Annotated in this window: 55 protein-coding genes and 1 pseudogene (1 of these 56 only partly in view); 43 read left to right on the top strand and 13 right to left on the bottom strand. The window is 67.7% G+C overall.

Translation table 11 applies throughout. From position 1 onward, the window contains the following. Positions 1-162: 162 nt before the first annotated feature. From EEB15_RS23385 to EEB15_RS23505, 25 genes and pseudogenes are all read left to right on the top strand, one after another. Complete coding sequence (locus tag EEB15_RS23385; RefSeq protein ID WP_141512363.1) at positions 163-978, top strand: SDR family NAD(P)-dependent oxidoreductase; 816 nt, start codon at positions 163-165, stop codon at positions 976-978. Positions 979-988: 10 nt separating this feature from the next. Beyond that, positions 989-1,801: an SDR family NAD(P)-dependent oxidoreductase gene (locus EEB15_RS23390; protein ID WP_141512364.1), complete on the top strand. Its 813-nt coding sequence runs from the start codon at positions 989-991 to the stop codon at positions 1,799-1,801. 5 nt (positions 1,802-1,806) lie between these two features. Then, positions 1,807-2,388, top strand: coding sequence for a nuclear transport factor 2 family protein (locus tag EEB15_RS23395; protein ID WP_141512365.1), 582 nt, complete (start codon positions 1,807-1,809; stop codon positions 2,386-2,388). Positions 2,389-2,415: 27 nt separating this feature from the next. Then, a complete protein-coding gene (locus EEB15_RS23400; protein ID WP_141512366.1) occupies positions 2,416-3,573 on the top strand; it encodes an NADH:flavin oxidoreductase in 1,158 nt (385 codons plus the stop codon). A gap of 10 nt (positions 3,574-3,583) precedes the next feature. After that, positions 3,584-4,414 carry an enoyl-CoA hydratase gene (locus EEB15_RS23405; RefSeq protein ID WP_141512367.1) on the top strand — a complete coding sequence of 277 codons (831 nt, stop codon included), beginning with the start codon at positions 3,584-3,586 and terminating at the stop codon, positions 4,412-4,414. A gap of 4 nt (positions 4,415-4,418) precedes the next feature. After that, positions 4,419-5,219, top strand: coding sequence for an enoyl-CoA hydratase/isomerase family protein (locus tag EEB15_RS23410; RefSeq protein ID WP_141512368.1), 801 nt, complete (start codon positions 4,419-4,421; stop codon positions 5,217-5,219). A gap of 8 nt (positions 5,220-5,227) precedes the next feature. Beyond that, positions 5,228-6,061 (top strand): enoyl-CoA hydratase/isomerase family protein, encoded by an 834-nt coding sequence (locus tag EEB15_RS23415; RefSeq protein ID WP_141512369.1) that lies wholly within the window; start codon positions 5,228-5,230, stop codon positions 6,059-6,061. Then, entirely contained in the window at positions 6,058-7,506 is a 1,449-nt protein-coding gene (locus tag EEB15_RS23420) for an MFS transporter (protein WP_141512370.1), read from the top strand. The genes EEB15_RS23415 and EEB15_RS23420 overlap by 4 nt, the downstream gene beginning before the upstream one ends. Next, positions 7,503-8,915, top strand: a complete 1,413-nt coding sequence (locus EEB15_RS23425) for an MFS transporter (RefSeq protein WP_141512371.1) — start codon at positions 7,503-7,505, stop codon at positions 8,913-8,915. Before EEB15_RS23420 ends, EEB15_RS23425 begins: the two co-directional genes overlap by 4 nt. A 5-nt stretch (positions 8,916-8,920) precedes the next feature. Beyond that, positions 8,921-11,110, top strand: a complete 2,190-nt coding sequence (locus tag EEB15_RS23430; protein ID WP_141512467.1) for a molybdopterin-dependent oxidoreductase — start codon at positions 8,921-8,923, stop codon at positions 11,108-11,110. Further along, entirely contained in the window at positions 11,107-12,306 is a 1,200-nt protein-coding gene (locus EEB15_RS23435; RefSeq protein ID WP_141512372.1) for an acetyl-CoA C-acetyltransferase, read from the top strand. The genes EEB15_RS23430 and EEB15_RS23435 overlap by 4 nt, the downstream gene beginning before the upstream one ends. A 4-nt stretch (positions 12,307-12,310) precedes the next feature. After that, the gene (locus tag EEB15_RS23440) at positions 12,311-13,078 is read left to right on the top strand and encodes an enoyl-CoA hydratase/isomerase family protein (RefSeq protein WP_141512373.1); all 768 of its coding nucleotides are present in this window, start codon (positions 12,311-12,313) and stop codon (positions 13,076-13,078) included. Positions 13,079-13,081: 3 nt separating this feature from the next. Further along, positions 13,082-14,023: a LysR family transcriptional regulator gene (locus EEB15_RS23445; RefSeq protein ID WP_141512374.1), complete on the top strand. Its 942-nt coding sequence runs from the start codon at positions 13,082-13,084 to the stop codon at positions 14,021-14,023. Positions 14,024-14,149: 126 nt separating this feature from the next. Continuing rightward, on the top strand, positions 14,150-15,310 hold the full coding sequence (locus tag EEB15_RS23450; protein WP_141512375.1) for a sulfotransferase: 1,161 nt from the start codon (positions 14,150-14,152) through the stop codon (positions 15,308-15,310). A 5-nt stretch (positions 15,311-15,315) separates the two neighbouring features. Next, a complete protein-coding gene (locus EEB15_RS34295; protein ID WP_141512376.1) occupies positions 15,316-16,089 on the top strand; it encodes a 3'(2'),5'-bisphosphate nucleotidase CysQ in 774 nt (257 codons plus the stop codon). Beyond that, positions 16,074-16,739 (top strand): annotated as a pseudogene (gene cysC, locus EEB15_RS23460) (adenylyl-sulfate kinase); the annotation flags it as partial. The gene EEB15_RS34295 and the pseudogene cysC, both read left to right, overlap by 16 nt. Next, on the top strand, positions 16,736-17,497 hold the full coding sequence (locus tag EEB15_RS23465) for an SDR family oxidoreductase (RefSeq protein WP_141512378.1): 762 nt from the start codon (positions 16,736-16,738) through the stop codon (positions 17,495-17,497). The pseudogene cysC and the gene EEB15_RS23465, both read left to right, overlap by 4 nt. Before the next feature lie 11 nt (positions 17,498-17,508). After that, a complete protein-coding gene (locus EEB15_RS23470) occupies positions 17,509-18,285 on the top strand; it encodes an SDR family NAD(P)-dependent oxidoreductase (RefSeq protein ID WP_141512379.1) in 777 nt (258 codons plus the stop codon). A gap of 16 nt (positions 18,286-18,301) precedes the next feature. After that, on the top strand, positions 18,302-19,483 hold the full coding sequence (locus tag EEB15_RS23475) for a DUF1254 domain-containing protein (protein ID WP_141512380.1): 1,182 nt from the start codon (positions 18,302-18,304) through the stop codon (positions 19,481-19,483). Positions 19,484-19,673: 190 nt separating this feature from the next. Next, entirely contained in the window at positions 19,674-20,411 is a 738-nt protein-coding gene (locus EEB15_RS23480; protein ID WP_141512381.1) for a glutathione S-transferase family protein, read from the top strand. A 58-nt stretch (positions 20,412-20,469) separates the two neighbouring features. Continuing rightward, entirely contained in the window at positions 20,470-21,261 is a 792-nt protein-coding gene (locus EEB15_RS23485) for a helix-turn-helix domain-containing protein (protein WP_141512382.1), read from the top strand. Between the two features lie 68 nt (positions 21,262-21,329). Beyond that, positions 21,330-22,184, top strand: a complete 855-nt coding sequence (locus EEB15_RS23490) for an oxidoreductase (RefSeq protein WP_141512383.1) — start codon at positions 21,330-21,332, stop codon at positions 22,182-22,184. 24 nt (positions 22,185-22,208) lie between these two features. After that, positions 22,209-23,594, top strand: a complete 1,386-nt coding sequence (locus tag EEB15_RS23495; protein ID WP_141512384.1) for a hypothetical protein — start codon at positions 22,209-22,211, stop codon at positions 23,592-23,594. Continuing rightward, positions 23,591-25,009 carry an acyl-CoA reductase gene (locus EEB15_RS23500; protein ID WP_141512385.1) on the top strand — a complete coding sequence of 473 codons (1,419 nt, stop codon included), beginning with the start codon at positions 23,591-23,593 and terminating at the stop codon, positions 25,007-25,009. Before EEB15_RS23495 ends, EEB15_RS23500 begins: the two co-directional genes overlap by 4 nt. Next, positions 24,996-25,985, top strand: a complete 990-nt coding sequence (locus tag EEB15_RS23505; protein ID WP_141512386.1) for an SDR family oxidoreductase — start codon at positions 24,996-24,998, stop codon at positions 25,983-25,985. Before EEB15_RS23500 ends, EEB15_RS23505 begins: the two co-directional genes overlap by 14 nt. On the opposite strand, the gene EEB15_RS23510 is transcribed toward EEB15_RS23505, so the two are convergent. The 12 genes from EEB15_RS23510 to EEB15_RS23565 all read right to left on the bottom strand — a co-directional run bounded on the left by EEB15_RS23510 (position 25,959) and on the right by EEB15_RS23565 (position 37,996). Further along, positions 25,959-27,107: an ABC transporter substrate-binding protein gene (locus EEB15_RS23510; protein WP_141512387.1), complete on the bottom strand. Its 1,149-nt coding sequence runs from the start codon at positions 27,105-27,107 to the stop codon at positions 25,959-25,961. The two genes, EEB15_RS23505 and EEB15_RS23510, sit on opposite strands and share 27 nt — an antisense overlap. A gap of 23 nt (positions 27,108-27,130) precedes the next feature. Beyond that, entirely contained in the window at positions 27,131-28,702 is a 1,572-nt protein-coding gene (locus tag EEB15_RS23515) for an AMP-binding protein (protein ID WP_141512388.1), read from the bottom strand. After that, on the bottom strand, positions 28,699-29,706 hold the full coding sequence (locus tag EEB15_RS23520; protein WP_141512389.1) for a lysophospholipase: 1,008 nt from the start codon (positions 29,704-29,706) through the stop codon (positions 28,699-28,701). Before EEB15_RS23520 ends, EEB15_RS23515 begins: the two co-directional genes overlap by 4 nt. Positions 29,707-29,743: 37 nt before the next feature. Beyond that, positions 29,744-30,592: an alpha/beta fold hydrolase gene (locus EEB15_RS23525; RefSeq protein WP_141512390.1), complete on the bottom strand. Its 849-nt coding sequence runs from the start codon at positions 30,590-30,592 to the stop codon at positions 29,744-29,746. A 22-nt stretch (positions 30,593-30,614) separates the two neighbouring features. Beyond that, positions 30,615-31,397, bottom strand: coding sequence for an SDR family NAD(P)-dependent oxidoreductase (locus EEB15_RS23530; protein ID WP_141512391.1), 783 nt, complete (start codon positions 31,395-31,397; stop codon positions 30,615-30,617). A 114-nt stretch (positions 31,398-31,511) separates the two neighbouring features. Further along, the gene (locus EEB15_RS23535) at positions 31,512-32,348 is read right to left on the bottom strand and encodes an SDR family oxidoreductase (RefSeq protein WP_141512392.1); all 837 of its coding nucleotides are present in this window, start codon (positions 32,346-32,348) and stop codon (positions 31,512-31,514) included. A gap of 16 nt (positions 32,349-32,364) precedes the next feature. Beyond that, complete coding sequence (locus tag EEB15_RS23540) at positions 32,365-33,159, bottom strand: crotonase/enoyl-CoA hydratase family protein (RefSeq protein WP_141512393.1); 795 nt, start codon at positions 33,157-33,159, stop codon at positions 32,365-32,367. Continuing rightward, positions 33,156-34,301, bottom strand: a complete 1,146-nt coding sequence (locus EEB15_RS23545) for an acyl-CoA dehydrogenase family protein (protein WP_141512394.1) — start codon at positions 34,299-34,301, stop codon at positions 33,156-33,158. The genes EEB15_RS23540 and EEB15_RS23545 overlap by 4 nt, the downstream gene beginning before the upstream one ends. Beyond that, positions 34,298-35,494, bottom strand: coding sequence for an acyl-CoA dehydrogenase family protein (locus tag EEB15_RS23550; protein ID WP_141512395.1), 1,197 nt, complete (start codon positions 35,492-35,494; stop codon positions 34,298-34,300). The genes EEB15_RS23545 and EEB15_RS23550 overlap by 4 nt, the downstream gene beginning before the upstream one ends. 1 nt (position 35,495) lies before the next feature. After that, positions 35,496-36,311 (bottom strand): enoyl-CoA hydratase, encoded by an 816-nt coding sequence (locus EEB15_RS23555; RefSeq protein WP_141512396.1) that lies wholly within the window; start codon positions 36,309-36,311, stop codon positions 35,496-35,498. Positions 36,312-36,323: 12 nt separating this feature from the next. Then, entirely contained in the window at positions 36,324-37,529 is a 1,206-nt protein-coding gene (locus EEB15_RS23560) for a CaiB/BaiF CoA-transferase family protein (RefSeq protein ID WP_141512397.1), read from the bottom strand. Then, positions 37,526-37,996, bottom strand: a complete 471-nt coding sequence (locus EEB15_RS23565) for a MaoC family dehydratase N-terminal domain-containing protein (protein ID WP_233259591.1) — start codon at positions 37,994-37,996, stop codon at positions 37,526-37,528. Before EEB15_RS23565 ends, EEB15_RS23560 begins: the two co-directional genes overlap by 4 nt. Positions 37,997-38,136: 140 nt before the next feature. On the opposite strand from EEB15_RS23565, the gene EEB15_RS23570 reads away from it, so the two are divergent. The 17 genes from EEB15_RS23570 to EEB15_RS23645 all read left to right on the top strand — a co-directional run bounded on the left by EEB15_RS23570 (position 38,137) and on the right by EEB15_RS23645 (position 55,454). Next, positions 38,137-38,955, top strand: coding sequence for an enoyl-CoA hydratase/isomerase family protein (locus EEB15_RS23570; protein ID WP_141512399.1), 819 nt, complete (start codon positions 38,137-38,139; stop codon positions 38,953-38,955). Between the two features lie 3 nt (positions 38,956-38,958). After that, positions 38,959-40,497: a class I adenylate-forming enzyme family protein gene (locus EEB15_RS23575; RefSeq protein ID WP_141512400.1), complete on the top strand. Its 1,539-nt coding sequence runs from the start codon at positions 38,959-38,961 to the stop codon at positions 40,495-40,497. Positions 40,498-40,508: 11 nt separating this feature from the next. After that, positions 40,509-41,297: an enoyl-CoA hydratase/isomerase family protein gene (locus tag EEB15_RS23580; RefSeq protein WP_141512401.1), complete on the top strand. Its 789-nt coding sequence runs from the start codon at positions 40,509-40,511 to the stop codon at positions 41,295-41,297. Beyond that, a complete protein-coding gene (locus tag EEB15_RS23585; RefSeq protein WP_141512402.1) occupies positions 41,294-42,088 on the top strand; it encodes an SDR family NAD(P)-dependent oxidoreductase in 795 nt (264 codons plus the stop codon). Before EEB15_RS23580 ends, EEB15_RS23585 begins: the two co-directional genes overlap by 4 nt. A gap of 62 nt (positions 42,089-42,150) precedes the next feature. Continuing rightward, positions 42,151-42,507 carry a Zn-ribbon domain-containing OB-fold protein gene (locus tag EEB15_RS23590; RefSeq protein WP_141512403.1) on the top strand — a complete coding sequence of 119 codons (357 nt, stop codon included), beginning with the start codon at positions 42,151-42,153 and terminating at the stop codon, positions 42,505-42,507. 8 nt (positions 42,508-42,515) lie between these two features. Further along, complete coding sequence (locus tag EEB15_RS23595; RefSeq protein ID WP_141512404.1) at positions 42,516-43,670, top strand: thiolase; 1,155 nt, start codon at positions 42,516-42,518, stop codon at positions 43,668-43,670. 7 nt (positions 43,671-43,677) lie between these two features. Beyond that, complete coding sequence (locus EEB15_RS23600; RefSeq protein ID WP_141512405.1) at positions 43,678-44,547, top strand: MaoC/PaaZ C-terminal domain-containing protein; 870 nt, start codon at positions 43,678-43,680, stop codon at positions 44,545-44,547. Positions 44,548-44,563: 16 nt separating this feature from the next. After that, entirely contained in the window at positions 44,564-45,772 is a 1,209-nt protein-coding gene (locus EEB15_RS23605) for an acyl-CoA dehydrogenase family protein (RefSeq protein ID WP_141512406.1), read from the top strand. Positions 45,773-45,782: 10 nt separating this feature from the next. Next, a complete protein-coding gene (locus EEB15_RS23610; RefSeq protein ID WP_233259592.1) occupies positions 45,783-46,478 on the top strand; it encodes an SDR family NAD(P)-dependent oxidoreductase in 696 nt (231 codons plus the stop codon). A gap of 22 nt (positions 46,479-46,500) precedes the next feature. Further along, on the top strand, positions 46,501-47,382 hold the full coding sequence (locus EEB15_RS23615; protein WP_141512408.1) for a crotonase/enoyl-CoA hydratase family protein: 882 nt from the start codon (positions 46,501-46,503) through the stop codon (positions 47,380-47,382). Between the two features lie 285 nt (positions 47,383-47,667). Beyond that, positions 47,668-47,811 (top strand): hypothetical protein, encoded by a 144-nt coding sequence (locus EEB15_RS33790; RefSeq protein ID WP_158290205.1) that lies wholly within the window; start codon positions 47,668-47,670, stop codon positions 47,809-47,811. Positions 47,812-48,173: 362 nt separating this feature from the next. Next, a complete protein-coding gene (locus EEB15_RS23620) occupies positions 48,174-49,928 on the top strand; it encodes a DUF1302 domain-containing protein (RefSeq protein WP_141512409.1) in 1,755 nt (584 codons plus the stop codon). A gap of 17 nt (positions 49,929-49,945) precedes the next feature. Then, complete coding sequence (locus EEB15_RS23625; RefSeq protein ID WP_141512410.1) at positions 49,946-51,322, top strand: DUF1329 domain-containing protein; 1,377 nt, start codon at positions 49,946-49,948, stop codon at positions 51,320-51,322. Positions 51,323-51,335: 13 nt separating this feature from the next. After that, the gene (locus EEB15_RS23630) at positions 51,336-52,406 is read left to right on the top strand and encodes a YCF48-related protein (protein WP_199236607.1); all 1,071 of its coding nucleotides are present in this window, start codon (positions 51,336-51,338) and stop codon (positions 52,404-52,406) included. Positions 52,407-52,416: 10 nt separating this feature from the next. Beyond that, positions 52,417-54,900 (top strand): RND family transporter, encoded by a 2,484-nt coding sequence (locus tag EEB15_RS23635; protein ID WP_233259593.1) that lies wholly within the window; start codon positions 52,417-52,419, stop codon positions 54,898-54,900. 28 nt (positions 54,901-54,928) lie between these two features. After that, positions 54,929-55,192, top strand: coding sequence for a hypothetical protein (locus EEB15_RS23640; RefSeq protein ID WP_141512411.1), 264 nt, complete (start codon positions 54,929-54,931; stop codon positions 55,190-55,192). Between the two features lie 4 nt (positions 55,193-55,196). Continuing rightward, the gene (locus tag EEB15_RS23645; RefSeq protein ID WP_141512412.1) at positions 55,197-55,454 is read left to right on the top strand and encodes a hypothetical protein; all 258 of its coding nucleotides are present in this window, start codon (positions 55,197-55,199) and stop codon (positions 55,452-55,454) included. 221 nt (positions 55,455-55,675) lie between these two features. Here EEB15_RS23645 and EEB15_RS23650 read toward each other — a convergent pair whose 3' ends face one another. Next, positions 55,676-56,128, bottom strand: coding sequence for a carboxymuconolactone decarboxylase family protein (locus EEB15_RS23650; RefSeq protein ID WP_141512413.1), 453 nt, complete (start codon positions 56,126-56,128; stop codon positions 55,676-55,678). 220 nt (positions 56,129-56,348) lie between these two features. Between EEB15_RS23650 and EEB15_RS23655 the strand changes: the two genes are divergently transcribed. Then, positions 56,349-56,838, top strand: the beginning of a protein-coding gene (locus tag EEB15_RS23655) for a DUF1302 domain-containing protein (RefSeq protein WP_158290206.1). 1,235 nt of this gene lie beyond the right edge of the window; only the first 490 of its 1,725 coding nucleotides appear in the window; its start codon is at positions 56,349-56,351; the stop codon falls past the right edge of the window.

Below are 56,838 nucleotides of genomic sequence, written 5' to 3' on the forward strand. Positions count from 1 at the left end.
CCTGCCACAGACCCCCGAACTCGGGCCCCCGCCCCCCGCGCTCGGCCGCTGGCCGCAAGCACAGGCCGACGTCGCCGACGTCATCGCCTGGCTCGGCAGCGACGGCGCCCGCGCCGTTACCGGCGCCAGTTTCAACCTCGACGGCGGTGATTGGATGGTGCCATGAGCGCAAGCAACGGAAAGAACGGCAAAGGCAACGGAAAGCCCGTGCGCCTTCTCGAAGGGCGCGTGGCGCTTGTCACCGGCGCGGGCGGCGGCATCGGGCGCGGCATTGCACTGGCGCTGGCGGCCGCAGGCGCGAACGTGGCCGTCACCGGCCGGCGGATGTCTACCTGCGAGGAAACGCTGCGGCTGATCGACGACGAGCATGGCAATGCGATCGCCATCGAAATGGACGTGAGCGATGAGCAGGCCGTGCGCGACGGCGTCACGCACACCATCGCGCAATGGGGCCACCTGGACATCGTGGTGCAGAACGCCAACGCGGGCGGCGACTCCGCGCACCCGATCGCGCTGGAGAGCGTCACCGAGGACGACTGGTACCGCCAGGCACGCGTTGCCTGGGACGGCACGCTGCATTGCGCACAGGCCGCGCTGCCGCACCTGAAGGTGAGCGGGCGCGGTCGCTTCATCGTGCTCGGTTCCGCCTTCGGCCTGCACGGCGCCGCGATGAACCCCGTGTACTCGGCGCTCAAGGGCGGCGATCGTGGGCTCGTGAAGTCGCTGGCGCGCGAGTGGGGCCCGCACGGCATCACCGTGAACGCCATCGAGCCCGCGGCCCTGACCGAACCGGCCGAGGCCTTCTTCTCGCAGAACCCGGCCCTGCGCGACGCTTTCATCTCCATGTTCCCGCTCGGGCGCATGGGCGCGCCCCGCAACGACATCGGCCGCGCCGTGGTGGCGCTGGCCAGCGACCTGATGGGCTACGTCAGCGGGCAGAACCTGCCCGTGGACGGCGGCCTCTACACAGCACTCTGAGGACACAGTCATGTCAAGAACGAATGGACGCGTGGAGGGCAAAGCCGCCCTGGTGACCGGCGCCGGAGGCGGCATCGGCGCCGCGTGCGCGCTGGCGCTGGCAAGTGAGGGTGCCGCCGTGGCGGTGGCCGACATCAACCTGGACGCTGCACGCCGCACCGCCGCGCAGATCGAGGAAGCCGGCGGCCGTGCCGTCGCGCTGCACGTCGACCTGGGCGACGAAGCCAGCGTCACCGCCATGGTGGACGCTGCCGCGCAGGCCCTGGGCGGCCTCGACATCCTGCACAACAACGCATCCGACACCCGGCTCTCCGGCACGCTGGACATGCCTGTCGAGCGGGTCGACACCGCGGTGTGGGACGACATCCTGCGCATCAACCTGCGCGGCACCATGGTGGCCGCCCGCGCCGCCATTGCGCACCTGCGCAAGCGTGGAGGCGGCGTGATCATCAACACCAGCTCCAACGCGGCGCTCGCCGGCGCGCTCTCGCACAGCGCCTACAGTGCGTCGAAAGCAGCGGTCAACTCCCTGACGCAAAGCATCGCCACGCAGCACGGCAAGGAGGGCATCCGCTGCAACGCGATCTCGCCCGGCCTGATCGTCACCGCGGCAACGCAAGAAAAATACGTTAGCTCCGGCGTCGGCGACATCATGCTGCGCCACCAGCTATCACCGCGGCTCGGGCGGCCCGAAGACATCGCGGCCGCGGTCGTGTTCCTCGCGTCGGACGAGGCGGCCTTCATCACCGGCCAGGTCATCTGCGTCGATGGCGGGTCGCTCGCGCACCAGCCCTACGTCGCGGACTTCCGGGACAGGGCTTGAACAAGATGCCAACCTCTCCTGACGACCTGGTACTGCGGCTGGAACGCGTCGAAGCGCAGCTTGCCATCCAGCAGCTGCCCGCCCGCTATGCGCTGGCGGTCGACTCACGCAACCTCGACGACCTGGTCGCGCTCTTCGCCGTGGATGTCGACTGCGGCCGCTGGGGCAAGGGCCGCGATGCATTGAAGGCCTTCTACGGCAGCAAGAACGTGCTGAGCGGCTTCTACCGCTGCGTTCACCTCGTCTGCGGCCAGACCATCGACCTCGTCGACGCGGACCATGCCACCGGCACCGTCTACTGCCGTGCCGGCCATGAGGACGGCGAGCACTGGGTCGAGATGGCCATCTGCTACTTCGACCGCTACGTGAAGAGCGAAGGCCGCTGGTGCTTCGAGCGCCGCGAAGAAAAGCACTGGTATTCCACCGACTGGCAAAAGCGCCCCCAAGGCCCTTCTTTCCAGGACTGGCCCGGCAAGTACGACGCACCGCGCTTCCAGCCGCAACTGCCGCACGCCTGGCCCAGCTGGCAGCGCTACTGGGACGCCGCCGGCGACGACGCGCGCCAAAGCGTCACCAGCGCGCCCTGAACCCCGCATTCACTTCAAGAATTTCCCATGAGTTGCGACGTAGAACCTCTTTTCAAGCCGCTGCAAGTGCGCGGCCTTTCCCTCGCCAACCGCATCGTCATGGCGCCGATGACGCGCAACTTCTCGCCGCGCGGTGTGCCCGGCGAAGACGTTGCCGCCTACTACCGGCGCCGCGCCGAAGGCGGCACCGGCCTGCTGATCACGGAAGGTGTGGGCATCGATCATCCGGCGGCGCTCGGCGATGCGGGCCTGGGCGAAAGCAACCTGCCGCACCTTTACGGCGACGAGGCGCTGGCGGCATGGAAGCGCGTGGTGGACGGCGTCCACCGCGCGGGCGGCAAGATCGTCCCGCAGCTGTGGCACCAAGGCGTGATGCGCGAGCCGGGAACGGGCCCGCATCCACAGGCGCCGTCCGTGCGTCCCTCGGGCCTGTGGGGGCCGCAGGCCCGGCCTGGATCGCTGGACGCCGGCTATCTGCAGCGCATGCAGTCCGCGACGCAGCCCATGACCGAAAGCGAGATCCAGGATGTCATCGACGCCTATGGCCGCAGCGCCCGGCACGCCCGTGAACTGGGCTTCGACGGCGTCGCCATCCACGGCGCGCACGGCTACCTGATCGACACGTTTCTCTGGAACGAGACCAACTGCCGCACGGACGCGTGGGGCGGCGACCGGCGCGCGAGAACCCGCTTCGCCGCCGAGGTGGTGCGGGCCGTTCGCCGCGAAGCGGGCGAGGCCATGCCGATCTTCTTCCGCTTCTCGCAATGGAAGCAGCAGGACTTCAAGGCGCGCCTGGCCACCACACCGCAGGAGCTGGAAGAGGTGCTCGGCCCGATCGCAGACGCCGGTGTCGACGTGTTCGACGGCAGCGTGCGCTACTTCGACCGCGCGGAGTTCGACGGCTCGCCGCTCAACCTCTCCGGCTGGGCCCGCAAGCTCACCGGCAAGCTGTCGATGGCGATCGGCGGCATCGGGCTGGACCGCGGCTTCTACGACTCCAAGCGCGACGGCCGCGCGGGCGGATCCGACAACATCGAGCTACTCATGGCTCGCTTCGAACGCGGCGAGTTCGACCTGGTCGCCGTGGGCCGCGCATTGCTCAACGAGCCGAGCTGGACGCAGAAGCTGCGCGCCGGCGATGAACTGCCCGCCTTCGACGAGGCGCGCCTGAAAGAACTGGTCTGAAGGAGACGACATGACAGACGCCATCCGATGGGACCTGGCCGACAGCGGCGTGCTGACGCTGAGCTTCGACCGGCCCGAAGTCAAAAACGCCATCGACACGGCGGGCCAGCAACTGCTGGTGCGCCTGCTCGATGACGCCGAGCGGCACCCGGGCGTGAAGGTGGTGGTGCTCACGGGCACCGGCCAGTCGTTCTGCACCGGCGCCGACATCCGCTCCATGGGCGCGCCGGACCCGGACGACGCCATTGCCCAGGAGTACGGGAAGACGCCGCTGTGGCAGGCGCAAGAAGCGCGCACCGATCGCCTGAAGCACCTCGCGCGGGCTTCGCTGCAACTGCACGGCATGGGCAAACCGACGATCGCGAAGCTGCGCGGGCCGGCGGCCGGTATGGGCTTTTCGATGGCATTGGCCTGCGACTTCCGCATCGCCGCCGACAACGCGTTCTTCATCTCCAGCTTCGCCAAGATCGGCACACCGGGCGACTATGGCGGCAGCTATTTCCTCACGCAGCTGGTGGGGCCCTCCAAGGCCAAGGAGATCTACATGTTCTCCGATCGCGTCCTCGCAGCTGAGGCGTTGTCGCTGGGCATGGTGAACCGCGTGGTGGCCGATGCCGAGCTCGACGCAGCGACCGATGCCTTCGCACTGCGGCTGGCGCAGGGCCCGGCGATGGCGCACCGCTACATCAAACAGAACATCCATGCCGCGGCACACCAGACCATCGAGGAAGTGTTCGACCTCGAGGCGCGCAACATGATCCGCTGCCGCCTCAGCGAAGACTGCAAGGAGGCGCTGGTGGCGTTCCAGGAAAAGCGCCAGCCGCGCTTCGAAGGCAGGTAGCGCCATGAACCAACCCAAGCCCATAGCCCGGCCGGCCGACATGGTTCCGCTGGCGCGCATCGGCGCCGTTGCGGTGCTGACGCTGGACTTTCCCGCGCGCCGCAACGCCTACTGCCTGCAGATGCGCACACAGCTGCGCGAGCGGCTCGAAACCGTGATGGCCGACCCGCAAGTTCGCGCCATCGTCATCACCGGCGCGGCCGGTCACTTCTGCGCGGGCGGCGACGTCAGCGAGATGCAGCAGCGCACGCTGCTGGAGAACCGCGAACGCTGGAACCTGGTCACGGCCCTGATCCGCCTGATGGCACTGGGGCCCAAGCCCATCGTCGCGGCCGTCGAAGGTTCGGCCATGGGTGCGGGCCTTTCCATCGCTGCACTGGCCGATTACCTGGTGGTGGCGCGCGATGCGAAGTTCGGCGCTGCTTTCCTCAAGGTCGGCCTGATGCCGGACATGGGCGCGCTGTGGAGCATCCAACAACGCGTGGGGCGGGCCAAGGCGCGCGAGATCCTGGGTCTGGCCCGTGCATTCGACGGTGCTGAAGCCGGGCGCATCGGCTTGGCCAACGAGGTGGTCGAGCCTGGTTGCGCGCTGGAGCGTGCGATCGCCGTCGCGCAGGAGTACGCAGCCCTGCCACCGGTGACCACGGCACTGCTCAAGAGCGCGCTTGCGCAGGGCGCCGACAGCCTCGATGCCGCGGTCCGCAGCGAAGTCGAGTTCCAGGCGGTGGCGATGGGGTCGAGTGACCACGCCGAAGCCGTGCGCGCTTTCAGCGAAAAAAGAGCGCCCCAGTTCGAGGGCCGGTAAGGCGCACCATGCCGGTCTCCCTCCAGCGTCACGGCGCGGTCGCCGTTCTGACGATCACCCACCCGCCGGTCAACAGCCTGTCGCAGCCCATGCGCGAGGCGTTGTGGACGGCGCTGGAAGAAGCCGATGCCGATGACGGCGTGACGTCCATCGTGTTGACGGGGACGGGCCGGGGCTTTTGCGCCGGAGGCGACCTCGGCGAGATGCGCTCGCCGCTGCAGCAGGCCTGGCCCGGTATTTCCAATCATCTCTTGCCTCGCATCGAAGCCTGCCGCAAGCCCGTGATCGCCGCCATGCATGGTTTCGCCATCGGCGGCGGGCTGGAACTCGCGCTGGCCTGCCACTACCGCGTGGCGCAGCAGGACACCCGCCTAGCGTTGCCCGAGATCAGGCACGGCGTGATCCCGCCCAGTGGTTCGCAGCGCATGCCGCGCGCGATTGGTGTGGATCGGTCGCTGCGGATGATCGTGTTCGCGCAATACGAACGTGCCGACGCTTTCGCCGGCACCTCGCTCATCGACACGCTGTGCGACGGCGATGTCGCCGCCGCGGCCATCGATTTCGCCGCGCGGATCGATCAGGCGATCCCACCCGCCGACGCTTTGCTGCGCCACCGGCCGCTGGATCGGGCCGAAAGCGAGACCGCTCTGGCGGCATGGCGTGAGCGCCTGCATGCCATGCCAGGGTCCAGCGCCCTCATGCGCTATTGCGTCGACGCCGTCGGGTACGCGGTCAGCGCGCAGAGTTTCGACGGCGGCCTCGCGGCCGCCAAGCGGCTGCACGACCAGCTCGCAGCCGCCCTCGCCAGCCCCCCGCAGCCCGAACTGGAGACACCGTCATGAGTTCCACACGTTCCAACGCCGCACTGCGGGTCATCCTGTTTGTGCTGCTGGTCACCGAGATCAACAGTGCCTTCGAAGTGGGCATGATGTACGGCATCCTGGCCACGCTGGTGCGCGAGTACGGCGACCCGGCCGGCGTGGGCTGGCTGATCACCGCGTTCCTGCTGGTCGGAGCGGCGGCCGCCGCGCTGTGTTCGCGGCTGGGCGACATCTATGGCCGGCGGCGGGTGGTGCTGGTGATGCTGGTGTTCGCCGCGTGCGGCTCGCTGGTCAGCGCGCTGTCCACCAGCTTGCCCGGCCTGATCCTGGGCCGCGCGTTGCAAGGGGTCGCGGCGGCCCTGTTGCCGCTGTGCATCGGGCTCGCACGAGAGTACTTCCCGGCTGCGCGCGTGCCGGTGGCGATCGGCTGGCTGGCCGCGGTCGCGAGCTTCAGCGCCGCCGTCGGCATCCTCTTCGGTGGTTGGCTGGCCGACAACGCCGGCTGGCGCATGACGTTCTGGATTGGCGCGGGCCACGCCGTGCTGTCGCTGGTCTGCGTGCTGTTCCTGCTGCCGCCCTCGAAATCGCAGGCGCGCAACGGCCGGCTCGATGTGCTGGGCGGCGTGCTGTTCGCGCCGGCCATCGCCGCCGTGCTGCTGGCCATCACGCGCCTCAAGGGCTCAGGCTGGACCGATCCCTTCACGCTGGCCCTGGCGGCCGGCGGCATCGTGCTGCTTGTTGTGTGGGCGCGCCGCGAGTGGAACCATCCCGATCCCATGCTCGACGTGCGCCAGTTCGCGCAGCGCCAGATCGGCCTCACCATGCTGCTCATGGCCCTGTTCGGCCTGGGCACGGCGCAGCTGATGCTGGTGGTGCTGATGCTGGGGCAGCAGCCCGTGTGGACCGGCGTGGGCCTGGGCCTCTCGGCCACGCTGGCGGCGATGGTCAAGGTTCCGTCCAGCGTCGCGGGCCTTGTCGGCGCGCCGTGGAGCGGTCACATGGCCGCGCGGTACGGTGCCCGCCGTGCTGCTCTGGTCGGCGCCGTGGTCATCTGCGCGAGCTGGGTGGCGATGATGGCCTGGCACGCTACCGTGTGGCAGCTGGTGGTGCTGTGCTTCGTCGCCACCGTCGGCGGCGCCATTCTCTACGCGGCGATTCCCAACCTGGTGGTCGAAGTGGCGCCGGCCGAACGCACCAGCGAGCTCAACGGCATGTCGCACGTGCTGCGCACCTTGGGCACCGCCATCGGCACCCAGCTCGTGAGCGTGCTGCTCGCTACGTCGGTCGTGCGCGACCCCTCGGGCGGCCCCGCGAAATATCCCACCGAGTCCGCCTACCTGCTGGCGCTGGGCGCGGTGAGCATCTGCGCGGCGCTGTCGATCCTGGTCGTGCTGGCGCTGCCCAAGCGGCAGGCGCAGACGGCTGATGACAAGAACGCCGTGGCGGCATGCGGGGTCGTTGAGTGAACAAACTCGTCCTGCTCATCGTTCTGGTGATCGCCGAGATCATCACCTCCTTCGAGGTGAGCATGATCTATGCGGCCCTGCCCACGATCGCCCGCGAGTTCGCGGACCCGGTTGGCGCGGGCTGGCTGATCACCGCCTATCTTCTGGTGGGCTCGGTGTCCGCGGGCCTGTCCTCCCGCCTGGGTGACATCTTCGGCCGCAGGCGCATGGTGCTGGCGATGCTCGCGTGTTCGGCGGCGGGATCGCTGGTCAGCGCGCTGTCCACCGAACTCGCGGGCCTGATCGCCGGCCGCGCGCTGCAAGGCATGTCGGCGGCCTTGCTGCCGCTGGCGATCGGCATCGTCCGTGAACACCTGCCGCCGGCGCGCGTTCCCGTCGCCATCGGCTGGCTGGCGGCGATGGCCACCTTCAGCGCCGGCGCGGGCCTGCTGCTAGGGGGCTTCCTGGTCGACACCGCCGGTTGGCGCACCATGTTCTGGTTCGGCGCCGCGCATGGTGTCGTGGCGATAGCTCTGGTTGCCGCGTTCGTTCCCGCGTCTACCAAGCAGGCGATGACGCAGGCCCTGGACTGGTTGGGCGGCGTGCTCTACGCGCCGGCGGTGGCCTTGTTGCTCTGGGCGTTGTCGCGCCTCAAGGCGCACGGCCTGTCGAACCCGACCACGCTTCTCGCCTTCGGCGCGGGCATCGTGCTGCTGGCCGTCTGGCTGCGCTGGGAGTGGCGTCACCCGTCGCCGATGATCGACGTGCGGCGCGTCGCCCGGCGCGATGTGGGTCTGCCGATGGCCGTGATGTTCCTCTTCGGCCTGGGCGCGTCGCAGCTGATGCTGGTGCTGATGTCGCTGGCGCAGCAGCCCGCATGGACGGGCGTCGGCCTGGGACTCTCCGCCACGGTCGCGGGGCTGGTGAAGCTGCCTTCCAATTTCATGGGCCTGTTCGGCGCGCCCTGGGGTGGCCACCTCGCCGCACGCCACGGCGCGCGCAGCGCCGCCACGCTCGGCAGTTTGCTGATCGTCGCGGGCTGGTGCGGCCTCACGATGTGGCACGGCGCTGTCTGGGTGCTCGTGATGTGGGCGATGGTCACGTCGCTCGGCGGCGCGATGATGATGTCGGCGGTGCCCAACCTGCTGGTCGAGGTCGTGCCTGCCGAGCGGACGAGTGAATTCGTCGGGCTGTCTCAGGTCGTGCGCACGCTCGGCACCGCCATCGGCACTCAGATCGCGAGCGTGCTGCTCGCAACGCAGCTGGTGCGAAGCGACGCCACGCCGCCCGCGGTGTTCCCGGCGAGCGGCGCCTACCTGCTGACGATGGTCTCGATCACGGCGGTTGCCGCCGCCTGCGCGCTCACGGCGTGGACGCTGCCGCGCCGGGCGGCACCTCTTGCGCCAGCCGCGCCGGTTGCCGCGGCTTGACAAAGATGGACAACGCGCAGGAAGAGGCCGTCACCAGCTGCCGCATCTGCGCGGGGATGTGCTCCCTTCGGCTCGCGCGCGACGCGTCGGGCCGCATCGTCTCGGCGCGCGGCGATAAATCCAATCCGCTGACACGCGGTTACGCCTGCATCAAGGGCCTGCAGCTGCCGGCCGCGCATGCCAGCCCCGACCGGTTGCTGCATCCCTTGAAGCGGCTTCCCGATGGGCGCTTCGTGCGCGTGCCGCTCGACGAAGCGCTGGACGAGATCGCCCAGCGCTTGCAGAACCTCGTCGCAGCGCACGGGCCGGACAGCGTGGCCGGATTTCGCGGCACGATGAACTACAGCAACCAGACGGCCAACACCATGCTGCCGGCCTGGCTATCCGCGCTCGGGTCGAACTCGTTCTATTCGACGATGACCATCGACCAGTCGGCCAAGTGGGTGACGTTCGAGCGCCTGGGCGGCTGGGCTGCGGGTCGCGATCCCTTCCTTGCCGCCGATGTGCTGATGTTCATCGGCACCAACCCGTTGGTGTCGCTCTCGACCTTCAATTTTCCCTCGCAGCACCCGGTGCGACAGATGCGCGATGCGATCGAACGCGGCACGCGCTTCATCGTCATCGATCCGCGGCGCAGCGAAACCGCGCGCCACGCCAGTGTGTTCCTGCAGCCCTGGCCGGGTGAGGACGCCGCGCTCCTCGCCGGCCTGCTGCGGATCATCCTCGACGAGGGCTGGCACGACACCGAGTTCTGCGCGCAGCATGTGCACGGCCTGGACGACTTGCGGCGGGCGTTGATGCCATTCGATGTGCCGGCGGTGGCGCTGCGTTGCGGCGTGAGCAGCGAGTCGCTGTTCGAGGCGGCGGCTGTCTTCGCCCGGCCGGAGAACGGCAGGCGCAAGCGCGGCAGCGCGGCCTCCGGCACCGGCGCCAACATGGGCCCGCATTCGAATCTGGTGGAGCATCTGGTCGAATGCCTGAACGTCGTCTGCGGGCGCTATGCGCGCGCGGGCGACCCGGTGGCCAATCCGGGGGTGCTGGGCCCTGCCTACCCGCGCCACGCCCAGGTGATCGCGCCGCAACGTTCGTGGGAAAAGGGCGCCAAGAGCCGCGTGGGTGGCTGGGGCATGTTGTTCGGCCAGAAGATGAGCGGGGCGCTGTCCGATGAGATCGAGACCCCCGGCCCGGGCCAGGTGCGGGCGCTGTTCGTCGACGGCGGCAACCCCGCGTCGGCGATGCCCGGGCACGAGCGATTCGTCGCGGCGTTGCAGTCGGTCGACCTGCTGGTGACCATCGATCCGTTCATGACCGCCACCGCGCGGCTCTCGCACTTCATCATTCCGCCGACCATGATGTTCGAGCATGCCGACCTGGGCACGCGCGACTACGAGTCCTTCGTCCTGCACGTGCCCTACTCGCAATATGCACGCAAGGTGGCCGAGCCGCCCGCCGGCGCCGAAGTGGTCGACGATTGGTTCGTGTTCTGGTCGCTGGCAAAGCGCATGGGCAAGCCCATCGTGTTCGACGGCGTCGCGCTGGACATGGAGAGAGCGCCAACGCAGGAGGAATTGCTCGCGATCCTCGCGCGCAACGCGAGCGTTCCCTTCGAGCAGATCCAGGCGCATCACTTGGGAAAGATCTTCGACGTGGCGGGCGCGACGGTGCAGCCCGGCGACGCTGCCAGCGCCGCGCGCTTCCAGGTCGTGCCGCAGGACGTGGTGCAGGAACTCGGCACCATGGCCCGTGAACCGGCGGTCCGCACGCAAGCCGCCACGGAAGGCTTCACCCACTTGCTCGCCGTTCGGCGCGTCCGTGACGTGCAGAACACGATGTACCGCCAGCTGGACGCGATCCGCAAGCGCGTGCCGAACAACCCGGCCTGGCTGCACCCGGACGATCTGTCGGCCCTGGGCGTCGCGACGGGCGACAGCATCGCCATCGCGTCCGCGCACGGGCGCATCGAAGCCATCGCCGAGGCCGACGACAGCATGCGGCCCGGCGTGGTGTCCATCAGCCACGGTTGGGGCGGCCTGCCGGGTGACGTGCAGGACGGCAAGGATCCCCACGCGGGCGGTGTCAATGTCAATCGCCTGACGACCACGCGCACCGGCCTGCAGACGATCAACGCGATGCCGCAACTCACCGCGCTGCCGGTGCGCCTCACCCCCATCCAAAACCACAAGCAACCATCATGAGAAGAGCCGCCATCGTTTCACCCTTGCGCACCGCCGTCGGCGCTTTCGGCGGCAGCCTGCGCCCGCTGCCGGCGAACCAGCTTGCGGCCACCATCCTCAGGGCGCTCGTCGAGCGCAGTGGCATCGATCCCGCGCGCATCGACGACGTCGTGATGGCGCAGTCCTATTCCAACAGCGAGGCGCCTTGCCTCGGCCGCTACGCCGCGCTCGAGGCCGGCCTGCCGGTGGAGGTGCCGGGCATGACGTTGGACCGGCGCTGCGGCTCCGGCCTGCAGGCCGTCATTGACGCGGCGATGCAAGTACAAACCGGCGCTGCCGATGTCGTCGTCGCTGCCGGCGTCGAGAGCATGAGCAACATCGAGTACTACTCGACCGACATGCGCTGGGGTTCGCGGGCCGGCTCGGTCACGATGCACGACCGCCTGCAGCGTGGCCGCGAGCGTTCACAACCCGAAGAGCGCTTCGGCTATATCTCCGGCATGCCGGAGACTGCTGAAAACTTGGCCAAGGACTACGGCATCACGCGCGAACAGGCGGACGCGTTTGCGATGCGCAGCCATCAGCGCGCCGCGCAAGCCTGGGCGGACGGCAAGTTCGCCGACGAACTGGTGAGTGTGGCCGTGCCGCAGAAAAAGGGCGAACCGATCGTGTTCGCCTGCGACGAGGGCATCCGCGCCGGGACCACGATGGAGTCGCTTGCCAAGCTCAAGCCGGTCATTAAGGGCGGCACAGTGACGGCCGGCAACGCGAGCCAGCAGAACGATGCCGCCGCGGCTTGCCTGGTGGTGGCCGAGGAGAAGCTCGCCGAGTTGAAGCTGGAGCCGATCGCGTGGGTCACGGGATGGGCCGCTGCCGGTTGCGAACCGGCGCGCATGGGCATTGGCCCAGTGCCAGCGGTGAAGAAGCTGTTCACGCGCACGGGGCTTTCGTTCAAGCAGATGGACCTGGTCGAACTCAACGAGGCGTTCGCGGCGCAGGCACTCGCTGTGCTCCATGGCTGGGACTGGAACGATGCGGACCGCCTGAACGTCAACGGCGGCGGAATCTCGCTGGGGCATCCGATCGGGGCGACCGGCCTGCGCATCCTGGCAACGATGCTGCACGAGTTGAAACGGCGTCAGGGCCGCTACGCGCTGGAAACCATGTGCGTCGGCGGTGGGCAGGGGCTTGCGGCAGTGTTCGAGCGGGCGGCGTGAAGGCATGACGGAACTCGTGCGCATCGAACGCCAGGGCCGCATCGTCACGCTGACGCTGCACAACCCCGGCAAGATGAACGCGTTCTCGCAGGCCATGCGAGACCGGCTGGGCGAGATCCTGCGCGACCTGAATGCCGATCCCGAGTGCCGTGCCATCGTGCTCACCGGCGACGGGGCGAATTTTTCTGCGGGCGCCGACCTCTCCGGGTTTCAGGAAACCACCGTGCGTGAATGCCGCGTGCGGCTTAAGCGAGGTGGTGCCCTGCTGATGCGCGAAATGATCAACGGGGCGAAGCCGCTGATTGCCGCGATCGAAGGCAACGCCTACGGGGCCGGCCTCGCGCTGGCGTGCGCCTGCGACCATGTGGTGGCCGCGCGCACGGCGAAGTTCTGCTGCGCCTTCACCCGCGTCGGCTTTCTTCCCGACATGGGCCTGATGTTCTCGCTTCCCAACCGGGTGGGAATGACGCGGGCGCGGCAGTTGATCGCCTTGGCGGATCTGATCGACGCCGAGCGCGCGGAGCGGCTCGGGATCGTCGACGACATTGCCGAGGAGGGCGGCGCCCTGGCGGCGGCGGTCGTCCTGGCCGAGCGCTATGCGGACGGGCCGCCGATGGCCTTCGAGGCTGTCAAAGGCGTGTTCGCGCGCGGCCTGGATGCCATGATCCAGGCCGAGATCGACCTGCAGCCGATGCTCTGGCTTTCCAGCGACCACCAGGAAGGCAAGCAGGCCTTCGCCGAACGGCGGCGGCCCCGATTCACGGGCACGTGACTGATGGACCTCAACCGGCTGCGCCACTTCCTCGCCGTCGCGCAGGATCTGCACTTCGGCGCAGCGGCGCGCAAGCTGGGCATGGAACAGTCGAGCATCAGCCAGTCGGTTGCCGCCCTGGAAAAGTCCATCGGCGTGAAGCTGCTGGAGCGCAGCAGCCGAAGCGTGTCGCTCACGCCGGCCGGCGAGGTGCTGGTCGAGGACGCGAGGCGGCTGTTGCAGCAGTCGGACCAGGCGCAAGAGCGCGCACGCGGCGCGGCCCACCGAGACTCGCACCAGCTGCGGGTCGGCCATGTGCCGTTTAGCCTGATCAAGGCCTTGCCGCCGGCGATCCGCACCTTCCAGGCCCGGCATGCCGACGTGCAGGTCCGGCTGGTGGAAGAGCCCACCGCCAAGCAGATCGCCAGCCTGCGCAGCGGCACGCTCGACCTGGGCCTGGTCAACCTGAAGATCGCCGACCTGTCGGGGCTGAACGTGCGGCCGCTGTACACCGCCAGGATGATGCTGGCCGTCCCGGCGGGTTGGCCGCTGGCGCAATCGCAGTTGCTGCACCTGCGCGATCTGCGCGACTACCCGTTTGTGATGTTCCCGCCGGAGTGGAATCCGTCCTTTTCCCGTGACATGGCAGCAACCCTGGCCCGGCAAGGCCTGGTGCCCAAGGTACGCCACATCGCCGAGCAGGCGCTGACGCTGATGACGCTGGTGGCCGAAGAGTTCGGAGTGGCCCTTGTCCACGAGTCGGCTTGCGGCGCGCGCGTGGCGGGCGTCAAGTTCGTTGCGCTGGCCGAATCCGCCGACCTGCTGTCCATCGAGATGGGGCTGGCCTGGATGCCCAGCCACAAGTCGCATCTGGTGACCACCCTGGTCACGGCCCTGCAAGACCTGGTGTCTTCCGAGGGCACCGGCCAGGGTCCGGTCAAGGCCGCTTTGCGCCGGGTGGTTTGATTGGCGCCGCCTATCAATGAGCGGCTTCACTCAATCGATGTGCGGCGCGGCGATCCCGCTGCTTAGTCTCGCGCCAGGGCTCGGATCGTCATTTCATTCCACGGGCCCGCGGAGACAACAACAGCCATGAAGACGTTCCTCGATGCGGCCACGCTGCTGCGCGAAGCCCAGCAATCCACCGGCCTCGCGGACTGGGGCAGCGACCAGCTGCCGCAGGTGCTCGCCCTGCTGGTCGATGCCCTCAACCAGGAAGCCGCGCTGCACGAGCGTGGCGCGCAGGCCGCCCGGGCGCGCCTGCTGGACGTGATGTGCAGTCGCCTGAAGCTGATCGAGGACCGCAAGCGTTACCCCGGCATCGCCGCCGAAGCCATCGCGAAGCCGATCATCGTGATGGGGCTGCCGCGTGCGGGCACCACCTTCCTGCACAACCTGCTGTCGCAGGACCCGGGCAACCGTTCGCCGCAGACCTGGGAAATCATGTTTCCCTCGCCGCCGCCGGAACCCGGCTCCTATGCGGCTGACCCGCGCATCGCCCAATGCGACGCGGCGCTTCGCACGCAAGGCTTCATGGAGCGCGAGCTGCAGGGCATCCACCCGTTCGGTGCGGAGCGGCCCGAAGAGTGCAACTTCATGTGGGAGCTGTCGCTGCAGTCGGTGAACTTCATGGCGTTCTGGAATGTGCCGAGCTACACGGCGCAGCTGATGAAGATCGACTTCCGTGCCATCTACCGTGAGCACCGCCAGATGCTGCAGCACCTGCAGCACCGCTACCGGCGTGACCGCTGGGTGCTCAAGACGCCGGCCCACAACCTCTGGCTGAACGAATTGCTCACCGTCTATCCCGATGCCTGCCTGATCCAGTGCCACCGAGACCCGGCCAAGATCATCGCCTCGCTCGCCAGCAACTTCGTGGCGCTGCGCAAAACCTTTTCCGACGTGGAACTCTCCGGCGACTTCGGCATGCTCGAAGCGCAGGCTCGAGGCATGCGCAACATCGCCGCGATCCGTGCGCAACCCGAATTCAAGGACCGCTTCGTCGATGCCCACTACCTGGACGTGCAGGCGGACCCGATGGGCATGGTGCGCCGCATCTATTCGCACTTCAACCTGCCGCTCGGGGCCGAGCGCGAGGCCGTGATGAAGGCCTGGCTGGCGCGCGACGTCACCGCCCATGCGAGTGGCCATCGCCACACCTATTCGCTCGCCGATTACGGACTGGACAACGCGCGAGTCGATGCCGTGCTCGGTGACTACATCCGCGATTGCCACGTGCAGCTGGAGAGGTGACCCCGATGCCTGCATTGAACGACCATGAACTCGCCGCCGATATCGCGGCCACTGCGGGGCGCTTGCTGATGGCGATGCGCGGCTCGCCGGTGCTCACGGGCAAGCCGCTGGGCGCGGCCGGTGACGCCACCGCCAACCTGCTGATCACGCAGATGCTGGCGCAGGCGCGGCCCGCGGATGGCTTCCTGTCGGAGGAGACGGCGCCGGACCCGTCCCGGCTTGCGATGAAACGCGTGTGGATCATCGACCCGCTCGACGGCACGCGCGAGTACGGTGAGGCGGCCGAAGGCCGCGACGACTGGGCCGTGCACGTGGCGCTGACCGAGGACGGGAAGCCGACCGCCTGCGCCGTGGCGTTGCCCACGCTGGGCCTGACCTTGTCCACGGCCAAGCCGCCCGCGTTGCCGCCGCCACCGGCGGGGCGCATCAAGATCCTCGTCAGCCGCACCCGCGCGCCCGAGATCGCGCAACGCGTCGCCGCCGCCCTCGATGCGGAACTCGTGCCCATGGGCTCGGCGGGCGCCAAGGCCATGGCCGTGGTGAACGGCGAGGCCCATGCCTATCTGCACGCCGGCGGGCAGTACGAATGGGATTCGTGCGCGCCGGTGGGTGTGGCACTTGCCGCGGGCCTGCATGCCTCGCGCATCGACGGCAGCCCGTGCGTCTACAACCGCACGGACACCTACATGCCGGACCTGCTGGTGTGCCGGCCCGAGCTGGCGGCCCGCCTGCTCGCCGCCATCGAGGCGCAGGCGCAGGAGCAGGAGCTGGTGCCATGAACATGCGCGAGGTCGTCACGGACAACATCCATTGGCAGACGGTGGATGTGGACAAAGAGGCACGCCGGCGCCAGGCCGGCCATAGCAGCGCCGTCGTCTGGCTCACGGGCTTGTCGGGTGCGGGCAAGTCCACGCTGGCCAACATGCTGGAGAAGCGCCTGCACGCGATGGGCAAGCGCACCTACCTGCTCGATGGCGACAACGTGCGCCATGGCCTGAACAAGGACCTGGGTTTCACGGATGCCGACCGGGTGGAGAACATCCGCCGTGTGGCCGAGGTGGCCCGGCTGATGGTCGACGCCGGGGTGATAGCGATTACCGCATTCATCTCGCCTTTCCGGGCCGACAGGCAGCTAGCGCGCGACCTCATGGGCGCGGGCGAGTTCATCGAGGTGTTTGTCGACACCCCGCTGGCGGTGGCCGAGGCTCGCGACCCGAAGGGCCTGTACCGGAAGGCGCGGCGCGGCGAACTGAAGAACTTCACCGGTATCGATTCGCCCTACGAACCACCGGAACATGCCGAAGTGCGGATCGACACCACTTCCGTATCGGTAGAGGCGTCCAGCCAGCAACTGCTGAAGGTGCTCACGCAATTGGGCGTGCTCGAGCCCCCGATGCGTGCCGCAAGACAAGACAAGGAGAACACATGATGACGAACGACAGCCCGGGCGCCACGTCCAGGGTGATCTACGTGGTGGGGTCGGGCATCGACATCGGCTCGCCGATGGCGGCTGCGCTGGCCGGTGGAGGCGCGCGTGTCGCGTGGATCAGCGACCTGGACGGTGCGCCTGCCACTGCATTGCCGGACGGCGTCGTCCGTGTCCCGGCCCGCTTCGACAGCCGCGCCGCGGTCACCGCAGCCTTCGCGGTGGCGCAGGAGGCCCTGGGTCCTCCGCAGCAAGTGGTGCTGAGCGTCATGCCTGAAGCAGGCGTGCAGCCCCAGGACATCGTCGCGACCTCCGATGCGCAGTGGCGCACCGCGTGCGGTCAACCAATGAAGACCACCTTGTACGTGTTGCAGGCCGCGCACGGCCTGTTCACGGCGGCTTCCGGCGGCGGTTCGGTCGTGGTGATCGGCGGTTCGTTCTCCCTGGCGGGCGCCGCGCAACTGATCCCTTTTTCCACCGGCATCGAAGGCCAGCGCGGGCTGGTCAAGTCGACTGCGCGCCAGTGGGGCAAGAGCGGAATCACGGTCAACTGGGTCGCTGCTGCCGCCAAAGGGTTGAGCGATCGCTTCGCCGACATCAAGCTGCCGTTCAAGGGCGATTCCGTTCCCGTGGCCTTCGGCCGCACGCTGGACCTGGCGCGCGAGATCGTGCCGGTTGTCGAGTTTCTCGGCGGCCCGGCAGGGCGGGTGATGACCGGTGCCACCCTGCTGCTGGACGGTGGCGAGTGGATGGTGCCTTGAAGGAGACACAGATGAATACGAACACATCCCTGGCCGGGCGCACGGCCATCGTCACCGGTGCGGGCGGCGGCATCGGCCGTGGGCTGGCGTTGGCCCTGGCCGCAGCGGGCGCGAACGTCGTGATCGCCGCACGCCGCGCCGTCACCGGCGATGAAACGCTGGCGCTGGTGCGCCAGGAAGGCGGCAGTGCCATCAGCGTGCAGACCGACGTGGGCGTGCGAGCGGACATCGAGCGCGCCGTGGCGGCCGCCGTGGAAAACTTCGGCGGCCTGGACATCGTGGTGCACAACGCATCGAGCGGCCAGTCCGGCACGCCGACCAAGCTGGAAGAGATCGACGACGCGCGCTGGGACGAGCAGTACGCCACGGCGCTCGACGCCGCGTTCTACCTGGCGCAAGCGTCGTTCGAGCACTTGAAGCGCGGCAGGCGAGGGCGCTTCATCATCCTCAGCTCGTCGCAGGCGCTGCACGGGGGCGCGATGAACCCGATCTACGTGGCCGTGAAGAGCGCGCAGCGCGGCATGGTCAAGGGCCTGGCCCGCGAATGGGGCCCGCACGGCATCGTGGTCAACGGCATCGCCCCGGCCTCGGAGACCGATACCTCCAAGGCCTACTTCGAGAAATACCCGCAGGTCAAGGAACAGATCCTCGGCAACATTCCGCTGCGACGTCTCGGTGACACGCGCGTCGACATCGGCGGCGCCATCGTCGCCCTGTGCAGCGACCAGATGCAGTTCGTCACGGGGCAGGTCATCCCGGTGGACGGCGGCGGCTACACCGCGCTGTGAGAGAGCGGGGCACTTCATGATCGACGACAGCTGGGAAGAATGCCAACGCAACGTGGCGGCGGCGCGCGCGCTGGTGCTGCAGGCCGAGATATCGAAAGACCCGGTGGTGCGCGCGCAGGGCTTGTACCTGCTGCAGATGCTGCAGGCCTTCGGCTTCAACATCTACGTGGCGCCGCGCCAGGCCTACCCCAACTTCTACGTGCATTCGATCTTCATGCCGTTCGAGGCGGGGTTCGGTGCGCCATGCCCAGACTTCTTCTACCACTGGGCCTTCGTCGATGGCCAGCGCAGCTACCGCATCCGTGGCCGGGTGGGCGCCACGCGGTGGCTCGAATTCCAGACGCACAAGGGTTTCTGGGGCGACCCGGACCAGGGCCACCTGGGCACCCACGACCTGGACGATTTCCGCATCGAGCCCGATGGCAGCTTCGAGATCATCGCCTCGGCGACCCGGCAAGAGGGCAACTGGATCGTGTTGGACCCCGAGCGCCGCAACATCGTCGTCATGGTGCGCGAGGCGTGGTGGGATTGGGCCAATGAGCGCGGCACCAGGCTCCAGATCGAGGCCATCGATTTGCGCGGCGACGAGCCCATGCACATCGACGAGGCCGAGATGCACAAACGTCTGTTGGCCGTGAGCCGCCAGGTGAAGTTCTACGTGGAGTTCTTCCTGGCGCTGAACCAGCGCATCCAGGACGGCGTGGGACGCAACCAGTTCTTCTTCACCCCGCCGCGTTCCGCTGACCACGTGGGCGGCAATCCGCGCGCCGCCTACATGCAGATGGTCTACGACGTGCAGCCGGGCGAGGCGCTGATCGTCGAGGTGGAGATCGTGGAGGCGCGCTACTGGAGTCTGCAGATGAACGACATGTGGTGGCAGACCACCGACTACGCCCACCATCACAGCTCGCTCAACGGCCATCAGGCCCGCGTCGATGCCGATGGCCGTGTGCGCATGGTGATCTCGCGCGAAGACGCGGGCGTGCCCAACTGGGTCGACCCGGTGAACCCGGGCATCGGCATCGCGCAATGGCGTTGGTATCTGGCCGAACGTACGCCTGTGCCCAGCGTGACCAAGGTTTTGCTCAGTGATTTGCGCTCGCACCTGCCGGCCGACACACCGGTGGTGACGCCGGCTGCGCGGCGCGATGTGATCGCCGGCCGTCGTGCAGCCGTGCTCGGCCGTTACGGCTTCTAAGGAGACTCTTATGGAACTGGGTTTGAAAGACAAGGTCGCCGTGGTGGCGGGCGGCAGCCGGGGCTGTGGCCGCGGCAACTCCGAGGCGCGCTAGCGGCTTTCCTGTGCTCGCAGCAGACCGCATTCATCACCGGCGCGACGATCCGCATCGACGGCGGGTACACGAAGAGCCTGTTCTGAAAGGGATTGAATGATCGAGCTCTACGGCATGTCGAGCCCGAATGTGCGCAAGGTGCTGATCCTGCTGGAGGAGCTGGCGCTGCCGTATCGCCTGTGTCATGTCGACCTGTTCGGCGCACAGCCTGACGCTCGGCTCGCCGCGCTGAATCCGCTCGGCAAGGTGCCGGTCATTGTCGACTCGGACCTGGCCGGGGGTGGGCGGCCGATCTTCGAATCCGGAGCGATCCTTATCTACCTGGCCGAGAAGCACGGCCGCTTCCTGCCACCAGAAGGCCCCGCACGCTACGCGGTGCTCCAGTGGCTGATGGTGCAGATGGCCAATGTCGGGCCGATCTTCGGCCAGCACAATCACTTCGGCCTGGTTCGCGCGAAGAGCCATCCGGGCGAGGATGCCTATGCCGCCGAGCGCTACCGAGCGCTCGCCGCCGGGCTCTATGCGCAACTCGACGATCGCCTGGCGGCGTCTCCCTGGCTGGGGGGCGCCGAGTATTCGATTGCCGACATGGCCACCTGGCCGTGGGCGCTGTACCTCGAGCGCCACGGCTTCGGCTGGGACGCCCATCCGCATCTTGCGCGCTGGCAGGAAGCGGTGGCTGCACGTCCCGCGGTCGCGCGGGCGACGGCGGTTTTCACGCCCTACCAGGCGATCGACCGCGCTGGACTGGAGGCGGCGTCGCCTGCGGCCCTGGCCCGCTTTTTCGGGCGCGTGCCGCCGACCAGAGCCGGCGGCGGGCCCGCCGAAATGTAAATCCGCTGTCCCGAACTCCTGTCGTGTGATATTCTTAAAAGTATCAAACGAGGTTCGCATGAGCACAGCAACAGACTCCGCTTCGGCGCCGGCCGGCGCCGAAGGCCAGCACCCCGGCGCGACCTTGCGCCGCGCCCGTGAGGCCGCGGGCTGGTCCCAGCGCGAGCTGGCTTCCCGCGCCGGCGTGCACCAGCCGCAGGTGGCGCGTGCGGAGAGCGGGCAGGACGTCCAGCTGTCGCTGTTGGCCCGCCTCGCCGCGCCGCTCGGGCTGGCTCCGGGCCTGCTCGCCGTGGCCCCGCCGCCGGGCTCTTCCCCCGCTTCGGCCGCGGCAGCCCTGCATGACACGGTGGCCGACAGCTTCGAGAGCTGGCGGCAGGCCTGGCCTTCGGTGAACCCGGAAGCCTTCGCCGTCCAGACCCGGCTGCTGCGTGCGGGCCGCCATGCCGAAGCCGCCATCGAGCACAGTGCCAAAGGGCATGGCATCACCAGCGGCGACCTCGTGGTGCTTGGAACGCTGCGCCGCATCAACGCATCGTTCGAGGCGACGCCGACCGAGCTCAAGGGGCTGCTCTGGATCTCGCTGCCGGGGCTCAAGAAGCGGCTCGACCGTTTGCACGAGCGCGGGCTGGTCAGCCGGCGAGAGAACCCTCGCGATGCGCGCGGCCTGATCGTTGCGCTGACCCCGCGCGGAAAGAACATCGTGGATACGCTGGTGCGCAGTTCGGCCGAGCCGCTGTGGCTCACGCTGCTCGAGACACCGCCTGCGGACCTGGCCCAGCTGTCCGGTCTGTTGCGTTCGCTGTTGGCGCGGGTGGAGGTTCGACTGGGCGGTCAGGGCAAACCCTTATAGATACTTACAGTGCTGTGCGAGATGCTTATCCTGGTTAAGCAGATCGCAATCATTTCGGAGCAGCACCCATGTCCCAGATTCCCCACCCCAAGCGCTGGCTCATCACCGGCGTCTCAAGCGGCTTCGGCCTTGAACTCGCACGCGCGGCCCTCGCGCGCGGGGACACCGTTGTCGGCACATTGCGCCAGCGCGAGCATGCCGACAGCTTCGAGAAACTCGCGCCCGGCCGGTCGCACGCAGTGGTGCTCGATGTGACGCGCGCGGACGACATCGGCCCTGCGGTGCAACAGGCGGTACAGAAGGCCGGTGGCATCGACGTGCTGGTGAACAACGCGGGCTATGGCCTTTTCGGCGTGGTCGAGGAGGTTTCGGACGCGGAAGGGCGGCACGTCATGGAGACCAACTTCTTCGGCGCACTCGCCGTCACACGCGCCTTGCTGCCGCACATGCGCGAGCAGCGCTCGGGCCACATCTTCAACATCACCTCGGTCGCCGGGGTGATCGGCTTTCCCGGCTGCGGCCTCTACGCGGCTTCGAAGTTCGCGCTGGAAGGCGCCAGCGAAGCGTTGGCCGGCGAGCTCGCGCCCTTCGGCGTGCGCGTGACCATCGTCGAGCCTGGCGGCTTTCGCACCAAATTCGCGGGCGGCTCCATGCGGCAGGCCGAACAGGTGCTGCAAGCCTATGTCGACACGCCCGCCGGCAAGGCGCGCAAGTCCATCAGCCGCTATGACGGCCACCAGCCGGGAGACCCTGCCAAGGCGGCGCTGGCCATCATCACAGCGCTCGAAGCGCCTGAGCCGCCGTTGCGTCTGGTCCTCGGCGCCGACGGCCTGGCGATGGTGCGGGGCAAGCACGAAGGCGTGCTCAAGGAGCTCGTCGAGTGGGAATCCGTGTCGGTGAACACGGCCTTCCCCGCGCCCTGACCGAATCCGAGGAGACAAGACACCATGATCGCCACCACCACAACAGCAACCGCCACCACCTCCACGCGCGGGCAACTGCTCGAGATGATTCTCGAGCCCGACACCGCCTTCGACCAGCCCGTCTCCGACATCGCGCCCCTGCAGCTGCGTGCTGCGCAGGAGCTGTTCGAGAAGCGCCGCGAACAGATTCCGCTGCTGAAGCGCCGGGCCGAAGAAGCCGGAATCGACCGGATCAAGTCGCTGCAGGACATCGTGCCGCTGCTCTTCGCGCACACGGTCTACAAATCGTACCCGCCATCCTTCGTGGAGCAGGGCCGCTGGGACCGCATGCTCACGTGGCTGAACACGCTGTCCGTGGACGACGTCAGCACGGTGAACGTCGAGGGCGTGAAAGACGTGGACGACTGGATCGCGCGACTGTGGGAAGCCGGGCACATGGTGCTCGCCACCAGCGGCTCGACTGGCAAGTGCTCGTTCCTCAACCACACGCGCGGCGATTCGGAGATGAAGAAACGGCACTTCCGCGGCGCGGTGGGCTGGCCCTTCGTGCGGCCCGGTGGGGACCGCGCGGTGTTCTGGCTCGGCCCGATGAAGGGGCCCAACAGCGCGTGCGAAGCCGCCACGTTCAACGCCGCCAACTGGGGCCGGCCGGGCTCGGTGTTCGCGCTGACCGACGCGCCGCTGAAGATCGCCGACGTGAGCCGCATGGCCGCGATGCGCAAGCGGATGGCTGAAGGCTCGGCCGGGCCGCAGGAGATCGCGGACTTCGAGCAAGAGGCGAAGCGCAAGGCCATCGAAGGGCGTGAGGCGATGCTCGGCCTGGCCGACAAGATCCTCGATCACCGCCATGAGCCGCTCATGATCAGCGGCATGTGGGCGCAGTACATGATGCTGATCGCGCGGGCCCGCGAGCGCGGGATCGGCGATGGCGAATTCCATCCCCAGTGCATCGTCAACGCCGGCGGCGGCGTGAAGGGCATCGCGCTGCCCGACGACTACAAGGAGCAGGTCGAGCGGTTCTTCGGCAAGGTAATCCGCCCCGCCGCCTACGGCATGACGGAATTGGCGCAGGTGATGCCGCGCTGCGAGGCCGGCCGCTATCACCGCGCGCCCGGCCTGATCTGGCTGGTGCTGGACCGCGACGGCGAGCGCGTGCTCACGGCCGAAGATGGCGAGGATGGCATCGTCGAAGGTCGCTTCGCGTTCCTCGACCTGCTCTACGAAGGCCGCTGGGGCGGTGTCATCACGGGGGACAAAGTCACCGTGGACTTCAAGCCGCGCTGCGCCTGCGGCCGCACCGGGCCCACGCTCTTCGACAACATCACGCGCTTTGCCCAGGTGGGCGAGGACGACCACATCGGCTGCGCCGGCACCATCGACGGGTACATCCGCGGGGAGATTGGTGCATGACGACGTTGACGCTCGTGAAACCCGCGCTGCCCGCCGCCGGCCAGCCGGTGCCGGTGTGCCACGTGATCAAGGGCCAGGCGGTGTTCGGCACAGCGCTCGAGTACGGCCCGGCGCGCGCGCGCTTCGCCACGCCGGCGCTCGACCTCGACGCCCTGGTGTGGCCGCGCCGCGAGCCCGGCCCCGCGTTCGACGTGCCATCGGCCGAGATCATGGACGTGCTGGTTGCGCTGGGCGACCGCCTCACGCGTGACCCCGACGGCGTGCTGGCCGAAGCGCTGGAACACAGCGTGCTCACCAGCCCGCTGCCGCGCGGTGTGCTGGAACGCTCTTACGCTTCGCTGGGCCGCATCTTCAACCGCGCGAGCATGGAGTTCCAGGTGAAGCAGGAACTGGGTGGCGCCGATGTGCTCGACGGCTGGCGCGAAATCAGCGGTGCGCCCAGCGGCCGCCGCCAGCGCACCCGCGCCTTTCCGCCGCGGCTCATCCACGTGATCGCGGGCAACGCGCCCGGTGTGGCCGCGCTGTCGGTGATGCGCGGCGCGCTGACCAAGGGTGTGCACCTGCTCAAGCTGCCGTCCAATGACCTGTTCAGCGCCACCGCGATCCTGCGCGCGCTCTCGGCAGTGGCGCCGGGCCATCCGGTGGCGCGCAGCTTCTCCGCGGCCTACTGGCGCGGCGGCGACGAGAAGGTGGAGAGCCTGCTGTTCCGCCCGCAGTTCTTCGACAAGCTGGTGGCCTGGGGCGGCGACAGCACCATCCGCAGCGCGCGCCAGTACATCGGGCCCGGCTTCGAGCTGGTGGCCTTCGATCCCAAGACCAGCATCTCGCTCGTCGGCCGCGAGGCCTTCGAGTCCGAGCTGGTGCTGGCCGGGGTGGCCGACGCCGCGGCGGCCGACGCGACCATCATGAACCAGCAGGCCTGCGCGTCGAGCCGCGTGCAATACGTCGAGGGCACCGTGGAACAGGTGGACCGCTATTGCGCCTTGTTGCAGGCGCGCCTGGGCGTCGAGCGGCACACCACGTCGGCTTGTGGCAGCCCGCTGCCCGGCAACCTGCGCGATGAAATCGACGGTCTGCGCGACATGGAGCCGCACTATCGCGTGTGGGGCGGCTATGAGGGCCGTGGCCTGGTGATCCGCTCCGAGGAGCCGGTGGAGTTTCACCCGGACGGGCGCGTCGTCAACGTCGTGCCTGTAGCCAGCCTGCAAGAAGCGGTGCTCCGCGCGAACGTGGCGACGCAGACGGTGGGCGTGTTCCCGCCGTCGCGCAAAGTTGAGTTGCGCGACTCGCTGGCGGCAGCGGGCGTGCAGCGCGTGGTGTCGCTCGGCGAAGCGGTGATGTTTGAAACCGGCATGTCGCACGACGGCTTTTATCCCCTGCAACGATTCGTGCGGTGGGTCAATGACGAGGGCTGACGAAGACGTTCCCTACCAGGGCGGCCGCACGGCCATCGTCACCGGCGCCACCGGTGGGCTGGGCTACGAAACCGCGCTGGCGCTTGCCGCCGCGCACGCCCGGGTGGTCGTGACCGGCCGCAACGCGGCCAAGGGCTGGGCGGCGGTGAACGCCATCCGCGCCCTGCACCCGCATGCCGATGTGCGTTTCGAGGCGCTGAACCTGGCCAGCCTCGCATCGGTCAAGGCCTTCAGCGACAAGATGCATGCGCGGGACAAACCCGTGCACCTGCTCGTCAACAACGCCGGCGTGATGGCACTGCCCGCCCGCAAACTCACGGGCGACGGTTTCGAGATGCAGATCGCCACCAACTACCTCGGGCACTTCGCGCTCACTGCGCAATTGCTGCCGTTGATGAAGCGTGCCACGCGCCCGCGAGTGGTCAGCCTGAGCAGCGTGGCGCACCGCGGCGCGCGCATCCACCTGGGCGATCTGCAAAGCAGCAACTACGACGCTTGGCGTGCGTATGGCCAGACCAAGCTGGCGATGCTGATGTTTGCGCTGGAACTGCAGCGGCGAAGCGACGCGAACGGATGGGGGTTGATGAGCAACGCCGCGCATCCCGGCTGGGCCCGCACAGGGCTGTTCGCCAATGGGCCCAACACCGGGCCTTGCTTGACCTGGCAGCGCGTCGTCACGGCATTGGCGGCGCCCTTCTTCAGCCACTCGGCGGAAGCGGGCGCGCTGCCGACACTCTATGCGGCCACGTCACCCGATGCGAAGGGCGGGGTGATGTACGGTCCGATCGGCTTCGGCGAAATGAAGGGCCCACCGGGGCTCGCGCGAATCGCACCGCAAGCCCAAGACACCAGCGTCGCGGAAAGCCTTTGGGATGAGTCCGTCGCGATGACCGGTGTTCCCTTCCCTGCGGCGACCCACGCCGCCCGGGAAGTCAGCGAGCCCGCCTTCTCATTTGAGATAGTAGCCGGCACGTGAGCGCACGCCGACTTCGACCCAGTCGGAGCCGGTTTCGCGCCCGCCCGCGAACGACACGATGAAGCCGCCGAGGTCGACGCGGTCGAATCGCTCGAGCGCCTCGACCAGCTTCGCGGAATCCAGCTTGCCCGTGATGCGCCTCAAGCCCTCCACGCACACGCGCGTGTTGAGGTAGGCCTCCATGCCCTCGAAGTTGACGGCATACCCCGTGCTGTACTTTTCGGCGTTGCGCTGCAGTTCCTGCGCCAGCGGCACGGCGAAGGCTTCGGGATGCGGCACCACGTTGGCGAAGCCGATGATCCGCCCCGGGAACGCGCCGTTCATGGCCACCATGCCGGTCGTGGCGAAGGAAGCGATCATGCGCGGCCATTCGGGCCGCTCGGTGTGGCCGCGTTCGGACAATTTGTCGATCGTTTCGGGCTGCAGATCCACCACGACCGCGTGATAGCCGCCGGCGCCCAGCGCCTTGACCGCCGTGTCGAACGTCGCCGGCTTGGTCACGTCGACGCGCAGCAAGGTGCTGGAAATGCGGTCCGCGTCCAGCAGGGGCTTGATGGCTTCCGCGCATTCGCTCGCGCCCGCCTGGTCGGTGAGGATGGCGGCGCGGCTCACGCCCATCGCGCGCAGCTGGCGGCTCAGCGCCTCGGCCTGCTTGTCGTTGCCGGCGCGCACGGGGAACTGGTAGCGGCTCTTGCTGCGCATCATCTCGCGCGAGCTGGACATGGCCCCCACCAGCGGCACCTGCAGCTCGCGCGCCATGAAGGCCACCGCGGCCGAGGTGGCGTCGCCACTGCAGTTGAGCAACGCGATGGCGCCCTTTTCCTTGACCAGGATGCGGGCGTTCTTCGCATGCGAGGCGGGGTCTCCCCCGTCGAGCGTGACGAGTTCGATGGGCCGGCCACCGATGCCACCGCGCGCGTTGACCGCGCCCACGCAGGCCTTGGCGCCGTCGATGATGCGGGCGGCCGAACCGTCGGAGCCCGCGCCGATGGCGACGGTCTGTCCCAGGACGATGGGTTCGGCTCGCGCGGCCCAGGCCGGTGCCACGCCCGCCGCGAGCAAGGTGGTGATGAGCGCGCGCCGCTTTGGGGAGGCGGGTGGGCATTCTTTCGACTTGTTCATTCGGGTCTCCTCGTTGTGGTTCTTCAGGGGTGAAATCGCTGCCGCAGGTCCGCTTTCCTGACCTTGCCCGAGGCAGTGCGGGGCAGGTCGTCGACGATGAAGAGTGACTCCGGCGTCTTTTGCCGGGCGACACCGGCACCCGCGAAATGGCGCTGCACCTGGGCCAGGTCGAGTTGCCAGCCGTGGTGCGGCACGACGAAGGCGCAGACTTTCTCGCCGTAGCGCACGTCCGGCATGGCGACGACGGCCACGTCCCGCACGGCCGGGTGGGTGGCCAGCACGCGCTCGACCTCCTGCGACGAGATGTTCTCGCCGCCACGGATGACGATGTCCTTCTTGCGGTCGGTGATGGACAGGCACCCGGCACTGTCCAGCCGGCCGATGTCTCCCGTGCGGAACCAGCCGTCGGCGGTGAAGGCCTGCGCGTTCAACGCCGCATCGGTGTAGCCGATGAACAGCTCGGGGCCGCGCACCAGGATGTCGCCTTCACGGCCGAGCGGCAGGTCGCGCTCGGCGTCGTCCACGATGCGCACTTCGGAGCCGGGCTGCAGGCGGCCGTCGGTATGCGCGCGCTGCTCGAAAGGCATGTCGCGCCAACCGACACTGACGGTGGAGTGTTCCGTCAAGCCGTAGGCCCGGGTGCCCGCCATCCCGGCACGGTCCGCCAGTTCGACGTGATCGGGCGTGACGCCAGTGCCGCCCAGGCTGAAGTTCGCGAGCGAAGACAGGTCTCGGCCGCCTTGCCGCGCCGCGTCGAGCAGCCCGAGCAGGTGAAACGGTGTGCCGCCCGACAGGCGCACACGATGCCGCTCCACGAGTTCCGCCGCGAGCGGCGCGTCCCAGCGGTCCATGAACACCATCTCGGTGCCGGTGACGAACGGCCGCAGCAGGAAGTTGAAGCCCGCGATGTGGCCGGCGGGAAATGGGGTCAGATAGGGTCCGTCGCCGTCGATGAAGGGGATCAGCCACTCCGCGCCCACGGTCCGGTGCGTGTGCTGCACGCCCTTCGGCGCGGCGGTGGTGCCGGAGGTGTAGAGCAGCAGGCACACGTCGTCGGGCTGGGGCTCGGCATTGGACTGCACCGCAGGCGCGCTGTCCTCCAACGCTTCGACCTCGCGCAGCGTGATCCCGCCCGCCAAAGCGCGCTCGCCGACGACGATCACGCGCTCGAGGTCGGGCAGGGCACCGATCGCCTCGACGCGCTCCAGGAAGTCGATGTTCCGCCACCGGTCGGGCACGGCGAGGAAACGCGCGCGCGATTGGCGCAGGATGAACCCGACTTCGGCCGGGCCATAGATGTGGACGATGGGCACCAGCACCGCGCCGATCTCCAGCGTCGCAAGGTAGAGCGCTGCTGTCTCGGGCGCGGTGGGCAACTGGACGGCGATGGCATCGCCCCGGCGCAGGCCGAGTGCGCGAAGTGCGCGCGCCAACCGCCGGCCCGAGGCAGCCAATTCGCCCGTCGTCGTGCTGACCTTCCCGCGTTCGAGGTTGAAGTGCAGCGGCGTGGAAGGCCGCTCGCGCACAGCGCTCGCCAGCAAGGCGCCCAGCGGCAGGGCTTCCATGGCCGTGTCGACGCGCGGCGAGGCTGTCATTGCGGGCTCGACCCGCAGTCCATGGCGACGCGGCGGGACCACGATTCAATGCGCGACCAGAGTCGCACCCGCGTCGACGCAAAGTTGTGCATGTGTGCCATACGCGGCGCGATGAACAGGCTCACGTCGCGCGAGCCGGTATAGGCCGACGGCTCAACATGCGGATCGGGGCACACGTCGCGCTCGCCCATCGCAATCAGCACCGGGACTTTGATGGCCGCGGCTTCGGCAGCGACCACGCCCGGCGTCATCATCGTCACCGCGCAGGGCGGTACCGTCAGGCTGCCCCAGGCGGGCGCCGTTCTGCGCAGCGGATAGCCGCCCTCCATGTCGGCAGCCAGGATGTCCGCGGGGACGTCGTCCCAATGGAACGGGTAGACGAAATCGACGACACCCCGGCTCGCTTCCTCGACAGAGATCGCGCCGACTTCACGCGCGCCAATGGCCGCATGGTGGTCCAGCCCGCGCTGCCGTTCGGCCGCGTCGCGCTGCGGCAGCACGGTGTGGATGGCGCTGTAGCCCAGCGGCGCGATGGCCTGGAAAGTTTCGTGGCGGCCCTGCATCACGATGGTGACGCAGCCGCCCATCGACTGCCCGATGCCGATGCGCGCCAGGCCCGGCAGCGGCGGCAGAGCGGTGGACAGCCTGCCGCCTTCCAGCCTGGCGGCAACGTCTCGCACGGCCGAGTCATTGGCCGCGGCGAGCTGCGCCACGGTGTATTCGCGCAGGTTTTCCGTCGAGCTGCCGCCCACGCCGAGATGGTCGTAGCTGATGAAGATGGTGCCCTGACGCACGTGGGCATCGGCCTGGCTGTAGCCCGCATGGCCTGGCGGCTGCATGTCGTAGTAATGGCGGGTGTAGCCCCCGCCGGGCGAAGCGAAGATGGCCACGGGCTGCGGCGGCAGGGCGTGGGCGGGCGGGAGATACGCCGTCATGGCGATCTCGTGCGTGCCAGGGTAGGGCACGGCGGCACTGACGTCGATGCGCAGTTCGATTTTCTGCATGTTTCGCCTCCTGTGGGTGCGGAGCCGTTGGCGCGGTCTAGGCGAGCAGCGCCCGCAAGGCCGCCACCAGCGCCAGCGGCTGGTCCAGCATCAGGTGGTGGCCGGCACGCACCAGCGTCACCGGGCCACGCGCGTTCGGGATCGCGGCGGCGATCCTGCGCGCGCGTTCCGCGCTGACGATCGCGCTGCACTCCGCGTGCACGTAGTCCACCGGCACGGCAATGCGTTCCAGCATGCGCATGTTGCCTTCGGGCGGCGGCAGCTGGCGCAGCAGCGGATCGAAGCGCCAGGTCCAGCCGCTGTCCGTCTGACGCAGCGAATGGCGGGCGATGTACTCCGACAGCCAAGGCGGGCAATCCTGTTCGGGCAGCAGGCGAAAGCGCGCGATGCCCGTGGCTTCGTCGGGGTAGGGGCGCGGCGTCGGCCGCCGCTCGTGCTGGGGCGGCGCTTCTTCGTCCACCGAGAAATACGAATCGAGCACGATCGCGCGGCGGATGGTTTCCGGCTGTAGCGCGCATGCCTGCAGCAGCCGCGATCCGCCGAAGCTGTGGCCAACGGCGATGCCGGGCGCGATGCCCGCATGGCGCATCACCGCCGCGATGTCGGAGAGGAAGCAGCCGTGCGCGTACTCGGCGCGCGCATCGCTCTCGCCCATGCCGCTGAAGTCGAGGGCATAGACGCGAAAGCGATCGGTGAAGAAGGGCGCGATGAAGTCCCACCAGTGGCTGTGCCCGAGGAAGCCGTGCAGGAACAGCAGGCCGGGTTTGGCGGTGTCGCCGGCGTTCCAGGACGCGTAGTGGATGCGCGTGCCGTCCGCATCCGCAAAGTGCGACGCGCGCGGCCGGCTCACGGCCCACTCGAACCACTCGGGGGCGGTCGATGTCATTGGGGAGCGTGTCGCGCGGCCGCTAGCTGACTTGGAAGCCGCCATCGACGGCCAGCAGCTGGCCGGTGATGAGGCGCGAAGCTGGGCTTGCGAAGAAGAGCGCGGCCATCGCGATGTCTTCCGGGTCGCCCATCTTGCCCAGCGGAATGCGGCCCGGCCCCATGATCGGCCCCTTGAGTTCGATATTGCTGCCCGCCGCTTTCGCGCCGGCGGTGAGCACGCCGCCCGGCAGCACCGCATTCACGCGGATACCGTCGGCCGCGAACTCCAGCGCGGTGGTCTTGGTCAAGCTGTTCACGCCGGCCTTGGACGCGTTGTAGGTGGCGTTGTGGTAGACCACAGCCTGCATCGACGACACCGACGAGATGTTGACGATGGCGCCGCCCGTGCCCTGGGCCTGCATGCGGCGAATCGCTTCGCGCAGGCAAAGGAAGGTGCCGCGCAGGTTGACCGAATGCAGCTTGTCCCAGAACGCCGCGTCCACTTCCAGGAAGGGCTTCTTGGGAAAGATCGCGGCGTTGTTGACGAGCACGTCGAGGCTGCCGAACTCGCTGATGGCGCGGTCCAGCATGGCCGCGACCTGCACGTCCTGCGAAACGTCGGCCGCGGCAGCCACGGCTTTGCCGCCGGCTTCGCGAATGGCATGCGCCACGCTTTCCGCCGCGTCCGCATTGATGTCGGCCACGACGACTTTGGCGCCGGCCTGCGCGAAGAGCTGCGCGATGGCCTGGCCGATGCCCGCGCCCGCGCCGGTGACGACTGCCGTTTTGTCTTTGAGGCTCAGAGGGCCTTCGCTGATGTCCATGTCAATTCCTTGTCGAAGTACGTGACTTATCGCGGGCCACCGCGGAACCGGCTTTGCTGGGCCGCTGGTGGCGCCCCCCCTTGAGGGGGAGGCGCCGAAGGCGCTTCGGGGGTGTCACCTCATTTTTTTCCATTGATCGTCGGTCCAGTCCTGCATGGCGCGGAAGGTGGGGCCGCCGGCTCCCTGCATCCAGCGCCCGCCGTCCATCACGATCAGGTCGCCGGTGATGTAGCCCGAACCGTCGGCGGCCAGGTACGCGTACAGATCGCACAGCTCCTGGTGGTCACCGAAGCGGCGCAGCGGCACGCCGCGCTCTTGCGGCTCGACCTGGCTGCCCGGCGGGTACAGCTTTTCCCACGCGCCTTCGGTGGGGAACAATCCGGGCGCGACGCAATTGAGGCGGATGTTTTTTGGGCCCCACTCCACAGCCAGGCTGCGCGTCATGGCCAGCACGCCGGCCTTGGCCGCGGCCGAGGCGGCAGTGAAAGCCTGACCGGTGATCACGGGTGCGGACACGGTGCTGATGACGTTGCCGCCGCGCCCGCCCTCGATCCAGCGCCGGCCGGCGGCGATGGTGCAGTAGAAGCTGCCGTGCAGCACGATGCCCAACACGGCATCCACAGCGCGCGACGAGAGCTTGTCCGTGCGTGCGATGAAGTTGGCGGCCGCGTTGTTGACCAGCAGATCGAGCGGGCCGGTCTGCCAGATCGCGTCCATCATGGCCTCGACTTGTGCGGCATCCCGCACGTCGCAGGTCAATGTGTCGACCTTCGCGCCCGGCAGTGCAGCGGTGAACTCGGCGGCTGTGGCGTCGAGCACCTCCTTGCGCCGCCCGCAGATGACGAGGTGCGCGCCCAGCTCCAGGTAGCGCCGGCCGATGCTCTTGCCGAGCCCGGTGCCGCCCCCCGTGATGAGGATCTTTTTGCCCGCGAGCAGGTCGTTCTTGAACATGGAAATTCCGATTGGGTTATCGCCCGGTGAATTGGGCAGCGCGTTTTTCGGCGAAAGACTTGCGGCCCTCCACGGCGTCTTCGGTGCCATACAAATAGGTGTTCTTCGCAGTAGCGTGCGTCGCCGAGTGCATCCAGCCCGTGCCGAGCGACAGCCGCGCGTTCTCTATCGTGGCCTGCACCGCCAACGGTGCCTGCTGCGCGACGCGCTGCGCATAGGCCAGGGCGCGCTCGAACTGCTCGCCGGCCGGCACCACTTCCTGTACCAGGCCGATCCGCAGCGCCTCGGCGCTGTTGAACTCGTCGCCTGTGAGCAGCCACTTCATCGCGTTGCCCCAGCCCGCGCGCTCGATGAAGCGGAAGCTGCCGCCAGCGCCGGGCATGATCCCGCGTTGCACTTCCATCTGCGCGAAGCGGCAGTTGTCGGCGGCGATGACCACGTCGGCGGCCAGCATCAGCTCGATGGCGATCGTGAAGCACAGGCCGTGCATGGCGGCGACCACCGGCTTCTTGCGGTAAGGTTCGCGCATCTGGGCCGGATCGACCAGGTGCAGGGGCACATAAGGCGTTCCGGATTTGCGGTACTCGGCCATCAGCGGCAGGTCCACACCGCCGGAGAAGTGATCGCCCTTGGCGTAGAGCAGGCCGACGAACAGGTCGGGCGAGTTCTCGAGCCGCGTGTAGGCCTCACCCAGCTCGCGGAACATGCGGGGCGTGAAACCGTTGCGCTTTTCGACGCGGTCCACGCCCATCAGCAGAACGGAGCCGCGCTGCTCCACGGCGATTTGTCCCTCGGGGTGTCTTTCACTCATAAGAATTCTCCATACAGCTCGACATGGTGTTCGGTGTTTCCCCAGGTCATGTCGATCGCCGTCAATCGTTTGAAATAGTGGCCGCAGGGCATCTCGTCCGTCATGCCCATGCCGCCGTGAAGTTGCGTCGCCTGCTGGCCGACGTAGCGGCCGTTCTTGCCCGCCATGGCCTTGGCGGCGCTGGCGGCGCGGCGGCGAAGCGCGCGATCGGTCCCGTCGACGTGGGCGGCGGCCATCAAGGCCAATGCGCGGGTCTGTTCGACGGCGATGCGCATGTCGGCTGCGCGGTGCTGCAGCACCTGGAAGCTGCCGATCGCCACGCCGAATTGTTTGCGCGTCTCGATGTACTCGCAGGTGAGATCGCACAGCTTGTCCATGCTGCCCACGGCTTCGGCGGCCAGTGCGGCAAGGCCTTGATCGATTGCCCACTCGGCCAGGGCGAGACCTTGGTCGACTCCGCCGATCACCAGCGCATCCTCGACAGCGACCGCATCGAGCCGGAGTTCAGCGCAACGCTGTCCGTCGATGGTCGGGAAGCCTTGCACCGAAACGCCGGCCGCTTTCGCGTTCACCAGAAACAAGGTGAGGCCCTCGGCCGCGGGAGTGCCCGGCCGCGTGCGGGCTGTGACGAGGAACCAGTCGGCGCTGTCGCCGTGCAGCACGACCGACTTGGCGCCGTCGAGCCGCCAGCCATCGCCTGCGCGCTGGGCGCGCGTGCGGACGTCGTGCAGGTCATAGCGGCCCTGCGGCTCCAGCACCGCCAGGGCGAAACGAAGCGCGCCCTCGGCAATCTTGTTGAGGAACCGGTCCTTCTGCGCCTCGCTGCCATGGGTTGCGAATAGGCGCGGCGCAATGACGCCGGTGGTGATGTAGGGCTCGACCACCAGGCCGCGCCCCAGTGCTTCCATCACGATCATGGTTTCGACCGGTCCGCCGCCGATGCCGCCGTGGGCTTCAGGCACGTTCAGCGCGAACAGGCCCATGTCGGCCAATTGGTCCCACAGGTCTTCGCTGAATCCGGGCGCATCCGCCCCGAGCGATGCCAGGCGTTTGGCGCGTGCCTCGAAACCATAGTGGTCCTGCACGAAGCGGCCGACCGTGTCGGCGAGCATCTGCTGCTCTTCATTCAAGGTGAAGTTCATAGGGCGACCAGCGACTTTCCGATCAGGCCACGCTGGATCTCGTTGGTGCCGCCGTAGATGGCGACCTTGCGCAGGTCCAGGTACAGGCCGGCCAGCGGGTTCAGTTCCACGCCGCCCGCGGTCGGGCCATCGAAGCCGAACACCGTCGCCTCGTCCAGGAAGGGCACGGCATACGGGCCCGCGCATTCCATCAGCAGTTCACCCAGCTCGCCCTGGATCTCCGAGCCGCGGATCTTCAGCATCGACGGCTCGGCGCCCAGGCCGCGGCCGGCTTGCTCGAGCGAGACCAAGCGTGCCAGCGACCACTCGTGGGCCAGCACGTCGATCTCGATCTTCGCGATGCGGTCGCGAAAGCGCGGATCCTGGATCAGCGGGTGGCCATGCTTGGTCTGCACGCGAGCGACTTCCTTCAGCCGGCGCAGCAAGCGCTTGCACATGCCCAGGCCGGCGATGGCGGTGCGCTCATGGCCGAGCAGGTATTTGGCCAAAGTCCAGCCGTCGTTTTCTTCGCCGACGAGGTTTTCCACGGGCACCTGCACGCCGTCGAGGAAAACTTCGTTCACGTCGTGGCCACCGTCGAGCGTCTTGATCGGCCGCACGGTGATGCCCTTGGCGTCCATGGGAATCAAGAGCAGCGAGATGCCGCGCTGCGGTTTGCCGCTGGCGTCGGTGCGCACCAGCGCGAACATCCAGTTGGCCCACTGCGCGAACGAGGTCCAGATCTTCTGGCCGGTGACGACGTAGTGCGAGCCGTGGCGTTCGGCGCGCGTCTTGAGCGACGCGAGGTCGGAACCGGCGCCCGGCTCCGAATAGCCCTGGCACCACCAGTCGTCCATCGAGACGATGCGCGGCAAGAAGCGCTCTTTCTGCGCGGGCGTACCGTACTTCATCAGTACGGGCGCGATCATCGACAGGCCGAACGGCATCTGGCGCGGCGCACCGGCACTAAAGCATTCCTCTTCGAAGATGTTGCGCTGCACGGCGTTCCAGCCGCAGCCGCCGTGTTCAAGCGGCCAGCCCGGCGCGCCCCAGCCGCGGCCGGCGAGGATGCGCTGCCAACGCACGTAGTCTTCGCGCTCCACGCGCAGAAAGCCCAGCACCTTGGCGCGGATGTCGTCCGGCAGGTTCGCGGCGACGAAGTCACGAACTTCCTGGCGGAAGGCCAGGTCCTCGGGGGAATCGTGCAGGTCCATCCTATTGGCCAGTGAACTTGGGCGGGCGCTTTTCCTTGAAGGCGTTCTTGCCTTCCTGGAAGTCTTCGCACACATTGGAGGACAGCATCTCGCGGCTGTCCGCGGCTACGGCTTCTTGCAGCGACTGGAACGGCAGCTCCCACATCTGATGTTTAAGCACGCGGGTCGAGCGCGGCGAGCACAGCTGAGCCATATCCTTTGCGTAGGCGCGCGTCGCGGCAGCGAGGCCGTCGCGCGGGTGCAGCTGGCTCGCCAGCCCCATGCGCAGCGCCTCTTCGCCCTTGACCTTGCGCGCCGACAGCAGCAGGTCCATCGCGTTCGAATGCCCGACCACGTTGCGCAGCGCCCAGGCCATGCCGTATTCGCTGGCCAGGCCGATGCGGGCGAAGGCCGTGGTGAATACGGCATCGTCGGCGGCGATGCGCACGTCGGCGAACAGCGCGTGGACCAGTCCCAGCCCGGCGGCGGCGCCGTTGATCATCGCGATGATGGGCTTGCCGATGGCGGGGAAATAGCTGGCCCGGCCCTGGTAGTCCGGCCGGCGGCTGAAGTCGTAGGGGCGCGGCAGCTTGTCCAGCAGTTGCTGCGGGTTCGCGTCCTGGCCTTTGAAGCCCGTGACGTCACCGCCCGCGCAGAAGGCGCGGCCCGCGCCGGTCAGCACGACAACGCGCACCGCGTCGTCGGCATCCGCCTGCCGCATGGCGCGCCAGACCTCGTCGGCCATCACGTCGGTCCAGGCGTTCAGCGCCTCGGGGCGGTTGAGGGTCACGGTGGCGATGCCCTCGCTCGCCTCATACAGGATCTGTTCGTAGCTCATGTCGATTCCCCTTCAGCGAGTCAGGGCCTCGATTTCGCGCGCGCCGTATCCCAGGGCCCCGAGTACTTCGGCATTGTGCTCGCCCAAGAGGGGCGGCGGGCGATGCAGGCCCGCCGGCGTTTCCGAGAATTGGGTGGGGACGGCGGTGGTCAGCATCGGCCCCTCCGTGGGGTGCTCGTAGCGCTGGAAGAAACCCGTTTCGTTCAGGTAGGGGTCGGCCAGCATGTCCTGGAAGCTCGCGACCGGGCCGTTGGGAATTTCGATGGCGTTGAGCACGCCGCGCCAGTGCGCGGTGGTCTGCGCCTTCATCTGGTCCGACACGGTGCCGTACACCGCATCGACGTGCCGGATGCGCGCTTCGTGCGTGCAAAAGCGCTCGTCTTCCAGCAATTCGGCCCGGCCGATCGCCGGCAGCAGCCGCTTCCATTGTTCGTCGTTCACCGCCAGCAGGCAGATGAAGCCGTCCTTGGTTTCGTAGGGACGGCGGTGTTCCGACAGCAGCCGAACGTAGCCCACGCCGGTGCCCAGCGGTGGATCGAATGCCGCGCCCCACAGGTGCTCCTGCAGGTTGAAGGCGACGATCGATTCCAGCATCGGCACCCGCACCAGCTGCCCCCGGCCGGTGCGCTCGCGTGAATACAGGGCCATGCCGATGGCCGAGGACAGCATGTAGCCGCAGAACTTGTCGACGATGACGGTGGGCAGGTAGCGCGCGACACCGACCGACTGCAGCATCAGGTCGGCCAGGCCCGCTTCGCCCTGCACCACGTCGTCGAAGGCCGGGTCGTTCTCGCGCGGGCTGCCGGGCATGTAACCGCAGCCGTAGCCGTAGATGATGCGCGGATTGCGGCTCGCGATTTCGTCGTAGCCGATGCCCAGGCGCTCGGCGGCGGCGGGCCGCATGCTGTGCACGAAGACGTCGGCCTGCGCCACCAGCCGCAGCAGAACCTCGCGCGCTTCCGGGCGCTTGAGGTTCAGCGTCACGCTGCGCTTGTTGCGGTTCATGTTCAGGTGCATGGCCGCCATGTTGGCGTTGCGTCCCGGGCCGTTCTGGCGGTTCGGGTCACCGTCGGGGGTTTCCACCTTCACCACGTCGGCGCCCATGTCGCCCAGCACCATGGTGCACAGCGGACCCAGCACGTTGACGGTGAGGTCGATCACCCGCACGCCGGTCAGCGGGCCGGTGGGGGCGTGATGCCCGGCCGGCGCCGACGTCATTGCGTGGCCTCGCCGCGGCACTTGAGCATCCGCATCGGCGTGTATTCCATGACCACGGTCCCGTCCTGCTTGACGACGCGGTTGCGGGTGCGCACCAGGGCGCGTCCGGCGCGTGTCTCGGAACGGCGCGATTCGATCACTTCGCATTCGACGTGGATGGTGTCGCCGGCGAAGGTCGGGCCCTTCACGTCCAGCTGCATGCCCAGGAAGGCGAGGCCGGTGCCCTGCATGGTGGCCTGGGCCAGCAGCCCTTCGGCGAAGCAATAGACCAGGGAGCCGGGCGCGAGCCGGCCCTTGAAGCCGGCCACGTTCTTCAGGAACTCCAGGTTGGTGAACAGCACCTCGGTCATGCCGATGGTGTTGATGAAGTTGACGATGTCGGGCTCGGTGACCGTGCGTCCCACGGTCTGAAAGGTTCGACCCAGGGGAAGGTCTTCGAAGTAATAGCCCAGGCCTGCGGTTTCCATGCTTCTCCTTTGTGGGGCGCTTTTCAAAAGCGCTTCCATTTCTGAACGATGTTCGGTAATATAAACGCTGAACCGAATCAACGTCAACCTGCAAACCCCGGGATTTCCCGCAGTTGCCCCTGAAAAAGAAGGATGGAGACATGCCCGAAAGCATCGACCGCTATGCCCGTTACACGCGCCTGAAGTTTGACCGGCCGCATCCGCGCGTGCTGCGCATCACTCTGAATTCGCCTCTGAAGATGGGCGCCATGGACTCGCAGATGCACCGCGAAGCCTCGGAGATCTGGGCCGACGTCGACGCCGACGACAGCGTGTCCGTCGCGATCATCACCGGCGACGGCGCGACCTTTTCCGCCGGCGGCGACTTGAACCATGAGCGCAAGGTCTGCGAGGACTACGCGCTTCGCATGCAGGCCATGACCGAGACCCGCAACCTGGTGATGGGCATGATCAATTGCAGGAAGCCCATCGTCAGCGCCGCGCGCGGCTGGGCCGTGGGTGCAGGGCTGGCTCTGCTCATCCTGGCCGACATCTCGATCGCCTCGAAGGACGCGAAGTTCTCCGATGGCCACCTGAAGATCGGCGTGGCCTCGGGCGATCACGCCACCATCATCTGGCCGCTTCTCTGCGGCATGGCCAAGGCCAAGTACTACCTGATGACGGCCGACAACTTCACGGGCGAGGAAGCGGAGCGCATGAACCTGATCTCCATGGCCTTGCCCGATGCGGAGGTCGAGGCCAAAGCGGTGGAGATCGCCTCGCGCCTGGCGCAGAGCGCCCCTGCAGCATTGCGTTGGACCAAGCACACGATGAACCACTGGCTGCGCCAGGCCGCGCCGATCTTCGACGCCTCGCTCGCGCTGGAATTCATCGGCTTCGCGGGACCCGAAGGCATGGAGGGCATCGACGCCTTCCTGCAAAAGCGCAAACCGGCTTTCAGCCAGGACACACCGGTCTGACCCATGCGCACCATCGGCGAACTCCTGGAGCGCAACGCCAGGTTCTACCCTCATAAGGAAGCGCTTGTCTGCGGCGGCCGCCGGCTGACCTGGCGCGGACTGGCCGACCGGGCCCGGCGCCTGGCCGATGGGCTGCATAAGCTCGGCCTGGGCCGGCAGGACCGCGTGGCCATCCTGGCGATGAACTGCCCGGAATACATGGAACTGCTGAGCGCGGGGGACTGGGCCGGCTACATCGTCACCACCGTCAACTTCCGCCTGGCGCCGCCCGAGATCGAATGGCTGCTGGGTGATGCCACGCCGCGCGTCCTCGTGTTCGAGGCGCAGTACACGGAACTGGTCAACGCACTGCGTGGCAAGTTTCCGGGCATCGTCGCCTATGTCTGCATCGGCGGTGAGGTGCCCAGCTGGGCCCAGCCGTTCGAAACCGTCGCGGCGAACGGATCGGCTGAAGGACCTCCCTTCCGGTCGCAGCCGGAAGACTACGGCGCGCTGGTCTACACGAGCGGCACCACCGGCCGCCCCAAGGGGGCCTTGCGCAGCCAATGGCGCTGGGTCGCCACGGCCGAGGGCGGCGCGTACTCGAGCGAATTCAGTTCGGACACCCGCGTGCTGCTGGCCACGCCCGCCTTTCACGTCGGTGTGATCGGCTACGCGCTGCAGGCTGCGTGGCATGCCGGCACCGTGGTGCTGCATCGCGGCTTCGATGCCGATGCGATCCTGGCGGCGATCGAGTCCGAGCGCATCACCTTCACCTTCGTCGTCTCGGCGATGCTGCAGGCGCTGCTGGATTCGCCGGCCATTGCAGACGCAGACCTATCGAGCATGCGCAACATCGTCACCGCCGCCGCGCCGGTGCCGGTGCCGTTGCTCAAGCGCGCGGTGGCGAGACTGGGGCCGATCTTCTCCATTCAATATGGGGCGACGGAGACGGGGGCGACCGTGATGTTTGCGCACGAGGTCAAGCCCGAAGGAACGGAAGTTGACATCCGGCGCACGGCGTCCGTCGGTCATCCTGGGCCGCGCACGCGCCTGCGCGTGGTCGACGACCAAGGCGGCGATTGCCCCGTCGGCGTGCCGGGTGAAGTCTGGACGCACACCGACCAACGCTTCGACGCCTACTGGAACAACACGGCCGCGACGCTGGACGCGTTGCGCGACGGCTGGTATCGCACCGGCGACGTCGGCTATCTCGATGAAGACGGCTACCTTTTCCTGGTAGACCGCAAGAAGGACATGATCATCTCCGGCGGCGAGAACATCTACAGCCGCGAAGTCGAGGATGCCGTGCAGGCTTTCCCCGGCGTGGCCGAGGCGGCCGTGATCGGCGTGCCCGACGCCAAATGGGGCGAGGTCGTCAAGGCCTATGTCGTGTGCGTGCCCGGTGCCGCCGCCCAGCCCGAAGACGTCATCGCGCATTGCAAGCGCCTCATCGCCGGCTACAAGTGCCCCAAGCAGGTCGAAGTCGTGGCTGCGTTGCCGCGTGTCGCCAGCGGCAAGGTCAACAAGGTCGCGCTGCGTGAACTTTCCCGCAGCGCCTGAAGGACTCGCTCATGTTTGAACTCTCACAGGAAGGCCGCGTCGCTGTCTTGACACTCTGCCGGCCGCCCGTCAACGCGATCAGCGAAGAGTGGGGCGATGCGCTGCTCGAACTGCTCGATGATCTCGATTCGCGCGAAGACTGGAACGTGCTGCATCTTCGCAGCAGCCAGAAGGTCTTCGCTGCGGGTGCGGATCTCGCGCAGATCGAATCCTGGCTGGACAGGCCTCGGCCGGCGGAGGTGCTGTCGGCCTACATCAAACGGCTGCAGGGCGTGTTCGCGCGGCTGGAATCGCTTTCGCGCATCACCATCGCGGAGATCGGCGGCGCGGCATTGGGCGGCGGACTGGAGCTGGCGCTGGCCTGCGACCTGCGAATCGCCGCGCACGAGGCGAAGATCGGCTTGCCCGAAGTCGGCATCGGGCTGATTCCCGGTTTGGGCGGCACGCAGCGGCTCACCCGCCTGGCTGGCCGCGGCGTCGCCTCGCGAATGATCCTCACGGCCGAGCCGGTCGATGGCCGCGAGGCGCTCGCGTTGGGCATCGTGCAATGGGCCGTGCCCCGCGCCGATTTGCCCGCCGAAGCGGCCCGCATCGCGCAGCGCATCGGCTCGCTGCCGCTGCCCGCACTTCGCGTTGCCAAGGAGTTGATTGCCTCCCATGGCGCGGGCCATGAAGCCGGCTACGCGCTGGAACGCGAACTGGGTGGCGGGCTGCTGCTCACGCCCGAAGCCAACGAACGAATCACCGCCTTCATCAGGAAGAGCGCTACCAACCTCAAGACCCAGGAACCGAAACAATGAACGACATCACCAACAACACGAGCTGGCGCCACGTCACCGACCTCACCGGCAAAACGGTGGTCATCACCGGCTGCGCCTCTGGCATCGGCCGCGCGACAGCGATGCAATTCGCGAGTGCCGGCGCCATCGTCTACGGCGGTGACCGCAACGAGGCGGACGGCCAGGCAACCATCTCGGCGATCCGCGAGGCCGGCGGCCAGGGCGACTTCATCAAGCTCGACCTGACCAGCGGCGCGAGCATCGACGCCTTCGTCGATACCGCCGTGGGCAAGATCGGCGGCGCGCCCGACATCATCGCCAACGTCGCGGGGCTGGACCGCGTGATGCCTTTCGTCGAGAACACGCCGGACGTGTGGGAACTGCTGGCGCAAGTCAACTACATCGGCCCGGTGCGGATGATCCACCGCTTCCTCCCGCTGATGCTGGAGCGCCGCAGCGGCAAGATCGTGACGGTGGCCAGCGACGCCGGTCGCGTGGGCAGCATGGGCGAGACTTTCTACGCGGGCACCAAGGGCGCGATCATTGCGTTCACCAAGTCGCTGGCACGCGAAACGGCACGCGCGGGCCTGACGTGCAACTGCGTCGCACCGGGACCGACCGACACGCCGCTCTTCAACGGCACGATCCCTGAAGGCAAACTGCGCGACGCGCTGATCAAGGCGATCCCGCTGAAGCGCCTTGCGCAGCCGGTCGAGATCGCGCACACCATCGTGTACCTGGCCACGCCGGCGACGGACTTCATGACCGGGCAGGTCATTTCCGTCAGCGGCGGTCTCACCATGCACGGTTGAGCTCCGCGATGGATTGCGGGTCGAGCCCGCAATGACAGAGAAACCGAGAAGGCAATCTTGAAATGAATCCCGAAAAAGAATTCTTCGAACACCTGGCCGAAGGCCGCTTCATGATCCAGAAGAGCGGCAGCACGGGCGGCCATGTGTTCTACCCGCGCGTAGCCGAACCCGGCACGGGCGCTACTGACCTGGAATGGGTGCCGGCCAGCGGGCGCGGCACGGTGTACTCCACCACTGTCATTCGCCAGAAGCCGCCCACGCCCAACTACAACGTGGCGTTGATCGACCTGGCCGAAGGGCCGCGCATGATGAGCCGCGTCGACGGCATCGCGCCCGAAGAGGTGAAGATCGGCATGCAGGTTCTGGCCAAGGTCGTGCGCGAGAACGATCAGCCGCTCGTCGTGTTCGAGCCGGCATGAGGACCGCGATGAACGAGAGATTTCCCCGCGGCCGTGCCGCCATCGTGGGCAGTGCCACCTTCGGCTGCGGCGAAGCGCCCGGCTACACCTCGCTCGAGCTGGCGCACCAGGCCAGCGTGCAGGCCCTGTCCGCTGCCGGGCTCAAACCGTCAGATGTGGACGGCCTTTTCACCGTGCTGATGGACGATTCGCTGTCCGGCCTGTCGATGGCCGAAACGCTGGGCATCCACCCGCGCTTCCTGGACAACAACCGCACCGGCGGCTCTTCGTTCCAGGTGCACGCGATCCTCGCCGCGATGGCGCTGGACGCGGGCCTGTGTGATGTCGCGCTGATTGCCTACGGCAGCAATCAGCGCAGCAGCACGGGCAAGCTATTGCAATCCTCGCGGCCCTCGCCATGGGAAACGCCTTACCGTCCGCTGCGTCCCATCTCCTCCTACGCGATGGCCGCCGCTCGGCATATGCACCAGTACGGCACGACCAAGGAGCAGCTCGGCGCAGTCGCCGTGGCAGCGCGGCAGTGGGCGCAATTGAACCCCGAAGCCTTCGTGCGCGACCCGCTGACGCTGGACGACTACATGAAGGCGCGCCTGGTGGCCGACCCTTTCGGTGTGCGCGATTGCTGCCTCGTCACCGACGGCGCGGCCGCCGTGGTGATGACGCGAGCCGACCGGGCAAAGGATCTTGCCAAGCGCCCGATCTACCTGCTCGGCGGCGCGCAAAGCGCCACACACCGCGAGATTGCCAGCATGCCCGACCTGACCGTGACCGGCCTGGCGGATGCGGGCGCGCGCGCGTACGCGCAAGCGGGCGTGAGCGCGAAGGACATCGACGTGGTCGAGCTCTACGACGCGTTCACCATCAACCCGATCCTGTTCCTGGAAGACCTGGGCTTTTGCGCGAAGGGCGAGGGCGGCGCCTTCGTCGAAGGCGGGCGCATCGCGCCGGGTGGATCGCTGGCCGTCAACACAAACGGTGGAGGCCTCTCCTGCGTGCATCCCGGCATGTATGGCCTCTTCACCATCGTCGAGGCGACGCGCCAGTTGACCGGTGAATGCGGCGACCGACAGGTGAAAGACGCGAAGCTGGCCATCGCGCAAGGCAACGGCGGGGAACTGTCCCACGAAGCGCTGGTCATCCTCGGCACCGAAGAAGCATTGTGAACTCATCATGTTGAACTACGAGGTCTGCAAGAACTGGACGTTTCCCGACATCGTCCACCGGTACACCGAGCGCGACACCATGCTCTACGCATTGGGTCTGGGCTTCGGCCAGGACCCGATGGACCGGGGCGCTCTGCGCTTCGTCTACGAGAAAGACCTTCAGGCGGTGCCCACGATGGCGACCACGATGGGTTCGCCCGGCATCTGGTGGCGCGATCCGCGCACCGGTGCCGACGCGGTGAAGCTGGTGCATGGCGAGCAGGACATCCGCGTGCACAAACCACTGGCGCCCAGCGGCACGCTCGTCGCGCGCAATCGCGTGGTGTCGCTGACCGACAAGGGCGCGGGCAAAGGCGCGATCGCCGTGCTGCTGCGCACGCTGATCGATGAAGCGAGCGGGGAGACGGTCGCCGAGAGCCGGAACGTCACCTTCCTGCGCGGTGACGGCGGGTTCAGCGAGACGAGCGGTGTGTCCGATCCGGGACCCGAGGCCTTGCCTGCCGTGCCGGAACGCGCAGCCGACATCGAGGTGAGCTATGCCACGCGGCCCGAAACCGCGTTGCTCTACCGCTTGAGCGGCGACGTCAACCCACTGCACGCGGACCCGGACATCGCGGCCAAGGCCGGCTTTCATGCACCCATCCTCCACGGGCTGTGCACGTACGGCATGGGCGCGCGCGCTGTCATTGAGCAGGTGCTGGGCCACGATGCCGCGCGGCTCAAGCGACTCGCCGTGCGGTTCACTTCGCCGGTGTGGCCGGGCGAGACTGTGCGCTATGAACTCTGGCGTGAGGGCGATACCGTCCTGCGATTGCGCGCCACCGTGGATGCGCGCAAGACGGTCGTCCTGAACAACGGCGTGGTGGAGATATCGTGAACGACACCCTACCGCGATGAACTTCAGCTACTCTGATGCCGAGCGAGCCTTCCGCGCGGAGGTGCGCGAATTCCTTGCTGCCCACCTGCCGCCCGCCATGGCGCATCGCCACGCGCTCGGTTTTCATCCCTTGCCCCAAGCCGACCTGCAGGACTGGAACCGCATCCTTGCCGACAAAGGCTGGGCCGCGCCACATTGGCCGGTAGAACATGGCGGGCCGGGGTGGACGCCGATGCAGCGCCACATTTTCGAGGAAGAGTGCCGCGAGGCGGGCGCGCCGGATTTGAGCTGGCAGGGCCTGCGGCTGTGCGGGCCGGTGATCTACACCTTCGGCAACGAGGAGCAGAAGGCCCGTTTCCTGCCGCCCATCCTGCGCGGCGATTTCCTGCTGGCCCAGGGCTTTTCGGAGCCCAACGCCGGCTCGGACCTCGCTTCGCTCAAGACCAGTGCAGTGCGAGAGGGTGACCATTACATCGTCAACGGCCAAAAGACCTGGAGCAGCGAAGGCCACTACGCGGACTGGGGATTCTTCCTCGTGCGCACAGACGCCACGGTCAAGCCGCAGCGCGGCATCTCCTTCTTGATGATGGACCTGCGCAGCCCCGGCGTCACCGTGCGGCCGATCCGCATGTTCAACGGCATGCACTACGTCAACGAGATCTTCCTCGACAACGTGCGGGTGCCGGCGGAGAACCTGGTGGGCGAAGAGGGTGCGGGTTGGCGCTACGCGAAGTTCCTGCTCGACAACGAACGGACCTCGAGCGCCTTCATCCACTTTTCGCGGCATTGGCTGGAACGCGCCCGGGCCATCGCCCTGCGGCAGAAGTCCGGGGGCACGCCCTTGATCGAGTCGCCCGCGTTCGCCCGGCGCCTGGCGGCCGTCGAGATCGAACTACGGGCGCTCGAATACTCCGTGCTGCGCGTGCTCACGCACGAGCCGACGAGCTGGGACGCGACGGCGGTGGCGTCCGCGCTCAAGGTGCGGGGCTCCGAAATCCAGCAGAAGGTGACTGAGCTGGCCCTGGATGCTTTGGGCTGGCAGGGCCTGCGCGCGATCGAAGGCTTCGACGACCCGCTGGCCGCCGAGACGGTCCAGAATAGCCACTGGCCCGCCGATGTGGCGGGCGTCGGCTCGGGCATGCTGCAGACGCGGGCCGTCACGATCTATGGCGGGGCGAAGGAAGTTCAGAAGAACATCATTTCGCGCCTGGCCTTCAACCTCTGAGGAGCACCGCATGCAAGACAAGACCGTGATCGTGACCGGCGCGTTCGGCGCGCTGGGCCGTGTTGTCGCCCGCACGCTGGCGGGCCAGGGCGCGAAGCTGGCGCTGGTCGACGCCGCGCCAACCGTGCCCGAGGCGCTGGCCGCGGAGTTTTCCGCGCACCTGCTGCTGCCGGGCGTGGACCTGGCCGACCAAGGCGCGACCCAGGCCATGGTCGCCGGGGCGCTGGCGCGCTATCGCACGCTCGACGCCGTCGTCAACGTCGCGGGTGCGTTTCGCTGGGAGACGATTGCCGATGGCGACCCCGCCACCTGGGACATGCTGTTCACCGTCAATGTGAAAACCGCGCTGCACGTCTGCCGCGCCGCGTTGCCGCATCTGCTGGACCGGCCGGGCTCGCGCATCGTGAACATCGGCGCCGGCGCGGCCGGCAAAGCCGCGGCGGGGATGGGCGCGTATGCGGCATCCAAGTCGGCCGTGCTGCGACTGACCGAAGCGCTGTCCGAAGAAGCGAAAGACCGCGGCGTCACCGTCAACGCCATCCTGCCCAGCATCATCGACACGCCCGCCAACCGAAAAGACATGCCGGACGCGGACTTCTCGCGCTGGGTGACACCTGAAGCCATCGCCGACGTCGTGGCCTTCCTGCTCTCCGACGCGGCACGCGCCATCACCGGCGCAGGCATCCCCGTCATGGGCCGAGTCTGAATTCATTGCCTGAGGAGACATCATGGCCAAGTGGTTGAAAACCAGCGAAACACTCATCTTCCACGTGGCCGACCGCGTTGCGCGCATCACGCTCAATCGCCCGGACAAGCGCAATGCGCTGACCCCGCAGGCGCTGGCGGAACTGAGCGATGCCCTGCTGGAAGCCGACGACCGCACCGACGTCCATGCCATCGTGCTGGCCGGCGCGGGCCGGGACTTCTGCGCGGGCTATGACCTCACCGGCGCGTACGCCGGCGAAGGTGCCGCCGATGGGCCGGCGTACCGCTCGCAGAACGGCACCATCGACGACGATTGCTGGCAGCTCGAGCAGACGCAGAAGAAGACGCTCGCGATGTTCGACATCCACAAGCCGGTGATCGCCCAGGTGCAGGGCAACTGCCTGGCGGGCGGCACGGACCTGGCGCTGATGTGCGACATGGTGGTGGCGGCCGACGACGCGCGCATCGGCTTCCCGGCGGCGCGCGCCAACGGCACGCCGCCGCAGAACATGTTCGTCTACCACGTCGGCCCGCAGTGGGCCAAGCGCCTGTTGATGACGGGCGACTGGATCAGCGGGCAGGACGCCGCGCGCATCGGCCTGGTCATGGAGTCGGTGCCCGCCGCGGAGCTGGACGCTGCCGTGCGCGAACTCGCGCGCCGCGTCGCCCTGGTGGACGCGGAGCTGCTCTCCGCGCACAAGCGCGTGGTCAACCTGTCGCTGGAGCTGGCCGGTGCCCGCACCATGCAGCGTCTTTCGGCGGAGATGGACGCGCGCGCGCACCTCTCGCGCGGGCCGCGACGCAGCCAGTTTCGCGCCGACATGGCCGATGCCGGGCTGAAGACCGCGCTGAAGAACCGCGACGAGCCGTTCGGCGACGGGCAGGTGAAACTGACGCCCCGCTGAGGGAAAGCAGATCTGTCATCCCGGACCCTGTGAGACCTCGCGGCAACGCCGTGCATGGCCGGGCCGCGGCGCGATGGCTACGGCGTCCGGCATCGCTTGCTATCGCAAGCTCCTGCCGGAGTCCCCGCGCTGAACGGTCTTGCGGCCCGCGCGGCACAACTCGCCTCCGCTTCGCTGCGACTCAAACAGGTGCCGCGAGCATGAGACGGTCGCGTCGCAAGCGACGCTGGGCCGCAGGACCGTCCACCGCGGGCGCCTGAGCTTTATTCGCGCCGCGGCCCGGCCATGCACGGCGTTGCAGTGAGCGAGTGGCGTTCCGGCGGTGGCGCGCCGAGGTTGCAGCAGAAAGATGAAGCGGTGGCCGACGACCGGTGGCGCGCCAACAAGGTCTCTGCGAAGCTGTGCGTGGGCGGGCTGCGGCGCGAATAAAGCCCCGGCGCAAGGGATTCGGCAGGAGGTGCGAAGCACCGAAGCCGAACGCCGTAGCCATCGCGCCGCAGCCCGCCCACGCACAGCTTCGCCGCGAGGTCCACGAACGTCGAAAGTGAATTCGGGGTTCATGGATTGCGGGTCAAGCCCGCAATGACGGCGATTGCTGATTCCTACTGGTTCGTATATCCGCACGACATACGTATATCTGGGTAAACCCTAAGCGACAGTTGTATCCGTGCCGTTCAAAATCGCGCACATCGTTCATAAAATGGCAATTGAGCCGGAGCGACAAAGAGGACGGCGGACACGGGACACGGGACGCGAGCGCCGACGAATCAACCGAGGAGACAGGACCCAGCATGAAGCGAATCCAGACGATGCATTTACCCGGGCGCCCCACGCGCCTTGCCGCGGCGATCGCCGGCGTGCTGGCGAGCTTTGCCTTCGCCCCGCTCTCCCATGCCGTGGAGATCGACACCGGCAATCCGGACCTGACCGTGCGGTGGGACAACCAGGTCCGCTACGCGATCGGCGTGCGCGGCGAGGCCATCAACCCGGCGTTCGGCAACAGCCCCACCTACGACGAAACCGAATACCGGTTCGCCAAGAACAAGGTGGTGATGAACCGGCTCGACCTGTTCTCGGAGATGGACCTCACGTACAAGGGCAAGTACGGCTTCCGCCTGAGCGCCGCGGCGTGGCACGACCAGGCCTACCATGACCGCAAGGCCCATACCAACCCGGGCATGCTGGCGCCGGGCCTGCCGTACAGCGCCATCGGCAACTACATCGGCAACGACTACTCGTCGACCACGAAGCGATTCCACTACCAGGGCGGCGAGCTGCTCGACGCTTTCGCCTTCGCCAACTTCGACCTGGGCGGCAATCAGGCCAACGTCAAGCTGGGCAAGCATACGGTGTACTGGGGCGAGGCGTTCTTCACCACCTTCCACGGCATCTCGTACTCGCAGGCGCCGCTGGACGGCCTGAAGGGCGCTTCCAGCCCCGGCATCGAGGCCAAGGAAGTGTTCATGCCGATCAACCAGCTGTCCGGCGCCGTGCAGCTGTCCCCCGAGTGGTCCCTGCGCGGCCAGTACTTCCTGAACTGGCGGCCCAACCGCCTGCCGGAGGGCGGCACGTACTTCGGTGCGGCCGACATGCTGTTCTCGGGCCCGGACCGTCTTTTCGCCGGCGCGGCCGGCCAGATTCCGCACGGCGCCAGCGTCGAGCCCGACCGCAAGGGCACCAACAACTTCGGCCTGAACCTGCGCTACAACCCCGCGTCGATGAGCGACACCACGTTCGGCGCCTACTACCGCAAGTTCGACGAGACCATGCCCTGGGCCCCGGTGTTCAAGATCGCGCCGCCGTCGCCGGTGCCGCGTGACTATCACCTGGCCTATGCCAAGGACACGGAGATGCTCGCTGGCAGCGTGCAGACGGCCGTGGGCCCCGTTTCGGTGGGCGGCGAATTGATCTACCGCAAGAACACGGCCCTCAACAGCAACACGGCCTTCGTCTCGTCCAACGGGTCTTCGCTGGACTTCGCCGGCGCCGAGGGTGCCCGTGGCAACACCATGCACATCGTGGCGAACGGTGTCTACCTGCTGCCGCGCACCGCGCTGTGGGAATCCGGCGTGCTGATCGGCGAAGTGGTGTACAGCCGCCTGCTGAAGGTCACGAAAAACGCCGACCTCTTCAAGGGTGTCGGCTACATGGGCTGCAACGCGGCCACGGCTTCCACCACCAGCGGCGCCAAGCTGGTGGGCGACAAGAACGACGGCTGCGCGACCAAGGACGTGCTGCTGGCCAACGTCAGCTTCACGCCGCAATGGCTGCAGGTCTATCCCGGTGTGGATCTCTCCGCGCCCATGTCGATCGGCTACGGCCTGCGCGGCAACGGTGCCACGCTCGGCGGAGGCAACGAAGGCGCGTACACCTGGTCCGTGGGACTGGAAGCCAACATCCAGCAGAAGTACACGTTCGCGGTCAAGTACAGCGACTCGCATGCCCGCTACAACACCGGCCCCACGGGCATGGTCACCACGGTCAATGGCAACGCTGTACAGAACAACCACGGCTGGCTGGCGATGACCTTCAAGACGACGTTCTGAAACGCGAGGAGACACTCATGAAAAAATTCAAGACACTGATCGCCGCGGCGATCGCGGCTATCGCGGCGCTGGCCGCCTCGCAAGTGCCGGCCGCACCCACCGCCGCTGAAGCCGCCCGCCTGGGCAAAGACCTGACGCCGGTCGGCGCCGAAAAGGCCGGCAACAAGGAAGGCACCATCCCCGCGTGGACGGGCGGCCTGTGCACGCCGCCGCCGGGCTACAAGCCCACCAACGGCAAGAACGGCTTCCCCTACGTCGATCCGTTCGCGGCCGAAAAGCCGATCGCCACCGTCACCGCGGCCAACCTCGCCCAATGGGCCGACAAGCTCGATCCGGCCGCGCTCGAACTGTTCAAGCGTTTCCCGGCGACCTACCGGATGAATGTGTACCCGTCGCATCGGACGGCATGCCTGCCGGACTGGGTCTATGAGAACACCGTCAAGCGCGTGATGACGCCCAAGCTGGTGGGCGATGCCCCGGGGCTGGAGGGCGCCCATGCGCAAGTCCCGTTCCCGATCCCCAAGACCGGGCAGGAGCTGATGTACAACGCCATCACCGCTTTTCACCCGGTCTACCACGGCGGCGACTGGCAGAGCTGGCTGGTCGACGCCGGCGGCAACAGGACGTTGATCGCCAAGGCGTCCACCCGCTATCACTGGGAGTATTGGGACAACACGAAGACCCAGTCGGACAAGATCCAGGGCCTGCTGAACATGAACACCTCGCCCGCTTCCAAGGCCGGCAGCATGGACATGCGGATCAACTGGGCGCGCATGGACGAGAAGCCGCCGCGCGCGTGGTCGTACACGCCGGGCCAGCGCCGGGTGCGCCTGGCGCCCGAGTTCACCTACGACACGGTGGCCGCGCAGTACGGCGGGATGATCGTGTTCGACGAGATCAGCGGATTCGACGGCAAGATGGACCGCTTCGATTTCAAGATCGTCGGCAAGAAGGAAATGCTGGTGGCCTACAACAACCTGGGTCACCACAACGCGGCGCTCACCAACATCGAAACCGCGATGCTGAAGGACCACGTGAACCCCGACGTCATGCGCTGGGAACTGCACCGCGTCTGGATCGTCGAGGCCACGCGCAAGGCAGGCGCGCGCCACATCTACAGCAAGAAGGTGTGGCAGATCGACGAGGACAGCTGGCTCTACAGCGCCTACCAGTCGTACGACGATGCGGGCAAGCTTTACCGGTCGAACCACTTTCCCATCTACCAGGCCTACGACGTTCCGATGCCGATGGGCCAGAGCCAGATCGGCCACGACTTCGTGAAGAACGGCTGGTTCCTCGGCTCCGCGGCGGTGGGCGAGGGCTGGCGCAAGGTCGATCCGCTGCCGGACAACTACCTGACCCCGGATTCCATGGCGGCCAAGGGCGTTCGTTGAGGAGGAACGGCGAGTGGCTTACCTGCGCATCCTGCTGACGCTGTCCTTTGTCGGGGTAGCCGCCCTTGCCGCGTTCGCCGCCGCGGGCGGTGGCAAGTTCGTCGACCCGCTGGACGCGCCGGCACAGCCCACGCAGTTCACGTCGTCGACGCACCTGAGCGCCATCGCGCGCGCGGGCAGCCGGCTCGTGAGCGTGGGCGTGCGCGGCCTGATCGTCGTGTCCGACGACGAAGGCAAGAGCTGGCGCCAGGCCGTCTCCCCGGTCAGTTCGGACCTGGTCGCCGTGCGCTTCGTTACGCCGTCGCGCGGCTGGGCGTCCGGGCACGACGGGGTGATCCTCTCGACCGAAGACGGCGGCAACCGGTGGACCAAGCAGCTGGACGGGCGCATGGCGGCGCAGTTGCTTGCAGACCACTTCGACAAGCTGGCCGCCACAGGCGACGCCAATGCAGCGCGCTTGCGCAAGGAAGTCGCGCGCAATTACGAGAGCGGCCCCGAGATGCCGATGCTCGACCTGTGGTTCGACAACGAGCGGGTGGGCTGGGCCTCCGGCCCGTTCGGCACGCTCCTGGGCACCCGCGACGGCGGCAAGACCTGGACGTCGTGGATGGAGAAGGTCGACAGCGACAAGATGCTGCACTACAACGCGGTGCGCAGCGTGGGTGGCGACATCTACCTGGCGTCCGAGCAGGGCACCGTGTTCAAGCTCGACCGCGCACGAGAGCGGTTCGTTCCCCAGTCCACCGGCTACAAGGGCAGCTTCTTCGGCATTGTCGGAACACGCGAATACATCGTGGCGTACGGCTTGCGCGGCACGGCCTATCGATCGCGCAACGGCGGCGCCAGCTGGCAGCGCCTGGAGACCGGCGTGCCGGGCGGCCTCACCGGCGCCAGCCTGCTGGACGATGGGCGGCTGCTGTTCGTCTCGCAAGACGGCCGCGTCATCGTGAGCCGAAACCAGGGCGAGACTTTCCAGCCGCTGCCCGTCAGCCGGCCCAGCCTCTTCACCGACGTCGCGCAGGCGGCGCCCGGGCGCATTCTCATCACCGGGCTCGGCGGCGTGCAAAGCGCGCCCCTGCCCTGAACGAGGCGACATGACAGACGACAACACGCAGCTGGCGATGCCGGTCGTGCGCGACGTGGGCAGCTTCGACCGCAACAGCGGTGTGTGGCTGGAGCGCTTCATCTTCAACAACCGCCTGGCGGTGCTCCTGGTTTCCCTGGTGGCCACCCTCTTCCTGGGATGGCACGCGGCCAAGCTGCCCGTGAACGCAAGTTTCGAGAAGATGATCCCGGGCTCGCACCCGTACATCCAGAACTTTTTCAAGCACAAGGAGGCCCTGCGCGGTCTCGGCAATTCGGTGCGGATCGTCGTCGAGAACACCAGCGGCGACATCTTCGACAAGGAATACCTGCTCGCGCTGCAGAAGGTCAATGACACGGTCTACCTGATTCCCGGCGCCGACCGATCCTTCATGCGCGGCCTGTGGACCAGCAGCTTGCGCTGGACGGAAGTCACCGAAGAGGGTTACCGCGGCGGGTCTGTCATGCCGGACGGCTTCGACGCTTCCCCGGCGGCGATGGACCAGCTCAAGACCAACATCGCGCGCGCCGGCATCGTCGGCAGCTACGTGGCCGACGACCTGCGCTCCACGATGATCGTCGTGCCGCTACTGGAAATGAACCAGGAGACGCGCCGGCCGCTGGACTACGCGGCCTTCTCCAACGACCTGGAGCGCAAGGTGCGTGCGCTGGAGAGCCCCAAGGTGAAGATCCACATCGTGGGCTTCGCCAAGATCGTCGGCGACCTGATCGACGGCCTGGGCCAGGTGATGTCGTTCTTCGGCCTGTCGGCGCTGATCGCGGCGCTGTTCGTCTTCGGCTTCACGCGAGACATCCGTAGCACCGCGCTGCTGGTGGGCGCCTCCGCGCTCGGCGTCGTCTGGCTGCTGGGCCTGATGCGGCTCCTGGGCTACGTGCTCGACCCGTACTCGATCCTCGTGCCTTTCCTCATCTTCGCCATCGGCCTGTCGCACGGCGCGCAGAAGATGAACGGCGTGATGCAGGACGTCGCGCGCGGCACACACAAGTACGTGGCGGCACGCTACACCTTCCGCCGCCTGTTCCTGGCCGGGCTTACCGCGCTGCTCACCAACGTGGTCGGCTTCGCCGTTCTGATGGTGATCGACATTCCGGTCATCCGTGACCTGGCGCTCACCACCAGCCTGGGCGTGTCGGTGCTGATCTTCACCAAGCTGATCCTCATTCCCGTGCTGCTGTCGTATGTCGGTGTGAGCGAAAAGGCCGCCGCGCGTTCGGTGCGGGCCGAGCAGGAAGACGCTTCCCAGGGCTGGACCGGCCGCCTGTGGTCGGGTCTGCTGCACTTTACCGACCGGCGCTGGGCCATGGCGGCGGTGGTCATCTCCACCGCGCTGGGCCTCGCAGCCGCGGCCATGAGCTTTCAGCTCAAGATTGGCGACCTCGACCCGGGCGCGCCGGAGCTGCGGCCCAACTCGCGCTACAACCGCGACGTCGCTTTCGTGAACGCCCATTACGGCCTGTCCAGCGACCAGTTCGTGGTGATGGTGGAGACACCGCCCGAGCATTGCAAGCAGTACGCCACGCTGGCCGAGATCGACCGCCTGGGCGCGAGCCTGCGGCAGGTCGAAGGCGTCAAGGCGACGGCCTCGGCGGCGGACATGGTGCGCTTCTTCACGGCCGGCCAGTTCGAAGGCAACCCCAAATGGCTGGCCATTCCGCGCAATGCCTCCATGCTCAACACCGCAGTCGACCAGGTCATCGTGGATAGGCCCGAGCTCGCGGAGCCGCGCTGCGCCGTGACACCGCTGATCGCCTACCTGGCCGACCACAAGGCCGACACGCTGGCGCGCGTGAGCGACGCCGTCGAGGCGTTCGGCCGCGAACACGGAACGCCGCAGCGGCAGTTCCAGCTGGCGGCGGGATCGGCCGGCGTGGAGGCGGCCACCAACATCGTCGTTCGCGAAGCCAACCGCCGCATGCTGGTGCTGTTGTACGCGGCCGTCGTGGCGCTGTGCTTCATCACCTTCCGCAGCTGGCGGGCGGTGGTCGTCGCGCTGGTGCCGCTCCTCATCACGTCCGTGCTGTGCGAGGCGTTGATGGTCGCGCTGGGCATCGGCGTCAAGGTGGCGACGCTGCCCGTCATCGCGCTCGGCGTGGGTGTCGGCGTGGACTACGCGCTGTACCTCTTGAGCATCCAGCTCGCCTTGCAGCGCCGCGGCGTTCCGCTGCGCGAGGCCTACATGCGCTCGCTGCGGTTCACAGGACGGGTCGTGGCGCTGGTCGGCCTGACGATGGCGGCGGGCGTGGTCACCTGGGCCTGGTCGCCCATCAAGTTCCAGGCCGACATGGGCATCCTGCTGACCTTCATGTTCCTGTGGAACATGATCGGTGCGCTGGTGCTGATCCCGGCGCTGTCGCACTTCCTGCTGCGCAATGTGGGCCTGCAGGCGCCGGCACCCGCCGCGGCCGAAGGCAGCACCGCCGCCCCCAAGGTGCAGACGCAGCCCGCACGATTCGAAGTCGTGGCCGGTTCCTGATCCGGCCACACGTCAAGGAGACCCCGCCATGCAATCCTTCGCGACACCCTCCGCCCCTGGAGACGCCTGCCCCTTCCAGTTCAACTTCGACGCCGCCACCTTCAAGGCCGGCGACATGGTGAGCTACCGTGTGAGCGAGCGGTTCGGCGACATGCCTTTCGTCGGCACGCTGCTGGCCGTCGAGGCGGACCACGTGATGATCTCGCCCAACGATCCCGCCGACCCCGACCGCCGCATGCGTGGCACGCGGGCCAACCGGCCCGACGTCAGCGCGAAGGAAGCGCTGGAGTAGGGCTTTGGGAATGCCGGCCGAGGCGCACGACGAGCAGCAGCGCTACTTGCTGGACGGACTCTCGGAGAGCTTGGCGCGCGGCCACTACAAGGTCGCGCTCAGGCGCTACTTCATGCTGGTGGCCCGGGAGTTTGGCGTGCCGGCTGATATCCAGCCCGAGGTGGAACAAGCCGCATCACGCTGCAGGCCCGAAGAGTTGCAGCGCATGGCCGATTCAGGGCGAGCCTGGGCCGCGATGGTTTCTCGGCGTGGAAGCTGGTAGAGCTCTTGGACCTCGCGGCAAAGCTGTGCGTGGGCGGGCTGCGGCGCGAATAAAGCTCAGGCGCCCGCGGTGGACGGTCTTGCGGCCCGGCGTCGCTTGCGACGCGGCCGTCTCATGCTCGCGGCAGGAGCTTGCGAAGCAGGCGGTGCCGGACGCCGTAGCCATCGCGCCGCGGCCCGGCCGTGCACGGCGTTGCCGCGAGGTCCCAGAGCGTCGGGTCTCTACAGAATCCCGCGGTCCATCCCCGTCTTCGTGTCGCCGTCCACCAACCCCCGCTCGCGCAGCACGGCGACGGTGGCCTCGATGGCTTCAGCGACACACGGAAAGCCGCAATACGGAATGGACTGGATCAGCACTTCCTGCAGCTCCAGCACGGTCAAGCCGTTGTTCAGGCCGGCGCGCACGTGGTTCTTCAGCTCGGCGGGCTTGCCGGTGCCGATGAGGATGCCGAGCGTGACCAGGCTGCGCTGCTTGCGTTCCAGCCCGGGGCGCGACCAGACGGCGCCGAAGGCCGACTCCAGCGCGATGGTTGCGCAGTCGGCGGCGAAGGCGCCGGAGCCGGCCGCGGCCAGCATGCCGGCCTGGAACTGAGGGCCCAGCATCTCCCCGATGAGCTCGACGCCCTTGCGGTAGTTGGAGCTTTGCTCGCCCTGCGGGGCGGTGCTCTGGTTCATGGTTGTCTCCAAGTCGAAAAATAGGAATAGTTCTATTTTATGAACATCATTCCACTATAGCAATTGCCCTGAACGGCCTTTACCACGTGCGAACTCGCCGTGCGACTAGTTGGGGTAAATACCGATGCTGGGCGCATTGACTCAATATTCGAACGTCGTTCTAATATTGGAACTCACAGGCAGCAGCCTGCCCGTGACTTCACCCACCTTTGGAAAGCCCATGAAAACAGACACGGAAACCCGGCGCCGCTCCCTCGGCCTTCGATTCACGTTGAACGCGGTCGGCATCGCCGTCGCGGCCATGGTCGCGACGCCGGCATCGGCCGTCAAGATCGACAGTGGGTCGCCCGACGTCGAGCTCACCCTCGACACCACGGTTCGCTACAACGCCGCCGCGCGCACCGGCACACGCGACCTGCGCCTGGTTCCGTCGAACTCGGTCGACGAAGGCAACTGGCTGTTCGACAAGAACGACCTGGTGCTGTCGCGATTCGACCTGTACAGCGAGTTCGACCTCACCTACAAGCAGAACATGGGCCTGCGCCTGAGCGGCTCGGCGTGGTACGACCACAACTTCCCGGACAAGAGCCGCAGCGATCCGCGCTTCCTGACCTCGCCCAACTACGCCAACAACGACTTCACGCCTTACATCAAGCGCTACTACCAGGGTCCTTCCGCGGAGTTCATGGACGCGTTCGCGTGGTCCAACG

The sequence above is a fragment of the Ramlibacter sp. WS9 genome, from assembly GCF_003797765.1.
GTDB lineage: Bacteria > Pseudomonadota > Gammaproteobacteria > Burkholderiales > Burkholderiaceae_C > Ramlibacter.

Coding starts and splice junctions, on each gene's coding strand:
- EEB15_RS23385 (WP_141512363.1), top strand. CDS start 163: ATGAGCGCAAGCAACGGAAAGAACGGCAAAGGCAACGGAAAGCCCGTG.
- EEB15_RS23390 (WP_141512364.1), top strand. CDS start 989: ATGTCAAGAACGAATGGACGCGTGGAGGGCAAAGCCGCCCTGGTGACC.
- EEB15_RS23395 (WP_141512365.1), top strand. CDS start 1,807: ATGCCAACCTCTCCTGACGACCTGGTACTGCGGCTGGAACGCGTCGAA.
- EEB15_RS23400 (WP_141512366.1), top strand. CDS start 2,416: ATGAGTTGCGACGTAGAACCTCTTTTCAAGCCGCTGCAAGTGCGCGGC.
- EEB15_RS23405 (WP_141512367.1), top strand. CDS start 3,584: ATGACAGACGCCATCCGATGGGACCTGGCCGACAGCGGCGTGCTGACG.
- EEB15_RS23410 (WP_141512368.1), top strand. CDS start 4,419: ATGAACCAACCCAAGCCCATAGCCCGGCCGGCCGACATGGTTCCGCTG.
- EEB15_RS23415 (WP_141512369.1), top strand. CDS start 5,228: ATGCCGGTCTCCCTCCAGCGTCACGGCGCGGTCGCCGTTCTGACGATC.
- EEB15_RS23420 (WP_141512370.1), top strand. CDS start 6,058: ATGAGTTCCACACGTTCCAACGCCGCACTGCGGGTCATCCTGTTTGTG.
- EEB15_RS23430 (WP_141512467.1), top strand. CDS start 8,921: ATGGACAACGCGCAGGAAGAGGCCGTCACCAGCTGCCGCATCTGCGCG.
- EEB15_RS23435 (WP_141512372.1), top strand. CDS start 11,107: ATGAGAAGAGCCGCCATCGTTTCACCCTTGCGCACCGCCGTCGGCGCT.
- EEB15_RS23440 (WP_141512373.1), top strand. CDS start 12,311: ATGACGGAACTCGTGCGCATCGAACGCCAGGGCCGCATCGTCACGCTG.
- EEB15_RS23445 (WP_141512374.1), top strand. CDS start 13,082: ATGGACCTCAACCGGCTGCGCCACTTCCTCGCCGTCGCGCAGGATCTG.
- EEB15_RS23450 (WP_141512375.1), top strand. CDS start 14,150: ATGAAGACGTTCCTCGATGCGGCCACGCTGCTGCGCGAAGCCCAGCAA.
- EEB15_RS34295 (WP_141512376.1), top strand. CDS start 15,316: ATGCCTGCATTGAACGACCATGAACTCGCCGCCGATATCGCGGCCACT.
- EEB15_RS23465 (WP_141512378.1), top strand. CDS start 16,736: ATGATGACGAACGACAGCCCGGGCGCCACGTCCAGGGTGATCTACGTG.
- EEB15_RS23470 (WP_141512379.1), top strand. CDS start 17,509: ATGAATACGAACACATCCCTGGCCGGGCGCACGGCCATCGTCACCGGT.
- EEB15_RS23475 (WP_141512380.1), top strand. CDS start 18,302: ATGATCGACGACAGCTGGGAAGAATGCCAACGCAACGTGGCGGCGGCG.
- EEB15_RS23480 (WP_141512381.1), top strand. CDS start 19,674: ATGATCGAGCTCTACGGCATGTCGAGCCCGAATGTGCGCAAGGTGCTG.
- EEB15_RS23485 (WP_141512382.1), top strand. CDS start 20,470: ATGAGCACAGCAACAGACTCCGCTTCGGCGCCGGCCGGCGCCGAAGGC.
- EEB15_RS23490 (WP_141512383.1), top strand. CDS start 21,330: ATGTCCCAGATTCCCCACCCCAAGCGCTGGCTCATCACCGGCGTCTCA.
- EEB15_RS23495 (WP_141512384.1), top strand. CDS start 22,209: ATGATCGCCACCACCACAACAGCAACCGCCACCACCTCCACGCGCGGG.
- EEB15_RS23500 (WP_141512385.1), top strand. CDS start 23,591: ATGACGACGTTGACGCTCGTGAAACCCGCGCTGCCCGCCGCCGGCCAG.
- EEB15_RS23505 (WP_141512386.1), top strand. CDS start 24,996: ATGACGAGGGCTGACGAAGACGTTCCCTACCAGGGCGGCCGCACGGCC.
- EEB15_RS23510 (WP_141512387.1), bottom strand. CDS start 27,107: ATGAACAAGTCGAAAGAATGCCCACCCGCCTCCCCAAAGCGGCGCGCG.
- EEB15_RS23515 (WP_141512388.1), bottom strand. CDS start 28,702: ATGACAGCCTCGCCGCGCGTCGACACGGCCATGGAAGCCCTGCCGCTG.
- EEB15_RS23520 (WP_141512389.1), bottom strand. CDS start 29,706: ATGCAGAAAATCGAACTGCGCATCGACGTCAGTGCCGCCGTGCCCTAC.
- EEB15_RS23525 (WP_141512390.1), bottom strand. CDS start 30,592: ATGACATCGACCGCCCCCGAGTGGTTCGAGTGGGCCGTGAGCCGGCCG.
- EEB15_RS23530 (WP_141512391.1), bottom strand. CDS start 31,397: ATGGACATCAGCGAAGGCCCTCTGAGCCTCAAAGACAAAACGGCAGTC.
- EEB15_RS23535 (WP_141512392.1), bottom strand. CDS start 32,348: ATGTTCAAGAACGACCTGCTCGCGGGCAAAAAGATCCTCATCACGGGG.
- EEB15_RS23540 (WP_141512393.1), bottom strand. CDS start 33,159: ATGAGTGAAAGACACCCCGAGGGACAAATCGCCGTGGAGCAGCGCGGC.
- EEB15_RS23545 (WP_141512394.1), bottom strand. CDS start 34,301: ATGAACTTCACCTTGAATGAAGAGCAGCAGATGCTCGCCGACACGGTC.
- EEB15_RS23550 (WP_141512395.1), bottom strand. CDS start 35,494: ATGGACCTGCACGATTCCCCCGAGGACCTGGCCTTCCGCCAGGAAGTT.
- EEB15_RS23555 (WP_141512396.1), bottom strand. CDS start 36,311: ATGAGCTACGAACAGATCCTGTATGAGGCGAGCGAGGGCATCGCCACC.
- EEB15_RS23560 (WP_141512397.1), bottom strand. CDS start 37,529: ATGACGTCGGCGCCGGCCGGGCATCACGCCCCCACCGGCCCGCTGACC.
- EEB15_RS23565 (WP_233259591.1), bottom strand. CDS start 37,996: ATGGAAACCGCAGGCCTGGGCTATTACTTCGAAGACCTTCCCCTGGGT.
- EEB15_RS23570 (WP_141512399.1), top strand. CDS start 38,137: ATGCCCGAAAGCATCGACCGCTATGCCCGTTACACGCGCCTGAAGTTT.
- EEB15_RS23575 (WP_141512400.1), top strand. CDS start 38,959: ATGCGCACCATCGGCGAACTCCTGGAGCGCAACGCCAGGTTCTACCCT.
- EEB15_RS23580 (WP_141512401.1), top strand. CDS start 40,509: ATGTTTGAACTCTCACAGGAAGGCCGCGTCGCTGTCTTGACACTCTGC.
- EEB15_RS23585 (WP_141512402.1), top strand. CDS start 41,294: ATGAACGACATCACCAACAACACGAGCTGGCGCCACGTCACCGACCTC.
- EEB15_RS23590 (WP_141512403.1), top strand. CDS start 42,151: ATGAATCCCGAAAAAGAATTCTTCGAACACCTGGCCGAAGGCCGCTTC.
- EEB15_RS23595 (WP_141512404.1), top strand. CDS start 42,516: ATGAACGAGAGATTTCCCCGCGGCCGTGCCGCCATCGTGGGCAGTGCC.
- EEB15_RS23600 (WP_141512405.1), top strand. CDS start 43,678: ATGTTGAACTACGAGGTCTGCAAGAACTGGACGTTTCCCGACATCGTC.
- EEB15_RS23605 (WP_141512406.1), top strand. CDS start 44,564: ATGAACTTCAGCTACTCTGATGCCGAGCGAGCCTTCCGCGCGGAGGTG.
- EEB15_RS23610 (WP_233259592.1), top strand. CDS start 45,783: ATGCAAGACAAGACCGTGATCGTGACCGGCGCGTTCGGCGCGCTGGGC.
- EEB15_RS23615 (WP_141512408.1), top strand. CDS start 46,501: ATGGCCAAGTGGTTGAAAACCAGCGAAACACTCATCTTCCACGTGGCC.
- EEB15_RS33790 (WP_158290205.1), top strand. CDS start 47,668: ATGCACGGCGTTGCAGTGAGCGAGTGGCGTTCCGGCGGTGGCGCGCCG.
- EEB15_RS23620 (WP_141512409.1), top strand. CDS start 48,174: ATGAAGCGAATCCAGACGATGCATTTACCCGGGCGCCCCACGCGCCTT.
- EEB15_RS23625 (WP_141512410.1), top strand. CDS start 49,946: ATGAAAAAATTCAAGACACTGATCGCCGCGGCGATCGCGGCTATCGCG.
- EEB15_RS23635 (WP_233259593.1), top strand. CDS start 52,417: ATGACAGACGACAACACGCAGCTGGCGATGCCGGTCGTGCGCGACGTG.
- EEB15_RS23640 (WP_141512411.1), top strand. CDS start 54,929: ATGCAATCCTTCGCGACACCCTCCGCCCCTGGAGACGCCTGCCCCTTC.
- EEB15_RS23650 (WP_141512413.1), bottom strand. CDS start 56,128: ATGAACCAGAGCACCGCCCCGCAGGGCGAGCAAAGCTCCAACTACCGC.